This window comes from Streptomyces sp. JH14 (genome assembly GCF_029428675.1).
Lineage (GTDB): Bacteria > Actinomycetota > Actinomycetes > Streptomycetales > Streptomycetaceae > Streptomyces.
This window is the reverse complement of the sequence record NZ_JAJNEL010000001.1, coordinates 343040-400317: the sequence shown is the minus strand read 5'-3', so window position 1 is coordinate 400317 and position 57278 is coordinate 343040. Positions and strand designations below refer to the sequence as shown.

Genomic DNA, 57278 nt, shown 5'->3' with positions numbered 1-57278 from the left:
CGCCGCGCCGTCCGAAGCGGCGTCCCATACCGTCGTACACGACGTAGTGGTTGAACTCCCAGAAGAGGATGGCCGGTCCCTGCACCTCGGCGAGGGCCGCCGGTTCCATCTGCATGCCCTTGGCCTGAAGCCCGTAACTGCGGGCCGCCTTCAGCACGTTGCTGGCACGGGATCCGTCGCGCGAGACGCCGCAGGCGATGCGCAGCTCCTCCAGCGGCACATGGCGGCCGTAGTGGCCGAGCACCATGGCCAGCGAGGCGGCACCGCACTCCAGCGCCTCCATCTGGAGCACGGTGGGGCTGCGTACCGTTCGGGCCTTCTTGCCCTTCGCCTTCGGCCGCGGGGCCGAACGGCGCCTGCCGCCGGGTGCGTTGTCCGGGCGGTGCCGGCCGCGACCGGGGGGCGGAAGCTGTGATGTGGCGGGAGAGGGGTGCGGTGCGGTCACGGGAGCAGCCAATCGATCGGACGCTGGTCGGCCAGGTGGATGGCGCCGGTGGCCAGGGTCATGGAGTCGATCGCGTACGGGGGGCCCTGCGCCGACGACCACCGATAGCCGGACTTCGTGGCGGACGACCGGTCGAGCTGCACCAGGACGGCAACCGGCCTGCCGCTCCGTGAGAACTGTTCGCCCAGCTGGGCGTCGCCGAGGAAGCCGCTGATCTGCCGCTGCGTCTGGGACGTCCGGCCGACCGCGGTCACGCGTCCGCGCAGCACTCCGTACTTCTGGGACGGCACCGACTGGACGGTGAGGTCCACGGCGGCGCCCACGGGAACGGCAGGCCCGCTGTCTCCCGGCACGTAGAGCATCACCATCAGCTGGTCGTCGGCACCGCGGGTCCGCTCCACGCTCGCCACGTCCGCGCCGGTGGTGACCACCGCGCCGATCGTGGCCGTCAGCGCGGTCACCCGCCCTGCGGCGATCGTGCGGACGACTCGGTCGCCCTGTTCCGTACGGACCTTGAGCAGCGGTGCGTCGGCGGGGAGGGTCGCGCCCTCCTGGGCGAGTACGGCGGTGACCTGGCCCGCGACGGGGCTCTGCAGGACGTAACTACCCTGCGCGTGAGTGAGGATGCCGGGGGCCCGGAGCGTGGAGGAGACGGATCCGGTCATGGCCCAGAAGCACGAGGCGGCCATGACGAGGACGGTGACGCTCAGGGCGAGCCGGCCCTGCGGACGGGCGAAACGTACCGGCAGGTCGAGTTCCTCCGGCGACTGCAGCTTGGAAAGGGCCTGTTGGCGGAACTGCACGGAACTCTTTCCTTACTGTCAGATGTGAGCAATGAGCCCCGGAACCACAAGGTTCCGGGGCTCACACGCCGTCTCAGAGACCGGCGATGAGGCCGGTGCCGAGGCCGGTGACCGCAGCGGTGTTCACGCCGGTGACCGACGAGGCCAGGCCGGTGACCGAGCCGGCGATGCCGGAGACCGGGGCGATGGCGTCAACGGTGCCCGTGACGTTGCCGAGCAGGGTGCCGACGAGGCCGCCGGACACGTTGTCGAGGTCGTTGTCGGAGATCTCGAGGGTCTCGACCTGGGGGGTGTGGTTCATGATGGGGACTGCCTTTCAGCTTGTTAATTCGCAGCGGTAACCACTTGGTGCGGCTGCCGCATTGGGCAGGATCAAAGCACGTTGACGCCTTGCGCAGCGAATCGAACCGATGCTGATCGGGGCTTATGTGTGGCACTGAAATACCCCTGCGTGCACATGTGTTCATGAGTCGAGAGCGACTTCTTCACAAGCTTCACCATCCTAATTCCCTTTGACTGAAAGTCCCTTTACAGGAATGCGGACACTCCTGTTCAAAGCGATCCGGCACTGGTCCGGACCAGGGCTTCCGGCCGGGGTGGCGGTGACCGGACTGGGCATGAGGTGTGCAGGTTTACGAAAGGTGGGCGTCAGGACGAACCAGCAGGTGGGGAGGGGTGCGCCGGGGGTGTCCCCACCGGGACCCGGAGGCGCGGCCGATGCGCGGTCCGGCGTGCTCCTGACGTGGGGGCGAGGGTTCGGCGTCGCGGAGCCCGCCGGGCGTCCGGCCCGAGTGGGCTCCATCGACACGGAGTTCATCCATGCCCGCTGCATCTCCTGTTGCGTCGTCGCCCCGTATCTCGCGAGAGATGCACCTTCTTGCCGCGTCCGGAACACTTCCGCGTCGTACGGGCGCCTCCGTCACACCCCGTAAAGGGAGAAATACCGGTACGCAACCGGTACTTCCCGGTTTTCCCGGGATTCCGCATGATCGGCGGCGGAGTGGGAGGGGCTCCTCTGCGCCCGTCACGCAGCCCGGAGACCCGCTCTTCGGGGTGGCCGTCGGCGAAGTGGCGGTGGCCGCTCGGGGAGCCGACGGGCCGCGCGTGGAGGGAGGTGGTATCGGCGGGACCACTCCGGCCGGGCGGAGGGCCGAGGCGGCGCCAGAGGGTACCGACGTCTTCGTCGACATGGTCGGCGGAGACCGGCTGCGGGGCGCGAGCGACGTGGCGCGAGCCCGGCTCGCCGTGCGTGCTGGTCGGCGTGCTGTCCGGGCGGCCGTTGCCCCACGGCGCCGGCGTCTCCCTGGAAGGGCGCCGGTCCCCCTACCCACCTGAGGGGAGGGCGGCACGGTTTACGAGGGCCGGGCTCCGACCAGCCAGTCGTAGGCGGCCTGCGCCGTGAACTCGCTCTGCCCACCGGCGAAGAGCAGCTCCGCCGCCGCGAACGCCGGGTCGTCGGCCGTCGACGCCACGGACGGGATCGCGATGCAGCGCATGCCCGCCGCATGCGCTGCGACCGCTCCCGGTGCCGCGTCCTCCAGCACCACACAGTCGGCGGGGGCCGCTCCCAGCCGCCGCGCCGCCTCCAGGAACACGTCGGGCTCCGGCTTGCCGTGCGCCACCTCGTCGGCGGAGACGCGCACCGTGAAGCGGGTATCGAGCCCCGTGCCGGCGAGCACGGCCGCGATCGCCGCACGGGACGAACCGGATGCCACGGCCATGGCGATCCCCTCCTCGTGCAGCAGGTCCACGAACTTCCGCATCTCGGGGAAGACCTCGGTCGAGGTACGTGCCAGCTTCAGATAGACGGCGTCCTGGGCGGCGAGCAGTTCGTCGACCGGGGTCTCGATCCCGTACTCGGCCCGCAGCGCCGCGAGCGTCTCGCGGGTGCTGATCCCGATGTACCGGGTGTGGTGCTCCCAGGTGAAGCCGGGTGCGCCGTGACGGGCGAGGACCCGGCGCCCCGCCTCGTAGTAGTTCGGCTCGCTGTCCACGAGGGTGCCGTCGAGATCGAAGACGACCGAGAGGGCGGAGGTGTGCCGGTGGCTCATGGCACCCAGCATGCCAAGCCGGTGGTCAGCCGGTCGGTCCGGCCGCGGCCCGGCCCACCGACTCGACCAGCGGCAGCAGCCGGTGCGGCACCCGCTCGCGCAGGGCCACCTCGGTACGGGTCCTGACCACGCCGGGCAGCTGGACCAGCTGCTGGATCACATCCTCCAGGTGCCCGTTGTCGCGGGCCACGACGCGCGTCAGCAGGTCCCCGCCACCGGTGGTCGAGAAGGCCTCGACGATCTCCGGGACGGCGGCGAGGGCCTCGCCCACCTCGTCCAGATACCCCTGGGTGACCTCCAGATGGACGAAGGCGAGCACCGGGTGGCCGAGCGCGGCGGGGGAGAGGACCGGGCCCGTACCGGTGATCACGCCGTCCCGTTCCAGCCGGTCGATACGGGCCTGGAGGGTGCCCCGCGCGACGGAGAGGATCCGCGCGTACTCACGCACGCTGGTCCGGGGCTGCTCGATGAGCAGCCGCAGGATGCGGGTGTCGAGGGCGTCCACCGCCATGGTCCGCTGGCCTCTTCCCGGTCGGTCGGTACGGGCTCCGACTGTACCAATGGCCCACCGCCGCGCCCTCCGGCGGCGGAACCTCCTGGCTCAGGCGCGGGCGTCCTCGGGCAGGGTGACCAGCCAGCGGGTGTCACGGCGGGGGCGAAGGTAGAAGGCCCAGTAGAGGGTGGCCGCCGCCATGATGCCGCCGGTCCACAGCAGGTACGTGGCCTCCTGCCGGCTCAGGATGTAGACGAGCACCACGATCAGGGCCACCGGCATCGCCGGCCAGAGCGGCATCCGCCAGGCCGGCAGCTCCTTGTGCGACGTGCGGCGGGCCGCCAGCGCGGCGACCGCGACCAGCAGATACATCCCCGTGACGGAGACGCCGGTCACGCCGTACAGGGTGTCGAGGTTGACGAAGCACAGGGCAGCGCCCGGGACCCCGACCACCAGCGTCGCGACCCACGGGGAACCGAAGCGGCCGAGGCGGGCGAGCGCGTCATTGACGGGCTGGGGCCACGCCTTGTCCCGGGCGGAGGCGAACAGCACCCGGGAGTTCTGGATGACCATGACGATGCCCGCGTTGATGATCGCGAGTGCGACGCACAGGCTCACGAACGTACCGACCGCCGAATTGCTCCAGGCGGTGACCATCCCGCCGATGTCGCCCGAGGTGAGTGCCGAGAGGTCGGGCGCGCCCATGGTGATCGCCACCACCGGGACGAGGATGACGGCCGTCGAGATGGCGAGGGTGGCCAGGACCGTACGTGCGACGTTGCGCCGCGGGTCCTCCAGCTCCTCGGAGAGGTAGACGGCGGTGGAGAAGCCCTGGGTGATGAAGAGCGCGATGGCCAGACCTGATACGACCAGCATCGCCGTGACCGGGTGGGAGGCCCCGCCGTCGCCTGCGACCACACCGTGCACGAGGCTGCCGGCGCCGCGCTCGGTGTGGGCGAAGCCGAGCACGGCCACGACGGCCGCGGCGATCACTTCGAGAACGAGGAAGACGCCCGTGATCCAGGCGTTGGCGCGCAGGTCCAGCAGGCCCGCGAGGGTGGCGAGCAGCATGACACCGGCGCCGGCGGCCTCCGCGGGTATGTGGACCAGCGGCGCGAGGTAGTCCGCTGTACCCATGGCGATCACCGGCGGGACGATCATCACGACCAGCAGCGACAGCACGAACACCAGCCAGCCGGCCAGTCGGCCGGTCATGGTGGTGACCATGGCGTACTCGCCGCCCGCGCTGGGGATCAGCGTGCCCAGTTCCGCGTAGCAGAACGCCACGGCAATACAGAGGAGCGAGCCGATCGCGATGGTGAGCGCGGTGGCGGTGCCGAGGTCGCCGAACAGGTCGGGCACGACCACGAAGAGCGTGGAGGCGGGCGTCACGCAGGACAGGGTGAGCAGCGTCCCGCCGACGACGCCGATGGAACGCTTGAGGGTGCGCGGGCCGTCCTGGCCGCCGGGATCGGCCGCTGCGGGTGCGGTGTCCGAGGTGACGAGCTGGCTGAGCATGTCGGTCATGAAGCGGTTCCGATCGACTGGGTGTGACGACTGGCGGCGGGAGCGCTATCGCCTCCGTGGCTTGCTGCGCTGCTGGTTCCGTGTGCTCCCGGCGCTTTATGGAAACCTGTGGGATCCGTCACGTCAACCGTCAATTACCTTCGGAATTCGTTGTGTGCACGCCTTCAATTGGCGGTATTCGTGGAGTGCGGGCGTTCTGACGCCGTGTTGACAACTGGCGGAATCGTCGCCGGGTCCTGCCTGTCGACCTTCGAATATGAGGTGCGCTGGCGGGGTTGCCTGTGATGTGTGAGGCGGGCGGCTGGTGTGCCGCCGGAAGTGATCGAGAGCCGGCCGCGACGGGAATCGCAGAGTGTCACCGGTCACGTTGCGTGGTCTTTGCCATGGGGGAGGGGTGCCGGCGAGCGGTGCCTCTGCCGTGCGCGATTTGCGGCAGCAGACCCACCGGCAGGGCCTCGACCGTGGCGAACGCGAACAGCGCGAGCGACAGCCCGGCCACCGCGACGACCGTCCGCCTCCGGGACACCTGCCCAGGAGCCTTTACCCCGTCTCCGGCGAGCCCACATCCGTAGTCAGAACCAGAGCCCCTCGCATGTCTTCGCTGCGCCGGCCTCATCGGCTGGGACACACTGCGGCACCGGAGGCAAGCGTGCACTCGAACGGGGCCGGCGCGCAGCAGAAAGCCACGCGAAACTTGCCGTGTCAAGATCGAAATATCGCGGACGTAACGCGACGACGGCAGTCGTGCGCCGCGGCCGCGGGCCCACGCGGCACGCTCACCCGGCGAGAAGACCTCCCCGGCGAACCGCTCGCCGGCACAAGGGCGATGGGCCGGTGGGAGCCGGGAGTTGAGGGGTGGTCAGAGTGTTGCCGGCTGATTGCCGCGACGTGATCCGATCGTAACCGGGCCGTGGGTGTCAGGGTCTGGTGGCGAGTCGGCCGACCCGCGTATGTTGCCGCCCACAACATTCAACGTCTGCGAACGCACCGCATGTTCGCCGCGTTGCCGGAGTACATCCATCACTGCCGACCCGTGCGACCGGCGCCGGACGGCCGTAGCCCAGAAAGGACCCTTCCGATGCGCAAGGGATTCCTCCTCGCCGGCACCTCCGTGGTGCTCATGACGTCGCTCGCCGCCTGCGGCAGTTCCTCCTCGGGTGGCGACGACGCCGGCGGCAGTGCCGAGAAGCCGAAGATCGGTGTGATCCTTCCGGACAGCAAGTCGTCGGCCCGCTGGGAGGACGCGGACCGCCCGCTGCTGACCGCGGCCTTCAAGGCTGCGGGTGTGGACTACGACATCCAGAACGCGGAGGGCGACAAGCAGGCGTTCCAGACCATCGCCGACCAGATGATCACCAAGGGTGTCAACGTCCTGGTGATCGTGAACCTGGACAGCGGCACCGGCAAGGCCGTCCTCGACAAGGCCAAGTCGCAGGGCGTGGCCACGATCGACTACGACCGGCTGACCCTCGGAGGCTCCGCCCAGTACTACGTGAGCTTCGACAACACGGCCGTCGGCAAGCTCCAGGGCGAGGGCCTTGGCAAGTGCCTGGCCGACATGAAGGCCAAGAAGCCGATCGTCGCCGAGCTGAACGGCTCCCCGACCGACAACAACGCCACGCTGTTCGCCCAGGGTTACAACGGTGTCCTCGACCCGAAGTACACCTCGGGCGAGTACGTCAAGGGCCCCAACCAGTCGGTTCCGGACTGGGACAACGCCCAGGCCGGCACGATCTTCGAGCAGATGCTGACCAGCGAGCCCAAGATCGGCGGAGTGCTGGCCGCCAACGACGGCCTCGGCAACGCCGCCATCGCCGTGCTGCGCAAGAACCACCGCAACGGCCAGGTGCCTGTCACCGGCCAGGACGCCACCGTCCAGGGCCTGCAGAACATTCTGGCCGGAGACCAGTGCATGACGGTCTACAAGGCGGTGAAGAAGGAGGCGGACGCCACCGCGCAGCTCGCGGTGGGCCTGGCCAAGGGCCAGAAGGGGAAGACCAACGCCACCGTCCACGACCCGGAGGGCAAGCGCGACGTTTCCGCGGTCCTCGAGACCCCGGTGGCCATCTACCGGGACAACGTCAAGGACGTCGTGGCCGACGGATTCGTGACCAAGGCCGATCTGTGCACCGGCAAGTACGCCGCTCTGTGCACCAAATACGGCGTCAAGTAGACCAGGCCGGGCCGGCCGCCCCGGTCGGGCATTCGGCAGACCATGCCGGGGCGTCCCGGCCCGCCCGTGCGGCCCCGGAACCGGACCCGACCTCCGGCCGGGGCCCGCGGCGCAACGACTCGTAAGGAGCCGTCCACCCATGACAGCGACCCCGATCCTCGAACTGCGGGGGATCGACAAGAGCTTCGGCGCGGTGCAGGTGCTGCACGAGGTGAACTTCGCCGCCTACCCGGGGGAGGTGACCGCCCTTGTAGGCGACAACGGCGCCGGCAAGTCCACCCTGGTGAAGTGCATCGGCGGGATCCATCCGATCGACTCGGGTGAATATCTGTTCGATGGCAAGCCGGTCCATGTGCACAGCCCGCGCGACGCCGCCGCCCTGGGTGTCGAGATCGTGTACCAGGACCTCGCGCTGTGTGACAACCTCGACATCGTCCAGAACATGTTCCTCGGCCGTGAGAAGCGCCGTGGCATTGTGCTCGACGGCGGGACGATGGAGGAGATGGCGGCCAAGACGCTGAAGAGCCTTTCCGTCCGTACCGTGAAGTCGGTTCGGCAGAAGGTCTCCAGCCTCTCCGGCGGGCAGCGGCAGACCGTGGCCATCGCCAAGGCCGTGCTGTGGAACAGCAGGGTCGTCGTCCTCGACGAGCCGACCGCGGCGCTCGGCGTCGCGCAGACCGCGCAGGTCCTCGAGCTCGTCCGGAGGCTTGCCGACAACGGCCTCAGCGTCGTGCTGATCTCGCACAACATGAACGACGTCTTCGCGGTGTCCGACCGGATCGCCGCCCTCCACCTGGGCCGGATGGCCGCCCAGGTCAAAACCTCGGACGTGACTCACGCCCAGGTCGTGGAACTGATCACCGCAGGCCGCAGCGGGGACCTGGGCCTCGCCGACACCAACGGAGCCACCACATGACCGCCGCCCTCGCGCCCGAGAAGTCGGAAGGACGCGGAAAGGCCGGAGGATCCGGCGCAGACGACCACACCGAGGCGCCCGGTATCGGTGCTCTTGCCCGCGCCTACGCCGAGCGGGTGCGCGGTGGCGAACTGGGCGCGCTCCCCGCCGTCCTCGGCCTGGTCGTCCTCTGCGCGTTCTTCGCGATCCTTCGCCCGGTCTTCCTGACCGAACTCAACTTCGCCAACCTGCTGACCCAGGGCGCGGGCAGCATCGCCATCGCCATGGGCCTGGTCTTCCTCCTCCTCCTCGGCGAGATCGACCTCTCCGCCGGCTACGCCAGCGGCGTCTGCGCCGCCGTGCTGGCCATCCTCCTCACCAACCACGGATGGCCCTGGTACGGAGCGGTTGCCGCCGCGATGCTGACCGGAGTGGCCATCGGCCTGCTCCTCGGCACCCTGGTGGCAAAGGTCGGGATTCCGTCCTTCGTCGTCACCCTGGCCGCGTTCCTGGGATTCCAGGGCATCGTGCTGATCCTCCTGAAGGAGGGCACCAACATCTCGATCGAGGACAAGACGATCCTCGCCATCGCCAACAACAACCTCAGCCCCGCGCTCGGCTGGGTGCTGCTCGCCGTCTGCGTCGCCGCCTACGCCGCGGTCCAGTTCCGCGCAAACGGCAACCGCAGGTCTCGCGGACTCACCACCTCACCGCCCGCCCTGATCGCCCTGCGCCTCGGCACGGCCATCGTGCTCGGAGGCCTGGCGGTGTACCTGCTCAACCAGGAACGCAGCCGCAACGTCATTGTCGACTCGCTCAAGGGCGTGCCCATCGTGGTGCCGGTCATCGGCGCCCTGCTGGTCATCGGCACCTTCGTGCTCCAGCGCACCTCCTTCGGCCTGCACATCTACGCAGTGGGCGGCAGTGCCGAGGGGGCCCGCAGGGCAGGCATCAACGTGGCCTTCATCCGCGTCGCCGCATTCGTCATCTGCTCGGCCATGGCGGCTGTCGGCGGCATCATCGCCGCCTCCCGCGGCAACTCGGTGGACCCGAACACCGGCGGCAGCAACGTTCTGCTGCTCGCGGTGGGCAGCGCGGTCATCGGCGGCACCAGTCTGTTCGGCGGTCGCGGCCGCGTCATCGACGCCGTCCTGGGCGGCATGGTGGTCGCCGTGATCCAGAACGGTATGGGCCTCATGGGGTACAGCTCAGGCGTCAAGTACGCTGTCACCGGTTCGGTACTGCTGGTGGCGGCAGGAGTGGACGCTTTGTCCCGCCGCCGCGCCGCGCAACGATGAGGTTCACAGATGAAAGCCGGTCCTTCCCAGGAGGAGATCCGCCGGCACAACCTCAGCACGCTGCTGCGCCACGTCCACATCGGCGGCCCCGCCTCCCGGACCGTTCTCGCCGAGCGCATGGGAGTCAACCGCAGCACCGTGCTGGGCCTGGTCAGTGAGCTCACCGCCGCGGGCCTTGTACGCGAGGAACTCCCGCGCGACACCGGCCGAGCGGGACGGCCCTCGCTGGTCGTACGACCTGAGTCCGCACGCGCGTACGTCTTGGCGTTCGACATCGGCGTCGACCGTCTGACGGCCGCCCGCATCGGCCTGGGTGGCCTCTTCCTCGACAGGCGCGAGGTCCCCTGGTCGGGGGCGGGCCCCCAGCGCCCCGGCGAGGTCGCGGAGGCGCTCACGGAGTCAGCCCGACAGATGCTGACCGCCACCCCGCCCGGCAGTCACTGTGTCGGCGTGGGGGTGGCGGTGCGCGGCATCGTCCGCCACCCTGACGGGCTGGTCCGTTTCGCTCCCAACCTCGGCTGGACGGAGGAGGACTTCGGCACCCAGCTCGCCGACCGCCTCGGCCTCTCCGTTCCGGTCACCATCGGCAACGAGGCCAACGTCGCAGCTCTCGCCGAGCACCTGCGCGGCGCCGGAGTCGGCTGCCGGAACGTCATCTACCTGCACGGCGACATCGGTATCGGGGCCGGCGTCATCGTCGACGGCCGACTGCTGCGGGGCGACGACGGGTACGGCGGCGAGGTCGGCCACATGATCGTGAACCCGCACGGCGGCAGGCGCTGCGGTTGCGGCGCCACCGGCTGCCTCGAAGCCGAAGCCGGTGCCCGGGCCCTGCTCGAGGCCGCCCGGCGTGACGGCCGCGCACCGGGCCACGACGCGGTACGCGCCGTCGTCGCCGCCGCCGACCGAGGGGACGTCGTCGCCGGCGCCGCTCTGCACCGCGTCGGCGACTGGCTCGGTGTCGGGGTCGCCAACGTGGTCAACCTCTTCAACCCGGGAACAGTGATCTTCGGTGGTGTGCTCCGGGACGTTTTCCTCGGGGCGGCCGCGCAGGTGCGCAGCCGCATCAACACCACCGCCCTCGGGGCCTCCCGTGAGAACCTGCGGCTGCGGGTCTGCGAGCTCGGCGACAGCGCCGTGCTGATCGGCGCCGCGGAACTCGCCTTCTCGGAGAGCCTGGACAATCCCCTGGAAGTCCTGGCCCGGCTCGACGGGCACCAGGCACTCGTCGAATAGACAGCGTCGAACACGCATACGTCGAAGTGGTGCTCACCGAACAGCCGACGGCCGGGCGAGAGGGCAAAGATTCCCTCGTCGCGCCAGGCTGCGCAGTAGGCGTAGACGGTGCCGTGGTTCGGGAAGTCGTGCGGGAGGTATCTCCAGGGGATTCCGGTGCGGTTCACGTAGAGAGAGTCGCGTTGAACACGTCACAGAGGTCGACTTTGGCCGGATGGCCGTCAGCACGAGGGAGCGTCCAAGGGGAAGCTTCGTCCCGCCGCGGCGCGGCTGGATGGACAGGGAGAGCGCGGTCTTGGTGTCAGCTGTGCTTCCCGGTCGCCGTAGGAACATCCTGCAGGGGGTGAGTGTTCCTCAGATGCCCTCGCAGCCACTGCTCGGTTTGGCTCACGTGCATCAGTGCGGCGAAGCTCCTGGCGGACACGGGTGATCTTGGTCGAGAACCCATCTACCAGGAGCTTCGTCGTGTTGTACAGCAGCCCAACTCCGAGGCGCCGACCTCAGGTTGAAAAGGGCTCACTAGGTCACATGCGGTGCCGACGGGTTGGGTCTTGAGTAGCGTGCGTTTCCCTACAGCCCCCGCCATGCGAGAGATGGTCGTCGCATTTGGCCGCAGGGGCAGATCCTGCAGGGGGAACATCCCCGTAGTGGTGAGCCTCAGAGTGCAGGCCCGTTTCGAAGGCTCCTCCTGCGGTGGTCGGTGAGAGCGGGCGGCCCATGGCCGCTGATGTGCTTCCCCTGGAACCGAATGTGAGGGCGCTATATGCTATTGGATTTTACCGAGCCACGAACAGAGTGGCCACCGCTGTTCCGGTGCTCGATCACGTGGCTGACAGGCGATGGAACGTTGTTTGCTCGGCGTGCGGCGGATGGCCGACGACAGGTCAGGCTTGATGCTCTGGTCCTCTCATGGGCCAGCCCTCAGAGTCAGTGAACCTGAACCTTCAGGCTGCGGGCGCGCTACAGAAGACCTAGCCGCGCCTGTCGTCGACCCACCGTGAGCGGCACCTACGGCATCATTGCGGCTGTGAAGGAGCCGGAGTCGAACTGGTTGATCGCTGACTGGGCGGCGTCGTGGGACGTGGAGAAGATGCCCGCGTCCTGCTTCGCTGCGGCCGAGGCCAACGTCACGGGCTGACCGATCGGGACGTAGTTGGCGCCGTCGTAGGAGTACGAGGCACTGAACGACGTGCCCGACCGGGTGAGCTTTACCCAGATGGGGCGGTAGATGTCGACGCTGGCGCGGGCGTCGGTGTCCAGGTATCCGTCACCGTTGGTGTCCCACTCGAACACGACGCCGTTGCGGGCGGTAACCGCGACGACGGCGTACCCGGCCGAACTTCCAGCCTCGGTCATGTCGTTGCGGACCATGACCCCGGACTTGGCCCAGGCGTTGGCGTCGTTGACCGACACGACCCGGGTGGACACGCTCGAGTCGGCCGCGAACGAGCCGGCCCGGTAGATCGAGCCGAACTGGTCGTCGTGCTGACCGCCGGCGCCCCACACGTCGGCGCCCGCCGCCGCGATCCCGAATCCACCGCCGCTCTGACCGAAGTACGAGCTGACTGCCGAACCTCCGGAAGTACGGAGGCCGGGTGCGACCGGTGCACCAACCGCGCACCCGCTGAAGCCGAACTGGTTCGCGTTGAGCGACGTCCGGTACTGCGGCGCGACCCCCGCCTGGCACATCACGTCTCGTGCGCCCGCGGGCCAGTTGGCGCCGGTGACCTTCACGTTGTTGATCAGCTGGTTGTTGTGAGCCGCGGCATTCGGCGTCGAGGCTCCGCCCGAGTTGTACCAGTTGTTCTGGATGACGTTGTCGCTGGTGTTGTTGCGGAGGCTGTACGCGTTGGTGAAGAGGAAGGAACCGCTCTGGACGACGTTGTTCTCGTACGTCATCGAGCGCGAGCCCTCGTCGAGGTAGAGGCCGACTCCTGAGATGTTGAACAGGTAGTTCTTGGCGACCACGGTTCCCGGGCTGGCGGAGAGGTTGTAGACCGATCCGCCGTCGGCGAAGCGTGCCTTCGTGTTGTGCACGAGGTTGCCTTCGACGCGGTTGTCCTTGAGCGTGGTCGGCGTCGTGTACAGCGTGTTCCACTTGTAGTAGCCGCGGTCGACGTAGTCGTTCGACCCCCCGGCGTCGTTGATGCCCCAGCCGTAGCCGGTGTCGATGCCGTCGTAGGGGACGTTGGAGACCTCGTTGTGCAGGATGCGGGCGCCCGTGACGTAGGTGCTGAGGACCCCGCTGTTGTCCTTGTAGTCCACCGCCACGCGATTGATCGTGTTGTTCTCGATCTGGATGTTCCGGTTGGTCATCCTCGGGTCGCTGGGGTGGTGCGCGTCGGGCAGTACGCCGCCGACCGCGACGCCGTGCCCGCTGTTCTCCATGAACCGGTTCCCGACCACGTCGATGTCGCCGGCGCCCAGCCCGACTCCGGTCGCCGTGGCGTTGGCGTCGTTTCCGATGCCCAGCGCCGACTGGCCGAGGTTGGTGAACGTGTTGCCGGTGAACGAGATGCGGCTCGCGGCGGAGACCTGCACGGCGGCGGGCTCCTGGTACCAGCTGGTGCGCGCGCGCTCGAACATCTCGCAGCCGCGCGAGCAGTTGGTGAAGGCGTCGGCGGGGCGGTAGTCGTAGGCGCCCTTGATGAAGAGGCCGTTCTGCTGGTCCGCGTACCCGTCGGTCGAGGGGCCGAGCCAGGAGGTCCCGGAGAACTGGATGCCCTCGAAGGCGAGACCGGTCACCGGCTTGTCGTACGTCCCGCCGATGCTGACCAGTGTCTCCAGACGGGGCAGCTCGATGTCGAGCTGGTTGGGGTCGACCCCGTCCGCCGGCTTGTAGTAGAGCTTCCCGGCGTCCGGGGCTATGTACCACTGGCCGACCTGGGTCAGGAAGCTCAGTGAGTTGTCGAGGTACCAGCTCGGACCGGCCAGGAACGAGTTCTGGACGGTGTCCCAGCCCCACGTGTTGTTGTCCCAGGCCGGCTGCGCCATCGTGATCTCGGTGGCGCTGATGCTCTGCACCGGCGAGTAGCGGTTCGTGAAGTCACCGAGGGACTCGAACTCGATGCGCCCCTGGTCGGGGAGCGTGGCGAGGTAGCTCAGGGCCGGGTTCTTGATGGTGAGACCGGTCGCGGTGGGAGTGACGTCCGCGTTGGCCAGGCGGATGGCGGCGCGAGGGGCGATCACGCCGTTCACGTAGAGCTGTCGGGTGTCGAGGCCGCTGGGGGTGTCCGCCTCCCAGATACCCGACCCCGCCTGGGACTTGGACCAGCCGGTGACCTGCGAGGCGCCCGTGACGACGGGGTGGGCGCCCGGGGCGGCGGTCCAGTGGACGGTGTGGTCGCCGCCGTCGTCGCCGGGCCCGAACCGCAGGGGCTCGGAGAGGCGGTAGGTGCCGTCGGCGAGCTGAACGGTCACGTCACCGTGCTTGGTGGCCGGGCCGACCACATGCTGCGCCCGTTCCAGCGAGCACGGCTGCGACTGGCTGCAGTGTCCGGCGTCCTTACCGTCCGGCGCCGCGAAGTACTCCGTCCGGGGCGCGGCTTGCGCCTGAAGGGGAATGAGCGCTGATGCGATGACGGCGCAGGCGCCGAGCACCGCGAGGGTGCCCGTCCGCCGTCTCCATCGTCTGCTCACCGAGCGTGTCGAGTCTGACGTCGATGTCATGTTCGATCGCTTCCTGTGATGGGGGCGTTGATGCCCGCCACAGAGTTAGCATACGTATGATGTTTGTGACAAGATACATATGACGTTTAACTCAGGCCCTGGAGAACCGACTTGCCCGGGCCGGGTCGGGGACGAGTCCCGTGACGTGCAGCTCCTCCCACAGCGCCTCCGGGATCGCCGCCCGGTAGCGCGCGACATTGCTTCGCACGTGTTCCTGAGTGCGCATCCCTGTCACCACCGAGACGACCCCGGGATGGCGCAACGGGTATTGGACGGCGGCCGCGGGAAGCTTCACGCCGTGCCGGTCACAGACCGCGGCGATGCGGGCGGCACGTTCGACGACGGCCCGCGGCGCCGCCCCGTAGTCGTAGGTCGCCGAGCCGTCCACGGCCGCACTGCTCAGCAGTCCGGAGTTGTAGACCGCCGCGGCGACGACGCCGACACCGCGGGCGCCGGCGACCGGCAACAGGTCGTCCAGCGCCGATTGGTCGAGAAGGGTGAACCGCCCCGCGACCATCACCACATCGACGTCCGTCCGCCTCACGAACTCGGCCGGCATCGCCGCCTGGTTCATGCCGGCACCGATGGCGCCGACGACGCCCTGGTCCCGAAGCTCGGCCAGGGCGGCGATCCCGCTCGACGACGCCGGCCCCCAGTGGTCGTCCGGATCGTGCAGATAGGCGATGTCGAGCCGGTCCGTCCCGAGCCGCGCCAGCGACTGCTCCACGGAACGAAGGATCCCGTCGCGGCTGAAGTCCCAGACCCGCCTCTTCGTCGCCGGCACGGCGAACCCGTCGTCGTCGAGCCGGTGAGCCGTGTCCGGGCTGTCCACGAGCAGGCGCCCGACCTTCGAGGAGATGACCACACCCCCTCGCCGGGTGGCCGCATGCAGGGCGTCCCCCAGGCGGCGTTCGGACAGCCCGAGGCCGTAATGCGGCGCGGTGTCGAAGTAGCGGATCCCTTCCTCGACTGCGGCCCCGACGGCGCGATGCGACTCGTCGTCGGTCGTCTCGGTGAACAGGTTGCCGAACTGGGCTGCACCCAGGCCCAATTCGGTGAGCCGGTGCCCGGTTCGCAGTGCCCGGGTCGGCAGCGTCCGTTCGATGGATGCGTGGTCGCGCGGCGGTGGTGTGCTGGTCACGGGGACGACTATAACGGTGACAGCATACGTATGATGTTTACTGTTACGCTGCGCGGTGTTGTGGGCCGGTGCGGCCCGCGTCATAGCGAGGGAGGAGCCGATCGGCATGTTGGCGGCACATTACGTAGGCGCGCGCACGATGACGGTCGAGGAGCGGGAGCCGGCTGAGCCGCGGGCAGGGGAGGTCCGAGTCGCCGTGGCGTACGTCGGGATCTGCGGCACGGACCTCCACGTCTTCCACGGGGACATGGACGGCCGGGTCAGCAGGCCGGCGACGATCGGGCACGAGATGTCGGGCACGATCGCCGCCCTCGGCGCCGGCGTGGAGGGCTGGTCGGTAGGTGATGCGGTGACTGTCATGCCGCTGGCCTGGGACGGCACTTGCCCGGCCTGCCGGGCGGGGAACGAGCACATCTGCCAGAACCTGGACTTCATCGGCATCGACAGCCCCGGTGCCCTTCAGGAGTACTGGAACGTACCGGCGTCGACACTCGTGCGGCTGCCCTCGGAGATCTCGCTGCGGGACGCCGCGCTTGTGGAGCCCGTCGCGGTGGCGGTTCACGACGTAAGGCGTTCCGAACTCGCCGCAGGCGGCAAGGCGGTCGTCATCGGGGCGGGTCCGATCGGCGTTCTGATCGCGATCGTCGCTGCCGCGTTCGGTGCCGAGGTCGTGATCGCCGAGATCGACCCGAACCGGCGGGCCGCAGCCGAGGAGATGGGGCTGACGACACTGGACCCCTCGTCGGTCGATCAGGTCGCCTGGGTGGAGGAGTGGACGGACGGCGCCGGAGCGGACGTCGTGTTCGAGGTCTCAGGCTCGGCCGCCGCCGTGCTCGGCGCCACCAGCCTGGCGAAGGTCCGTGGCACGCTCGTGGTCGTGGCCATCCACGGGCGACCGCAACCCATCGACCTGCACCGCGTGTTCTGGCGGGAGCTGAGGTTGCTCGGCGCACGGGTCTACCAGCGCCACGACTTCGAGCGCGCCGTCGAGCTCGTGGCCGAGGGCGTCATCCCGGCCGAGAAGCTCATCACGGGCATCGTGTCCCTGAGCGAGCTCGAATCGGCCTTCGGCGTCCTCGAGTCCGGGCAGGCGATGAAGCTGATCGTCGAGGTGAGCGCGGCATGAACCCGTTCGACCTGACCGGGCGCCTCGCCGTCGTGACGGGGGCCAAGCGTGGAATCGGGTTCGCCGTCGCCGAGGCTCTGGCCGCTGCTGGTGCCGACATCGTCGGGGTCTCCGCCACCCTCGATCCGGCGTCGTCCGCCATCGGCGACCGCGTGCGCGGGCTCGGCCGCGAGTTCTCCGGACACCGCGTCGACTTCGCGGACCGGCGGCAGGTGACCCGGTTCGCCGAGGAACTCGCCGCCGGCGAACGCCCGGTGGACATCCTGGTCAACAACGCCGGGACCATCCGCCGCGCTCCCGCCGCCGAGCACCCCCTGGAATGGTTCGACGAGGTGCTCGAAGTCGATCTCACGAGCACGTTCGTGCTCAGCCAGGTTCTCGGGCGGCGGATGCTGGATGCGCGGTACGGGCGCATCGTCTTCACCGCCTCCCTGCTCTCGTTCCAGGGCGGGATCAACGTACCGGGCTATGCGGCGGCCAAGTCCGGTGCGGCGGGACTGATCCGGGCGCTGTCGAACGAGTGGGCCGGACACGGTGTGACCGTCAACGGCATCGCCCCGGGCTACATCGCGACCGACAACACCCAGGCGCTTCAGGACGACCCCGACCGGTCCCGCGCGATCCTCGAGCGGATACCGGCGGGGCGGTGGGGAACGGCGGAGGACATCGCGGGCGCCGCGGTGTTCCTCGCGTCGGACGCCGCGCGCTACGTCTCCGGGACGGTCCTGCCGGTCGACGGCGGCTGGCTCGGCCGGTGAAGGCTCCTCGAATGCCCGTCAGTGGTGACAACGTTCCGGCAAGAAGCGGTGCGGGCGGCCTGACGGGCGGGCACGTGCCGCCCTTCGGGGAGACGACGGAGCTGTTCCGCGTCGCCGGCGTCGGCGACCTCACCGAGGTGGCCGACGCCCGCACGCGACCCGTGCGCGGACAGCGGCCCTGCCATCGGCCTCGGCCGGCACGGTGTTGAGGCGGTCCGGGTGGGGCGAGCCGGTGCCGGCGCCCTCGGCCGCCGGGTTGTTCGCGGCATCCGTCGACGGACGGCGGGTCGATGACGCCGGCCGTCGGCTCCGTCCGCTCCCCGTCCTTTCGCGGATCACCGCGCGCACCCGGTCGTGGAACTCCCTGCCCGGCCGGCGATCGCGCCGGCGCAGGAGGAACGCGCAGACCCGGCCCCACGGCGGGAAGCCGGCGGGTACCGCCTCCACTTGATGCCGTTGCCCGGCGACACGGCGACACGGCGACACGGCGGACCGCGTTCCGTGCCGTCCGGCAGCGGTACACCTCCGGCTGCCCACCCCGGTCGTGCGGCCGGCCGGGGACCGGAGGCGGCAGCCGTACCACGGCCCACTCCGCGTCCTTCATGTCCGGGACACCGCAGAACACGGTCCGGTGCGATCGGCCGCGTCCCGGAATCGGTGAGACGCAATCACACGCCGGGGCGGCCTAGTTGGACTCCGCTGCCGTGAGCACGTGCGACCCGGCAACGAGGCTTCGCGACCCCGGGCCGGCGAGCGGCCGTGCCGTCATGCCCAGCCGACGACGGCAACCACCTGATCGGGGCTACCGTTCGGCGCGCCCCCTCAAGATCGGAACAACGACAACTGTTCGAGGTGATAGGCCTCAAGCCCGTGACAAACATCATACGTATGCCCTACAGTCCTGGCGCAGAGTCGTCAACGAAGTCGACAAGACAAGGACATTCCCCATGGTCGGAATCCACACTGTGGTGCGTTCGCGCCGTAAGGCGTCGACCGTCGCCGTGATGGGCGCCGCGACGGCGCTCCTGACCCTCGCTGGTTGCGGCGGCCAAGGCAGCTCGGCGAACGGGTCTTACGGCTTTCCCGAGGCCAAGCAGGAGACCTCCTCGACGATCACCGTCTGGGTAGACGCGGACCGACAGGCTGCCGCGAAGGCGTTCCAGACGGCGAACCCGGACACCAAGATCAAGGTCGTCACCTATGACGGGTCGGCCAACGGGTCCAACTCCTTCCGGACGAAGGTGCAGCTCTTCGACCGCGCCGGTGACGGCTGGCCCGACGTCGTCTTCTCCAGCCAGAACAACGACGCGGCATGGGCCAGCCAGAAGACCGCCGGCAAGCAGGCGTTCGCGGCCGTGCTGGACAAGGGCCTGGTCCCGAAGGACACGCTCAGCAACTTCACCGAGGGGTCGCTCAACCCCTGCACGGTGGAGGGCCGCGTGTACTGCCTGCGCAACGACCTCGCCCAGGCGGTGCTCTGGTACAACAAGTCCCTGCTGGAGCAGTTCGGCTACGCCCTCCCGACCACGTGGGAGGAGTACCAGGCCCTCGGGGAGAAGGTAGCCAAGGAGCACCCCGGCTACATCGTCGGTACGGCCGGGGACGCCTGGACGCCCGAGGTGTTCATGTGGGGGAGCAAGTGCCAGGCCAATGACGTGACCGGCCCCAAGTCCGTCACCGTGAAGACCGACTCGACCGAGTGCAAGCGCGCGGCCTCGATGCTCGACACCCTCCGCGACAACGGGACGGTGCCGGTGGTCAGCGTGTTCACTCCCGAGTTCCTGAAGAAGTACACGGGCAAGGTGCTGATGATGCCGGGTCCGGCCTGGTACGCCGGCGCGATCTTCAACAACCCTCAGTCGCTCAATGTGCGGGCCGGGCAGCTCGGCGTCGCCGCGCCGTTGCCGTGGAGGGGCGAGAGCGAGGCCGCGACGGGCAACGTCGGTGGCGGAACCTGGTTCGTCTCCAGCCACTCGAAGAACCTGAAGGCCGCCGAGAAGTTCGTCCAGTTCGTCACCACTGCCGACGACTACCAGGTCGATGTCGCACCGGGTTACCCGGCGTACGCGCCCGCCGCGCAGAAGTGGGTCGCCAAGCAGGAGGCGAGCAAGTACTACGCCACCCCGCTGGAGCCGGTGGTGACCGCGGCGTCGCGGGTCTGGGACGGCTGGGGCTACCCCACGTTCAGCCAGGAGGCGATATGGGCGAAGACGATCACCCCGGGGGTCACGGGCGGCAAGTCGATCGTGGACCTGCTTCCGACCTGGCAGACGGCGATCGAGAACCAGGCCAAGGTCAACGGATACCAGGTGAAGTGACATGACCCTCGCTCCTCCGAGTGGCCGGCCGACCGTCGACGCCTCCGGGCGTCGGCGGTCAGGCCGGGGTGGCGGCCGGCCGCCCGGCCGCGCCCTCGCCCGCAGTCCGATCGGCTATCTCTTCGTCTCGCCCTACGCGTTGCTCACCGTCGCCTTCGGGATCGTCCCTTCGCTCTACGCGGTACTGCTGGCCTTCACGAACGCCGACGGTGGATTCGCGGGCTTCGACAACTTCACCAAGGTCGTCGGCGACTTCCGGTTCTGGCCGGCCGTGTTCCACGTGACCACCTATCTCCTCATCTGGCTCCTCGGGCTGCTCGTCTTCGTCGTAGGCCTGGCGTTGGTGGTCCACGCCGTCAGTGTGCGGTGGGTGAGCACGACCCTGCGCTTCGTCTACTACCTGCCCGGCGCGCTCGCGGGCGCGTCGAGCGTCCTGTTGTGGCTCTTCGTCCTCGATCCGACGGCGAGCCCGGTCAGCGGTCTGCTCGGGGCGATGGGGTTCGACAGCTTCGTGCAGGTGATCCAGCCCGGCAACCTTCCGGCGATCTTCGCGATCATCGCGTTTTGGACCGGGGCCGGCGGGTGGATCATCATCATGTACGGCGCCCTCAACAACATCAGCACCGACGTGATCGAGGCCGCCCGCATCGACGGTGCGAACGCCGTCCAGATCGCGCTTCGGATCCAGCTTCCGATGCTGCGCAAGTGGGTCGCGTACATGGGTGTCATGTCGCTCGCGGCCGGCACCCAGCTGTTCGTCGAGCCACAACTGCTCAGCCAGGCCAGCAACGCGGTGGTGCCCAACGACTACTCGCTCAACCAACTGGCCTACCAGTACGCCTTCCAGCAGAACGACTTCAACGGCGCGGCCGCGATCTCGCTGATCCTGCTGGTCGTCGCACTCCTGCTGTCCTGGGTGTTCGTGACCCGCGGCGGCCTCTTCGAGAAGGAATGACCATGGCAGCACTCTCCGCCGAACGCCGCCGGCCGAGCCTCAGCGGGTGGAGCGGGCGGTCCATCCTCGGTGTCCTGCTCGTCGTCTTCGTCCTGTTCTTCGCCGTGCCGATCGTCTGGCTGCTCCTCGCGGTCACGAAGTCCTCGAAGACTCTCGTCGTCGCCAACCCGTTCTCACTCGGGTCGTGGTCGGACCTCGTCACCAACTGGCACCAGCTGTTCGACTTCCAGGACGGTGCGGTGACGACCTGGATCGGGAACTCCGCGCTGTACGCGATCGGCGCTTTGGTGATCACTCTGCTCGTGAGCATCCCCGCCGGCTACGCGCTCGCGCTCACGGAGTTCAGGCTTCGGCAGGCGCTGCTCGTGCTGACGCTCGTCGTCATGCTGATCCCCGGCACCGCACTGGTGCTGCCTATCTTCCTCGAGCTGAACAGCATCGGTCTGATCGGGAGCCCGCTGTCGGTGATCCTGCCCATGTCGTTCTTCCCGTTCGGCGTCTATCTCACCTACATCTACTTCTCGACCAGCATCCCTCGTGACATCCTCGCCGCCGCGCGCATCGACGGCTGCAACGGGTTCCAGGTCTTCACCCGGGTCGCCCTTCCGCTGGCCGCCCCGATCGTCGCCCTGGTGGCGTTCTTCAGCTTCGTGCAGAACTGGAACAACTTCTTCCTCCCGTTCGTGATGCTGCCGTCGAGCGACGGCTACCCGGTCCAGGTCGGGCTCACCTCGCTCCTGGCGTCAACCCCGGCTTTCAATCCCAGCTCCGCGGGATCCGACTCCGTTCAACTGCCCACCTTGGCGCTGGGGACGATCGTGTCGATCCTGCCCGTCCTGGTCGTCTTCCTGTTCTCCCAGCGATTCCTGGTCGCGGGTATGACAGCAGGAGGAACCAAGGAATGACCTCTCGCATATGCAAGGAGAACCACCGCCGATGAAGATCACCGGGTACCGCAGTCTGAGCACCGTTCACGACTGGGGCAGAATCACCGGGGACGTCAACGGTGTCCAGTCCGGCCACACCACGCCGGTCCCCGTCCTCATCATCGAGACCGACGCCGGGATCGAGGGAGTCGGCCTCGGGTCCCACGCCGACATCGCCCGCGTCTTCCCCGCGATCGAGGGCGGTGACCCCCGGGCGGTCGTGGCGCTCTACGACCGGATGCTCGACTGGGTGTTCAAGGCAGGTCACTCGGGATCCACCTTCGGCACCATCGGCGCCGTCGACATGGCCCTCTGGGACATCAAGGCCAAGGCCGCCGACGAGCCGCTCTGGCGGACCCTCGGGGCTCGCGAGCGCTTCGTCCCCGGGTACGCTTCCGGTCTCGAGTACGGCCTGGACGAGGACGACCTCGCCGACCTCTACGGCCGGTTCGCGGACCGCGGGTTCAAGGCCGGCAAGCTCAAGGGCGGCCGCGACCTCGACCGCGACCTGCCCCGGCTGGAGATCATGCGCGATGTTCTCAGCCGCAACTCCCGCCGACCGGCGCTCATGTTCGACGCCAACGAGTCGTGGAACCACGCCCAGGCGGCCCGGTACGTCGCGGCCATCGAGGAGCGCATGGACCTCACCTGGGTGGAGGAACCGCTGCGCCGCTGGGATGCGGCCGGCATGGCCACGCTGCGCGGGAAGGTGCGCGCGGCGATCGCGACCGGCGAGAACCTGACCGGACTGGAGCAGTACCGTCCCCTGCTGGACGCCAACGCGGTCGACATCGTGCAGGTCGGCAACGTGTGGGGGATCACCCACTTCCTGCGCGTCGCGACGCTCGCGCACGCCCACGATCTGCCGGTGAGCCCCGTCGCGTACAACGCGAACCCGGTGGCGCACGCCGCCGCCGCCGTGCCGAACCTTCTGACCGTCGAAGTCCAGGACCTCTGCTTTCCCGTCGGTCTCGACGTCGACCAGCAGTTCGACGACGGAGGCATCGTCCTGGGTGATCGCCCGGGCATCGGGATCGTGGTCGACGAGTCCCGGATGTCACCGATCGGTGCCGCGACGCCCCGGCCCGCGGCGACCGGACCGCACATACGGCCCGAACGGGCTGCCTTGCGGCTGGTGGCCGAGCCGGACGTGATGGACGCCCCGTCGTACCGCGGAGGCCGACTCTTGTGACCCGTCGACCTGAGCGCAGGGCCTTCGTCGTGGGCGTGCGGCCCGAGAAGCGCGAGGAGTACCTGGCGCTGCACCGTGCCGTGTGGCCGGGCGTCGAGCGAAAGCTCACCGAATGCAACGTACGCAACTACAGCATCTTCATCTTCGGCGACACCCTGTTCGCCTACTACGAGTACGTCGGCGAGGACCACGAGGCAGACATGAGACGGATCGCCGACGACCCGGTTTCGCGGGAATGGTGGACGCACACCGACCCGTGCCAGGTGAGGATCGCCGAGGAACGTGATCCCGGGGCGCTGTGGCAGCCTGTGGAGGAAGTGTGGCACCTCGAATGAACGCCGGCATCGACGCCCATGTGCACTTGTGGGACCGAGCCGTGGACCCGCAGGACTGGATCGACGCGGAGACCATGGCGCCGATCGCCCGCGACTTCGGCGCCTCCGATCTGAGCGAGATGCTGGCCTCGACCGGACTGCACGGCGCCGTGGTCGTGCAGTCGAGCAACAGCCTCGAAGAGAGCATCCGGCTCGCCAAGCTGGACTCGTCCGCCATCGCCGGCCTCGTCGCCTGGGTCGACCTCACGGCGGAGGTCGGACCTCAGCTCGACCGGATCCGCATGGATGCTGCTGTCCCCGTCGTCGGGGTGCGGCATCTGGCCCACATCGACCCGGACCCGGAGTGGATGACGCGCGAGGAAGTCAGCGCGGGCCTCGCCGTACTCGAGCGTGAGGGCCTCTGCTTCGACCTCGTCGTGCGCGAGTGGCAGCTCCCTCAGGCAACCCGCCTGGCCGTGCGCCACGGCGGACTCCGCTTCGTGCTCGATCACCTGGGCGGTCCGCCGGAGCCCGGGCAGGACAGGAGCACGTGGGCGTCCCGGCTGCGGGAGCTCGCGCGGCAACCGAATGTCGTCGCGAAGGTCTCGGGACTCACGTCGGGCCTCGCCCCTGGATCATGGCGGGCAGCCGATCTCGCCGCCCCGGTGACGATCGCCCTGGAATCCTTCGGCCCTGAGCGTCTGCTCTACGGCTCCGACTGGCCGTTGGCTGAACTTGGCGGGGGAGCGGCGCCCTGGAAGTCCGCTCTGGAAACCCTGCTCCACGGGCTTTCCGCCCCGGAATGCGCGCGTGTATTCGGCGGCAACGCTGCCGACGTCTACTCGCTCTCCTGATCCAGCGCCCGGCCGCGCGCCCGTGGCGCGTGGTCGGGAAGCCGCCGACGCTCCCACGAGACGTGGATGTGATCATGCATCGCCTTCTGGGCCGCGGCGACGTCCTTCCTTGAGATGGCATCGACGATCGCCGAGTGTTCCTTCAGCGTCAGTGCGAACGCATCAGGCGGGTCGATGCCCTGGTAGCGGCTGGACTCCACGGCTCGCTTGTACAGATGCTTGGCGATGTTCTCCGCCAGCCGGTTGCCGGAGATCTCCATGAGCGCGTAGTGGAACATCACGTCCGCCTGCCGGAAGGAGTCGGTCTCGGACTCGCTTTCACGCATCGTGGTCAACGCGTTCTCCAGCCTCCTCAACCCCTCCGCGCTGCGAGAACCGGCAACCGCGCCCGCCATCGCCGACTCGAGGCTCGCCCGCACGATCGTCAGCTCGTCAAGGACACCGAGCGTCTCATCGTTGTCGATCAACGCGGACAGCACCACCGGATCGAGCATGTTCCAGTAGCCCTGCGCACGCACCTGGGTGCCGCGACCCTGGGAAACGATCACCAGGCCCTTCTCCTCGAGCCGCTTCACCGATTCACGCAACACCGTGCGACTCACGCCGAAGTGTTCGCTCAGCGGACCCTCCGGAGGCAGCAACTCGCCTTCCTTCAACTGGCCCGTCACGATGAGGTCGACGAGCTCGGCAACGACTACAACACCCAAGCGACCGGCGGGCAGGCGTGGCGGGAACAGACGGGTTGCGGGCTGCGGCTCGGTTGGCATACGTATGACCTTATCGCTCAATCAATCTGCGGTCGACGGGCTTCCTAGCCCACGACATGCCGTCGACGTTCAACCGGCGGGACGCAGAGGCGTTCGCGACGTACAGCCTCGAAGTCGTCGGCAGCGGCATTCCGAGTCAGGGCCTGGACCACGGCGGCCGCCGAAGTCACCGGCACGCGACCGCCGCGCGAGGGTCGCAGTCGGTGCAGACCAGACTGCGAGCCAGGCGTGGACCCTGGTCCACGGGTCAGGGCCCCCGCGTTTGCTCGGATCCTCTTGGCCTGGGGTGATTGATGTCAGCGGTGGGCCCCGGAAGCAAGTGAACATGGCACGTGCGGCGCAGCGTAGTCCGCCAATGCTCGGACACACCCACGAAGATCAAAGAGTTCCTGGTCGTCCTGGCGGCGAAGGTGCATCGGAAGCTTGACAAAGAGGTCAGGCGCCTGCGAGGGGGACCGGCACCTGAAGGCCCGGATTCCAACTACTCCTCGAAGCTCTCCTGTCGGATCAACCCTCGGGGCCGGCGACCGACTCGGCGGATCCCCGCCAAGGTCGTCACGTTGCAGCCCGCGATAGTTCAGTAGTCAAGCAACGGCATTGGTCGGGCACATCGAAATGGGACACGAGCACCGGCTCTTCTCCGTGATCACCATGAACTGGCGCGGTCGGCCCCTCACCAGCCACGAGGTCGTCGTGCAGACCATCGCCGCTACGACCACTCGCACCGGACTGCGCGTCCGCGCCGAACCGGACCCGGGCTCCTGCCCCACCGGTGTGAAGGTCAGCGAGGCCGAACTGAACGCGGTACCCATCACCGGGCACGTCTTCCACGGCGAATGGAACTACACCGTGCACCCGGCCCCACCCCGCCTGCCGGCCCCGCCGAGGCGGTGCCCCTCCTCAGCCTCGACGAGGCCGGACTGCGCCGAAAACGGTTGGCGGTGTTCGCCGATCGTTGCACCGTCACTTGGCCGCTTCGGCCAGCATCCTCTTCCGGTGCGCTCGGGCACTGGCCATGAGGCCGTCGAGCGCATCCCGGGTGCGATTGAGGTCGGTGATGTGCTGGGGGAGCCGGTCGCGTTCCTGCGCCATCCGCTCCAGCGCTGCTTCGGATGCCTCGACAGTCTCCATTACGCTGTCCAGGCCGTCGCCCGCATGCACAACCTCGCCCTCGCGGCATGACCAGCAAGGCCCCGAACCGCAGCTCAACCTGCCTACCCACACCCTTATGCAACACGCTTTAGGGGGATTGTCCGCGCGAAAGTGAATGACCTGGGCCCACGACAGTGACGCGAGAGTCATGCTGTGCGTCGCTGCCATGAACTGGCAGCCCTGCGCGACCCGCTCGTGCAGCCACTGCACCTGGCGGGCGCTGGCCTCCGGGTGCAGGCCGGCCTCCGGCTCATCGAGCAGAAACAGCCGGTTGGGCCCGTCCATACCTTCAAGGAGCGCATCCGAGCCCTCGGGCGAGGTGTCAATGAGAAGTTTCCATCCTGATTTCGCAGGTCACGGCTCTGGTGTGGGGTCGGGATGACGTACTCGGGCTGGTTGGGAGCGAGATCGTCTGTGGGTGATCGTCGGTCACCTCTGGACCTCGCTGTTCGCCAGGACGAGCAGGGCCCGCAAGAGCGTGGTCGCGTGCCGGGTGTTCATCCGAACCTTGGTGAGGATCTGCCAGGATTTGAGGTTCGTGAAGCCGTGTTCGCAGGCTGCTCGTTCGCGGCTGAGTAGGCGGTTCGCTTCCTTCTCGGCGGTGGTGAGCTGGTGGTTGCGGGTGGCCTTGCGGCCGGTGATGACCACTGGGTTGTCGTCGGGGTCGTCGTCCAGGCCGCCGAAGCCGAGGTCGGCCAGGGCGCCGAGGCCGGCTTCCGGGAGATGACGGGTGAGCTTGTTGTGGCGGGCGGTGGTGATCTCGCTGGACCGTCCGGGCTTGACCGAAGAGATCCAGATCAGGTTGCCCTTCTCATCGGTCAGGGCGAGGAACAGCAGGCCATGGGCCTTGTGCTTGCCGGAAGAGTTCTTGCGGTTCTCCTTCCCGGTGCGGCGGCGGGTGCGGATGAGGGTGCCGTCCAGCAGGACCACGACACCGCCCTTGGAGGCGATCTTCTTCAGTGCGCGGTCCAGACGCGGGGCCCGGGCGGAGAGCAGGCCGACCACTTCCAGCACCCAGCGGCGCAGGGTGGAGGCGGCGATGTCGTTGCCGCCGGCCAGATCGGCGAGCCGCTGGTCATGGCGGAGATGAGCGAGAACGAGGACAGCCTGCTGGCCGGGGGCGGCCTTCCTCCAGCGGGTGCCCAGCTGCTTGCGGCGGGCACGTATGAGTCCCGCGATCAGATCGATGGTCCGCTTCGACACCGGCAGGCGAACCTGGTAGACAGCTTCCTGAGGGCCCTCGGCGGGCTTGGTTTTCGTCACAGAAACCCCAACATCCGCCAGAGGCACTCGTGTTACTACCGGAATCAGCCCGTCCGCGCCTCGGTGCCGAGGCCGAACAGCCGGTTGTCGCTCCACCACTCCGGTGTCTCGTCGACGACCGGGGTGAGCTCCAGCAGCGTCACTTCGTTGCGGGCCAGGACAAGATCTACGTCCGCGCGCCCGTCGGCAATGGGCACGCTCCGGTGTGAGCACGTGGGTTCGGCGGCCTCGCGGAGGGCGTCGAGCTGGCGGCCGCTGGGCGCGAGCGGCCGTCCCATCTCGCACCAGGCGGCCCATGAGTTACCGGCGTCCTCACTCACGGAGCGGCGCCGCGCGAAGGCGGAACCGTGCCCGTCCGGGGCACCAACGGGCAGGGACAGCCGGACGGTGTGGCCGTCGACGGGCTTGCCGCCGGTCGGGTCGGCCGGCGCCCAGGCCAGTACGGTGACGCGGCCGTCGCCGTGCCGTGTCACCAGGTGGTCCTCGCCCCTGGCAAGCACCTGCTCGCCCATCTCGGCCATGAACGCGTACAGGTGGTAGGTGGGCTTCTTGACCTGGCGGTGCGTCAGCAGTCCGAAGCCTCCGTGGAACAGCGCGGTGGGGATGCCCACCTCCTCGAACACGTCGCTGAACGTCCAGTACGAGAAGGAGTCCGCGACGTCGCCGCCGTTCGCCAGCACCGGCGCGAGGTACGCCGCGTGAAACGCGGTGTCGTGGATCGGGTTGTCCGGTCGGTACGAGGAGTTGAACTCGGTTATGTGGAGCGGCAGGTCCGCGAGCCTGGTGCCCGCCAGCTGCCGCCGCGGGGCGCCGAACTGCTCGAGCAGCGCCGACGCCGGCTTGAGCGTCTGATGCGCGCCGAAGGGCACGTGCTGCTCAGGCCCGGAGGTATAGGCGTGCCGGCTCACGAAGTCGATCGGCAGGTCGCGGGCCTCGACGAACTCGGCGAAACGCTGGATCCACGCATCCTCGTAACCAGGGGCCAACGAGGGACCGCCGACCTGGAGTTCGGCGTCGACCTCCTTGACCGCCAGTGAGGTCACCTCGTAGAGGCGGTGGTACGCGTCCTGGTCCGCTGCCCAGAACGGCGCCAGGTTGGGCTCGTTCCACACCTCGATCGGCCACCGGCGCACCTGGTCGATGCCGTAGCGGTCGACCAGATGGCCGATGACGGCGCGGACGAGCTCCGCCCACTCCTTCTCGTCGCGAGGAGGAGTGACGTTGCCCTTCCACCAGAACACGGTGTCGTCGCCGGAGGCGAGTCCGGACGGCATGAAGCCGAGTTCGAGGAAGGGTGCGATGCCCAACTCCAGGTAGGCGTCCACCACCTGGTCGACGTAGGTGAAGGCGTGACGCACGCGCCGCTCACCGGCGTGGTCGTAGGGCCGGTGGATGCCCATCCCGTCGCTGAGCAGGCCATGCCCCCGGATGAACCGGAAGCCGATCTCCCTTTGGACGAGATCGAGAGACTCCTGGTAGTCACGGCGCAGCGCCAGGTCGAGCCGACCGGTGCCGACGCAGTAGCGCCAGGCGTCGGAGAGCTGAGCTGTCGAGTGGCAGGGGACGACGATCCGCATGATGGCGGTTCCTTTGCTGCGGTTCGGGGGCGCGATGCGCCGGGGCGGGCACGGCATCAGCCGTGCTCTCGCTCAACGTGCTGCGCACCATAAGGAGCTGCGGAAAACGGTGTCAAGGCGGCCAACGCTCCACCTGCCGACGCTCCGTTCGGCGTCGCCCGCACTGATCACCACCCGGCTTCTGCGTCGGTAACGATTGCGCAACCTGCGCAAACTAAGGGTGGCCACCCGCCTAATTCAGGGGGTAGAGATTGCACCGGCTTCGCGGATGGCCATTAGTTTGCGCAAACTATTCGCGTCGCATCCATCGTGTTCATGGCTACAGATCAGGAAGTTCCACGATGACGAGGAAGACACGCAGCGCGACGGCTGCCGCGATCGGCTTGGCCATAGCACTCGCCGCCACCGGGTGCGCCGGCGGCGACGAGGCCGACGGGGGCAACGGCCCGTCCGGAGGCAAGGTCACGCTGACCTTCTGGGAGAACGCGCAGCCCGGTCCCGGGGATGATTACTTCAGGGCCGCCGTGAAGGCCTACCACGAGCTTCACCCGAGCGTCACGATCAAGATCCAGTCGGTCCAGAACGAGGACTTCGACGGCAAGCTGCAGACCGCGCTCAACTCGAACTCCGCGCCGGACATCTTCCTGCAGCGCGGCGGCGGCAAGATGCGGGACATGGTCGACGCCGGCCAGATCCAGGCACTGAACCTCACCGCCACCGACAAGGCGAACGCGAGCGCTGCGGCCATCGCAGGCAATTCGATCGACGGCAAGGTCTACGCCATGCCGACCGACACGCAGCCCGAGGGCATCTACTACAGCAAGGACCTGTTCAAGCAGGCCGGCATCTCCTCGACACCGACGACGATGGACGAGCTCGAGGACGCTGTCGCGAAGCTGAAGAAGATCAATGTCGCGCCGATCGCGGTCGGTGCCAAGGACGCCTGGCCGGCCGCGCACTGGTACTACAACTTCGCCCTGCGCGAGTGCAGCCAGGACACCTTGAACAAGGCCGCCGAGTCGCTGAAGTTCGACGACGCGTGCTGGACCAAGGCCGGCGACGACCTGTCCAAGTTCCTGAAGGTCAGCCCCTTCCAGAAGGGCTTCCTGACGACCTCGTCGCAGCAGGGCGCCGGGTCGTCGGCCGGCATGGTCGCGAACCACAAGGCGGCCATGGAGCTCATGGGCACCTGGCAGCCTGGTGTGATCGCCAGCCTGACCCCCAACAATAAGGGGCTTCCGGACCTGGGCTGGTTCCCCTTCCCCTCCGTGCCCGGCGGCCAGGGCGACCCGACGGCCCTCATGGGCGGCGGCGGTGGATACTCCCTGTCCAAGAACGCGCCGAAGGAGGCCTTCGGCTTCCTCGAATTCCTGGTGACCAAGGACCAGCAGGAGGCCTACGCCAAGGCCTTCTTCACGATCCCGGTGAACAAGAGCGCCCAGGGGGTCGTCACCGACTCCTACAACGTCTCGTCACTGCAGGCCTTCAACAAGGCCGCCTACTCCATCCTGTTCCTTGACACCGTGTACGGCCAGAACGTCGGCAACGCCATGAACACGGCGGTCGTGAACCTGCTGGCCGGCAAGGGCAGCGCCGCCGACATCGCCAAGGACACCAACGCCGCTGCCGCGAAGGGCTGAGTAAGCAGACAATGAGCAACCCCCTGGGTACTGACACGGCCACCGGCCGCCAGTCGCAGGGCACGACCGGAGTCGGGGGCGCGGCCACGGCCGCGTCCCCGGCTTCGCCTCGAGCGGCTGCGCGCCGCCGCGGCCGTGCCAAGATGCGGCTCGAGATCGCGCTCCTGGCCGGACCGGCGATCATCATGTTCCTGGCGTTCGTGATCTTCCCGGTGGCGCTTGCTGCGTTCTACGGCTTCTACCGGTGGCACGGCTACGGGCCGCCCACCGATTGGGTCGGCCTGAACAACTACAAGCTGATCCTCACCGACCCCGCGTTTCAGCAAGTCCTGTGGCACACCGGCCTGATCCTGGTGCTCTCACTGGTCATCCAGGGCCCGCTGGCGATCACCCTCGCGCTCCTGCTCAACCAGAAGATCCGCGGCCGCTCGATCATCCGCGTCCTGATCTTCGTGCCCTACGTCATCTCCGAGGTCATCGTCGGCACCGGCTGGAGCCTGCTGCTCCAGAGCAGCGGCGCCGTCAACGACCTGCTGCAGCACATCGGCCTGGGCTTCCTGCAGGCCGAGTGGCTCTCCAACCCGAAGCTGGCCATCTGGACGCTGATGGGCATCATCTCGTGGAAGTACATCGGCTTCGCGGTGATTTTGATGCTCGCCGGCCTGCAGTCGATCCCCGACGAGCTCTTCGAGGCCGCTCAGATCGACGGCGCCTCCTACTGGCAGGTCCAGCGCCGCATCACACTGCCGCTGCTGGGGCCGACGATCCGCATCTGGGCGTTCCTGTCGATCATCGGCTCGCTGCAGCTGTTCGATCTCGTCTACATCATCTGGGGCCCATACGTCGCGGGCACCGCGGGCACCTCGACCATGGCGATCTACATGGTCGCCCAGGGCCGCAACGCGGGCAACTACGGCTACGGCAGCGCCATCGCGGTCGTGATGTTCCTGATCTCGCTCATCGTCGCGCTGATCTACCAGCGCGTCGTCCTGCGCCGCGACCTGCAGGGTGCCGTTACTGAAGGAGCCAACCGATGAGCGCGACGACCGCCGACTCCTGGTCCTCCTCCGCCGCGGAGCCGAAAGCACCCATCGGCCGTCGCGACAATCGTGACAAGCCGCAGAAGTGGGGAAATCCCTTCACCTACTTCATCGCGCTGCTCGTCATCGGGGTCTGCATCGCACCGGTGCTCTACATCGTACTCGGCGGATTCCGCACCAACTCGCAGATCAGCACGAGCCCGGCCGCCCTTCCGCACCCCTGGGTCATGAGCAACTACATCAGCGTCCTGAAGTCGGTGACGTTCTGGGGCGAATTCGCCAACTCCGTCATCGTCGCGCTCGTGAGCACCATCGGCACCGTCGTCCTCGGCCTGATGGTGAGCTTCGTGCTCGCGCGCTATGACTTCAAGCTCAAGGGCGCGCTCTATTCGCTGTTCGCCGCCGGCCTGATGTTCCCGTTGGTCATCGCGATCACCCCGCTGTACATCGTCGTCAAGGACCTCGGCCTCGTCGACAACCTGTTCGGCGTGATCATCCCGCAGATCGCCTTCGGCCTGCCCACGACCGTCATCATCCTGGTGCCGTTCCTCCGAGCCATTCCGAACGAGATCGAGGAGGCCGCCGCGATCGACGGTACAAGCCGACTCGGATTCTTCGTCCGCATGGTGATCCCGCTGTCACTGCCCGGTGTGGTGACAGTCGGCATCCTCAGTTTCATCGGCAGCTGGAACAACTACGTCCTGCCCCTGTACATCCTCAACTCGCAAGCGAACTTCACCCTGCCACTCGGCGTCCAGGCCTTCTCTTCGCAGTACTCCGTGGACACCGCGAGGGTCCTCGCGTTCACCTCACTCGCCATGCTGCCCGCACTGATCTTCTTCGCGATCTTCGAGAAGAAGATCGTCGGCGGTCTCACCGGCGCTGTGAAGGGCTGAAACCGACACCAGTCAGGCTCCGCACACTCACGCCTACCCCTGCCGTGCCTTCGGCAGGGGCGGGCCGCATCTGACGGCGTCAGCGCTCGGCGCGCCCGCCTCACTCCAGAAAAGGGACCACCGCATTGCCCCGCGCCAACATTCAGCTCGACAAGCAGGCCGTCATCGCTCCTGTCCGGCGCCGCCTCTTCGGCTCGTTCGTCGAGCACCTCGGCCGCTGCGTGTACACCGGCATCTACGAGCCGGATCACCCGAGCGCCAACGAGGACGGGTTCCGCATGGACGTCGTCGAACTCGTCAGGGAACTCGGCACCACGACCATCCGCTACCCGGGCGGCAACTTCGTCTCCGGCTTCCGCTGGGAGGACGCGGTCGGCCCGCGGGAGAAGCGCCCGGTGCGCCGCGACCTCGCCTGGCACTCGCTCGAATCGAACCAGGTCGGCCTCGACGAGTTCGCCAAGTGGCTCAAGCTCACCGACTCCGAACTGATGCTGGCGGTCAACATCGCCACCAGGGGCATCCTGCCCGCCCTGGACCTGCTCGAGTACGCCAACCACCCCTCCGGCACGACGCTGTCCGACCTGCGCATCGCCAATGGCACGCCGGACCCGCACAACGTGCGCATGTGGTGCCTCGGCAACGAAATGGACGGACCCTGGCAGACCGGCTTCATGACGGCGGACGACTACGGCAAGATCGCCGCCCGCACCGCCGCCGCGATGAAGATGGCCGACAAGGACCTCGAACTCGTCGCCTGCGGCTCCTCCGGGTCCGGCATGCCGACATTCGGCGACTGGGAGCGCACGGTACTCGAGCACAGCTACGACCATGTCGACTACGTCTCGTGCCACGCGTACTACCAGGAGCACGACGGCGACCTCGGATCCTTCCTCGCCTCGGCGATCGACATGGACTACTTCATCGACACCGTCGTCGCGACCGCCGACCACGTGGGGTACAAAAAACGCTCAAACAAGAAGATCAACATCTCCTTCGACGAGTGGAACGTCTGGTACCTCAAGGAGCACCAAGAGTCCCAGCAGGTCAACGCCGAGTGGCGCCACGCCCCTCGGCAACTCGAGGACGTCTACACGGTGGCGGATGCCGTCGTCGTCGGGAACCTGCTGATGACGCTCCTCAAGCGCAGCGACCGCGTCACCTCGGCATCGCTCGCGCAGCTCGTCAACGTGATCGCGCCGATCATGACCGAGCCCGGCGGCGCGGCCTGGCGGCAGACGACCTTCTACCCGTTCTCGATCACGAGCCGGCTCGCCTCCGGCGAGGTGATCCGGCCCGTGATCGAGGCGCCGACGTACAAAACGGCGCGCCACGGCGAGGCATCCGTCATCGACGCCGTCGCGACCGTCGACGAGGACCAGGCCGCGGTCTTCCTCGTCAACCGCGACCTGGAGGAGGCCGCGCAGGTCACGATCGACGTCCGCGGCCTCGGCTCGTCGCGCATCGTCGAGGCGATCACGCTCGCCGACTCCGACGTGTACGCGAAGAACACGCTCGCCGAGCAGCACCGGGTGACCCCGTCCGCAAACACGAGCGCGACACTCACCGACGGCGTGCTCACCATCGAGCTGCCACCGGTCTCGTGGACGGCGATCGCCCTCCGCTGAGCGACGACACGAAGCGGATTCCGCCAACCAGCCTCGGCCCACTCTCGCTCCATGACGCTGGGCGGTTCGAAAGGAACACATTCTGTGCCTACGTACGAAAACCCTGTGATCAGCGGGTTCCACCCCGATCCGAGCGTGTGCCGGGTCGATGACGACTACTACCTGGTGTGCTCCAGCTTCGAGTACTTCCCCGGGCTTCCGCTCTTCCACAGCAAGGACCTCGTGCACTGGGAGCAGATCGGCAATGTGCTCGACCGGCCCGGGCAACTGCCGCTGCCCCTCCCGGGCTCCAAGGCGTCCGGCGGTCTTTACGCCCCCACCATCCGCCATCACGACGGGCGTTACTGGGTCATCAACACCAATATCGACGGCGGGGGCAACTTCGTCGTCTCGGCCGAGCGGCCCGAAGGACCGTGGAGCGACCCGGTATGGCTCGACCTGCACGGGATCGACCCCGACCTGGCGTGGGAGGAGGACGGTACCTGCTGGTGCGCCTTCTCCGGGCCCGCGGGTGGCATCAACATGGCCAGGATCGACCTGGTCAAGGGGGAGGTGCTGGAGGGGCCGTTCCCCACGTGGTCCGGCAGTGGCCTCAAGTACCCCGAGGCGCCGCACCTCTACCGGATCGGCGACTGGTGGTACCTGCTGATCGCCGAAGGCGGTACCGAACGCGGCCACAGCGTGTCCGTCGCCCGCGGCCGTTCGCCGCGTGGCCCCTGGGAAGGCGCGCCCGCCAACCCCCTGCTGTCCCACAGTGGTGCCGCCCGCCCCATCCAGAACACCGGCCACGCCGACCTGGTTCAGGCTCCCGACGGCAGTTGGTGGATGGTGCTGCTCGGCGTCCGGCCCCGCGGCTTCACGCCCGACGTGCACGTGCTCGGCCGCGAGACGTTCCTGGCCCCGGTGGAGTGGGGCGAGGACGGCTGGCCGGTCGTCGCGCCCGTACCCGAGAGGCACGCGGCGCCGGGCGGTGCCTGGCACCCCGTTCCGGCCCTGCCCGACCGCGACGACTTCGACGAGCCCGCTCTCGCACCGCACTGGATCTCGCCGTTCACCCGCCCGGACGGCTCCTGGTCGCTCACCGAGCGCCCCGGCCAGCTGGTCCTCAGCGCCACCGGCGACACCCTCGACCGACCTGGGTACACCTTCGTCGGCCGCCGCCAGCAGCACCACGACTGCCGCGTCACCGCCGCGATCGACCCGGGTACGGGACGCGGTGGCCTGGCCGTGCGCATGGACGAAGCCCACCACTACGAACTGGAGGTCGGCGAAGGAGAGGCCCGCGTCGTCGCCCGGATCGGCCCGCTGCGCCAGGCCGTGGCCCGCCGACCGGTCCCGCCCGGGCCGCTGACCCTCACCATCGCGATCCGCACGTCCGGCCTTGTGCCCGCGTCGCCCGAACTCACCGACGGCGGCACCACCGGTCCTGACACGCTCGCCTTCTGGCTAGGCGATCCTGATAACGCGGACGCCCAGCTGCTCGTCGAGCTGGACGGGCGCTACCTGTCCACCGAGGTCGCCTGTGGCTTCACCGGCCGCGTCATCGGCATGTACGCCACCGAGGGCGTGGTCGCCTTCGACTGGTTCGAGTACACCCCAGCCTCGGCGCCCCCCGCATGAGGCTCGTCGTTCGGCCAGCTCAAGTGCCCGCCAGTACCGGCCCGCAGTCCTGGACCTCTACCTCGCTGGATAACCTGTCACCATGTCCCCCCGACCCGTCGGATCGCGCCCGACGTTGTCATTGGTCGCCGCGACCGCCGGCACGAGCGTGCCCACCGTGTCCAAGGTGCTGCGCGGCGGAACTGACGTATCGGCCGAGACGCGGGCGAAGGTCATGGAAGCCGTGCGAGCCGTCGGCTACACCCGCCCGGGCGGGGCCAAGATCGAAAGCGTGCAGTACGAGAGCGGCTTGGCCAACGTGCTCACACTCGTGGTCACCCACTTCGAGGGGTCATGGGCGAATCTGGTGACAGCCGGAGTCGGGCGCGAGGCGGCGGCAGCGGGACTGGATGTCGTCATGACGCTCGCCGAGCCGGCCGGCGACTGGGTGTCGCGGGTCCTGAGAAGGCGCTCCGTCGGCACCATCGGGGCGCTGGTCGATCCCACCTCGCGGCAGTTCAACGCGCTCTTTGCCGCAGGCGTCCCCGTGGTGCTGATCGACCCGATGAGCACGGCGCCGTCAGGGGTGGCAAGCATCGGCGTGGCGAACTGGGACGGCGGCCGCATGGCCGCCGAGCACCTCCTGTCTCTTGGCCACGAGCGGATGGGGATTGTCGCCGGCCATGCCCGTCATCTCTACAGCCGGGCACGCGTCGACGGCTTCCGTGCGGCAGCCGCCACAGCACCCGCCGGCAGTGCCACGGTGTCCGTGACCTACGGCGGATGGAATCGTGACAAGGCGGCGGCCGCCACCCACACCCTGCTCGACAGGAATCCGGGGATCACCGGAATCTTCGCCTGCTCGGACCCCATGGCACTCGGCATCTACGACACGCTGAACGCGCGAGGCCTGCGCATTCCCGAGGACGTCAGCGTCATCGGCTTCGACGACCTGCCCGAGGCATACTGCGTCAGCCCCGGGCTGACCACCGTCAGACAACCCAGCACCGAGTTGGGTGCCGCAGCGGTCAAGCACCTGATCGAGCTTTCCCAGAGCGAAGACAGCGGCATCCGACGCCCCGCCCGCATGGAGTTGGCCACCGAGCTGGTCGTCCGCGCCTCCACCGGGCCCGCCTCGTAACCGCAGCGTTGCGGCGGTGACAGGGGTCTCCGCGAAGGAGCTTGACCTGTTCGAACGCTTTCACGCGCCGGTGCCGCGCTGGTCGCCGAGGCGGCCCCGCCTTGCCCGCCTCGCTACCGGCTCCGGCACGCCTGCGCGACGCCATCGCCGCCCAGCAGCCGGCCTGATCGCCCCACACCCCGTGCCGTAATGGGAGGACGAGTAATGACCGGTATCCGCCGACTGCTGTCCCGCCGACTGCAGTCCAGGCAGCTCCCGGGAGTCACCCCGGGTCCCTACGACTTCACCCTGCGGCGCGGAATGCGGGTGCCCATGAACGACGGCGTGGAGCTGATCACCGACCTCTACACGCCGGTCGGCGGGGTGAGCCCGCCACTGCCCACGGTCGTCATCCGCTCCCCTTACGGCCGCGGAAGCGTCATCACCCGTGCGCCGGCGCTCGCCCGCGAGGGGTTCACCGTGGTTGTCCAGAGCTGCCGCGGCACCTGGGGATCCGCGGGAAAGTTCGCACCCCAGCTCGACGAGCAACGCGACGGGATGGCCACCCACCGCTGGGTCCGGCGCCAATCGTGGTTCACCGGCGCGGTCGCGACCTTCGGCCCGAGCTATCTGGGATACACGCAGTGGGCAGTGGCCGGCCGGATGCGTCGCGAGGATCCTGACAGCGCACCCGACGCGCTCTGCCTGATCAACACGATGCCCGACTTCGGCGCGATCACGTGGGACAACGGAGCCTTCTCGCTGAGCAACGCGCTCGGCTGGTCGCGGATGATGGACCTGATGGACCGCCGCCGCGCACTGGCCGCGATACGGGCGGTCCTTCGGCTGCCCGACCGAAAGCTGGCCAAGGCCTTCGACGTGCTCCCGCTGGGCGCCGGCGACACCGCCGCCGCAGGCCAGCCGATCGACTGGTACCAGGACTGGCTCACCCACGAGAAACTCACCGACGACTACTGGACGCGGCAGTCACACACCGCCTCGGTGCCCGACGTCACCGCACCCGTGTACATGAGCACCGGCTGGTACGACATCTTCCTGCCCTGGCAGCTGCGCAACTACGCCCAGCTCGCAGCCGCGGGCCGGCCGCCGCGACTGACGGTCGGCCCCTGGAACCACATCACCGGCGGCGGGGGCCCTGCCTTCGCCGAGTCCGTCGCGTTCCTGAAAGAGCACTTCGCCGGCGCACCCGGCAGCCGCGTCGCGCCCGTCCGTGCCTACCTCACCGCTGCCCGGCAGTGGCACGACCTGCCGGCCTGGCCACCGCCCGGAACCACCGTGCGGCCCTGGCACCTGCACGCGTCCGGCCTGCTCGGTACAGCCCTCCCGGACGGTGGCAGCACCCGATACACCTACGATCCCGACAGTCCCACCCCCGCTGTCGGCGGCCCCAGCCTGCACCCGCAGGCAGGGCCCACCGACAGCACCGCACACGAACGCCGCGACGACGTCACCGTCTTCCGCAGCACGCCGTTGGAAGACGCCGTCGTCGTCGCCGGCGAGCTGGTCGCCCGGATCCGCTTCCGCTCCTCCGCCCGCAGCGCCGACGTGTTCGTCCGCCTCTGCGACGTGCACCCGGACGGCCGGTCCACGACCGTCTGCGACGGCATCCGCCGCATCGGAAGCACCGGCACGGCCACCACCGACCCCCGGCCTGACGAAGATGGCTTCGCCGAGGTGGACGTACCCCTGTGGCCGACCTTCCACCGATTCGCGGCCGGCCATCGCATCGGCGTCCAGGTCAGCTCGGGCGCGCATCCGCGCTACGCCCGCAACCCCGGCACCGGTGATCCCGCCGTCACCGCCACGGCCACCGTCCGTGCCGAGCAGGAGATCTCCCACGACACCGCCCGCCCCTCCCGGATCGACCTCCCGGTCTGGGGTGCCTGACCGCCGCACTGGTCCTACTTTTCCTGCCGCTGGCTCTGGAGACGTGCGCCGACTGCACTCCAGGGCAGGCCCTGACAGCGCTGAAAGCTAAGAATGCCCAGGTCAGGCCCATCCAGTCGGCACATCGATGATGTTCGCCGGGAGACCGCCCCGCGCGGACTTCTTTTCGTTCACGGACACGTCGTGTCATAGGGCGGAGGGTGCGTGCGGTGGGGTTGCCATCCTCCTACTCGAAATCCTCGGCCACGCCAAACCGTATGTCGGTCGGATCATTCATCTGCCGGTGGCAGAGAAGCTGTGAGCTCTGTGACGCGATGGCAGATTGGGTGGCTATGCCTGCGGAATTTATGGACGCCAAGACGACGGCGGAGTACTTGAACATGTCGATCTCCGCGGTGTACCGCGACGCCCTCGGGCTCGTTCCGTACAAGTTTGGGCGTGGCCGCAACGCCAAGATCCAGTTCAAGGTTTCCGAGGTAATGGCCTGGGTTCGGCAGCAGAAGCTGCAGTGATCAGGGGGGAGGTTCTGAGGCGGTGGCTGCCGTTCGTGCGTTGGCTTCGCGTGAGGGGTTGGTCCGTTGGCTCTGCTGCGGCCGGGCAAGGTGAAGTGATCCTGGGCCATTGGTCCAAAGGATTGATCCTCAGTTGAACCATCAGTCCCCTAGATGCTGTGATGGGTCTGTCAATGGCGCTGCGGGTCCCCTCGGGATCTCTGCGGCGCCTTTCTCATGTCTGCGCTGGTCTATGCGCGAAAGGGGCGGGGTAACTTGCTGAAGAGCGCGTTCGTCGCACACGATCCGGGGCAGATGCGGCTGCGGTTCGCATCCCGGGCTGTGCTCGGCATTGGGCTCGCCGTCGCGCTGTGCGGGGCGGCCGGGTACTCGCTGACGGCGGCCATTGCTGGTGGCCTGGCCGCGCTGCTCGCGCTGTTCACGGTGACCGACCCGACGGTGCGCGGGCAGGCGATTACGACCGCGTTGCTCCCGGCCGTCGGTCTCCCGGTGCTCACGCTCGCCGCCGCGCTGCACGATGTGCCCGTCGCGCGCGACCTGGCGTTCCTCGCCGTCGTGGGGGCGGGGGTGTACGCGCGGCGGTGGGGGCCTCGCGGGCACTCACTGGGCGTGTTCGGCTTTATGGCCTATTTCTCTGCCCAGTTCCTGCACACCGTGCCCGGCCAGCTGCCCGAGCTGTACGTGGCCGTGCTGCTGTCGCTCATTGCGTCGTCGGTGGTGCGGTTCGCGGTGTGGTGCTACGAGCGGCGGCTCGCGGCACCCGTAGCGGTCGCCCTCACTACCGGGGCGGCGGGGCTTGGGCGGATCACGACGCGGCAGGCCGTGCAACCCACGTTTGGGGCGGGGTTCGCGCTCGCGCTGGGGCAGGTGCTCTCCGATCAGCGTTGGTACTGGGCGGTCGGCGCCACCTGGTGGGTGTTCGTGGCCACAACCTCGCGAGGTGAGACCGTCGTGCGCGGGTTCAGGCGATTCTTGGGGACGGTGCTCGGGATCGGGCTGGGCTTCGCCGTGGCTGTGCCGCTGCACCATGAGCCGGTCGTGGCCGCCGTGGTCGTGGCGATGAGCGTGTTCGGGATCTTCTATACCGCCGCTGTCTCCTATACCTGGATGATGCTGGCCGTGACCGTGATGGCGAGCATGCTGTACGGGCTGCTCGGCGTGCTAGACGCTGGTCTGCTCATACTGCGGGTGGCTGAGACGGCGGCCGGGGCGTTCGGCGCAGTATTGGCGGTGCTGTTCGTGCTACCGGTAACCACGCACTCCGTGACCGAGGCGTGGGTGGAGCGGGCACTGCGGTGCGTGCAGACGTGCACGGCGGAGGCCGCTGCCCGGCTAGCCGGGAACGAGGACGCTGCCCCAGCCCAGCGCGTTGTCGAACTGGAGGCGATCCTCGGCCGGGTGCGCTTGTCGCTTGCGCCGCTGGTGCATCCGCTCAACCCGATGAAGGCGCGCAAGCGACGGGCGCGGCATGTGCTCGCGCTGCTCGATGACTGCGCACGCGAGGTGCGCGGCCTGGCCTCCGTTGCCGCCGACCCGGAGGCCTCGCACGACATCCGGCTCGCCGCAGCCTGCTGGCGGGTGGAGGCCGCCGTCGAGGCCCTCACTGACGCGCCGACCGTCGGGCGGCCCCTCCGACTCGGCAACGCGACGGCCACGGAGCCGAGGGGCGCCGACCCAGTGCTCGCCCACCTCCATGCGCTGGAGCGGGCCCTGCTCGAACTTGCCGTGCCCCTGCGGAGGGCCAGCCAGATTCCGGTCGGCGCCTGAGCCTGCGCGCGCGATGAGGTTGTCGAGCATCACCCCGACCCAGCGCCCCTCCTCGGCCTCCGACATCCGGGTCAGGATGAGCATGATGACCGATCGCTTGCGCGGTACGGAGACTGTTCTGCTTCGCCGTGCCTGAGGACTTCGACCGCGCCGTACACGACGTTGTCGCACGCGCACTCTTCGCCACCCAGCTCCTGCGCCGCAGTGCAGCGCGTAGATCAGATACCCGTGTCCAGCAGCTTCGCGGCCCTGCCGATGGAGGACGGCATGAGGTGGCGGTAGCTGCGATACGTCACCTCGATGGACTTGTGGCCCATCCACTCCGCAACATCCGTGATCGGAATACCGATGGCCAGGCAATTGGAAGCGAAGAAGTGGCGCAGGCTGTACATGGTGTAGCCCGCAGTTATGCCAGTGGCGCGCAAAACTTTTTGCCATTTGCGGCGGAACGCATTTCCGCTGCAGTACGGGCTGCCGCCGACACCAGCCCCCCACGACCGCCATTGGTCAGTAGGTACCCCTGCGAATCCGCAGGGTGTGTTTACGTGTATTGCATCAAGTACGCGCGTGTCTTCGCGGGCATCGGCGTCTCGCGGAACTCGCCCCAGTTCCGGTGTTTGAGTGGCGTCGGTACACGTTGGCGCCCATGGACCTGGTCGTTGATCCGGTAAACGTCCTGTGAGACGAGCCCGTTGACGTTCGTGGCGTGCGCCTCGCCATTCCGTAGACCGCAGCCCGTCATCATCTCCATGACAAGGCGCAGGTCTTCGTCGTGTGCGTGGTGCTGGCTCTGGCGCGGCGCGGCCAGGACCGCTGGGAACTGCTTGCCGCGCCCGCGCCGCACCACCACCCCGGCGCCGAAGTCGCACTCACCCATCTGCAGGTCCTGGAGCGGCCCCTCACGGAACTCGCCGCCCCCTGCACACCTCGCCGCGCGCCCCGCTGGTCACTGCCTGACCTGCGGCGCCGCAGCGGCGGTCGACGGTCTCACAGCCCTGGTCTAGACCGGAGGGGGTGCACTGCTACCGTCGCCCCGGAAGATTGCGGCGGCCCCGACCGTCGCCGCGATCCGTCGGCGGAGAGGGGCAGAAGCGGTGAGCAGGAACGGTGCCGGACGGGCATTCATCGGATCGTTCACGTCGGCGGGAGGGCACGGGGTCACTGTCGCCACCGTGGACCGGGAGACGGGGGGACTCACCGTCCTCGGCGCCACGGACGCCGTCCCCGATCCCTCGTACCTCGCTCCGGGCCCCGGTTCCACCGTCCTCTACGCGGTCAGTGAGACGGAGACCGGCGCGGTCGCCGCGCTGGACATCACCGGCGATGTGCCGCAGCCTCTCGGCGAGATGCGGCCGGTGGGCGGCAACGGCCCCACACATCTGGCCCTCGCCGATGGTCATCTGATCACCGCCAACTACGGCTCCGGCAGCGTCACCGCCCTCCCCGTGAGGGGCGACGGAACGCTGGGCGCCGCCGCATCCGTACTCCAGCACGAGGGCAACGGGCCGCACACGGACCGCCAGCGCACGCCGCACGCCCACCAGGTGCTGCCCGACCCGTCGGGGAACTGGGTACTGAGCGTGGACCTGGGCACCGACTCCGTGCGGGTCTGCGCCCTCGACCCGGCCGCCGGGACGCTGCGGCTCCATGGCGAGACCGCGCTGCGGCCGGGCACCGGTCCGCGCCACCTGGCCTTCCATCCCGCGGGCGGCCACGCCTACGTCCTGAACGAGCTCGAACCGACCGTCACCGTCTGCCGCTGGGACGCGGCCGCCGGAGTCCTCGAACCGCTCGGCGAGAGCGCGGTGATACCCGACGACGTGGTCGACGACGCGGAGGCGGTCGTCTACCCGTCCGAAGTGGTCGTCTCGCACGACGGACGGTTCCTGTGGGCCGCCAACCGGGGGCACGACAGCATCGCCGTGCTGGCCCTCGACGAGACCGGCGAGAAGGCGTCCCTGGTCGCGACCGTGGGCTGCGGTGGCCACTGGCCGCGCGACCTGGCGCTCGACCCGACCGGCCAGTGGCTGTACGCGGCCAACGAACGGTCCGGGAACGTCAGCTGGTTCGCCGTGGACGCGGCGACCGGCGTCCCGCACCACGCGGGCTCGCTGACCGCACCGGCGGCTTCCTGCGTGGTCTTCGGCTGACGGACCCGCCACCCGGAGTACCACCCGAAGCACGGCACGCCATCACGGCGCGCAGCTCATGTCGGACCGCACACAGCGGGGCCCGTACCGGTCGAATCCTCCGGTACGGGCCCCGCTGTTCTGTTCCGGCCGGGTCAGAGGGCCTGGGCCCCCTGCTGCGCCGCAGGGGCGATGCCGAGCGACGTCATGTACATCGACAGCACGAGCTTGCCGATCGCCGGGTACGCGCCGAGCGGCTCGGCCGTCGCGCAGCCGGCTTCCTTCGCGGCGGCGTCCAGCAGGCCCTCTGCGACCTCGGGACCCACCAGGTACGGCGCCAGGGCCAGCTGCACCGAACCGGAGCCCGTGAGCTGCTCGGCGATCGACGCGACGGAGCCCTCGACATCCAGGGCGGCGGCCATCACCGGGACGGCGAGCCGGGCCGCCAGCAGCATGCCGGTGATCCCGGCGGCCTGCACGGCCTCCTCGCCGCCCACTGTGGCCAGCACGATGCCGTCGGCGGCCGTGGCCACGGTGAACAGCCTGGCGCGGTCGGCGCGGGCCAGACCGGCCTCGGAGAGGCGCACGTGCAGCGCCTCGGCGAGCAGCGGGTGCGGGCCGAGCACATCGGTCAGCTCGACCTGCGCGCGGCTGTCCATGACGGCCTGGCGTATCTGCCGGATCAGGGCGCTGTCCGGTCCTGCGAGCAGCGGCACCACGACCGCCGCCGGACCCTCGGGCTCGGGGACCTCACGGCCCGCGGCCTTCGCCTGCTCGAAGCGCGCGATGCGCTCTGCGGCGCTGTCCGCGAGAACGGAGACGAGCGTGGGGTACTCGGCGTCGTCGCCGTCGAGGTAACCGATCCGGGCATTGAGACCGGGCAGCTCGGAACGGGCAATGCTGATCACTTCTTCGGCCAGGCTGCGGGTGGCCGGCGAAGGGGTACCGGGAACGGCGAGAACGAGCGCGGCAGCGCCCTCAGGCGCGACCACGGGCTCCGGGCGGCGGTGCCGTCCGGACTGGCGAGGTCGCGGCATTCGTACAGGCAGGCCGGAAGCGGGCCCAGTGGGGGTGCTCATGGCGCCGCATGCTACTGGTTTTGGGTACCTCCCTGTTCAGGGAGGGCCCAGTCGGGCGTTATCTGTCCGCTTTTATCCGATCAATGACTTTCCGGCCAACTGCCCTGCTCTGTCGGTCCTCGCCGCCGCACCCTCCCGGGCTCTCAGGCGGGCACGTACAGCAACGTCGGATGCGTCGGCAGCCGAAGGTCACCGGTGGCCAGTGCCTCGGCGATGCGCAACGCGCCGGTCAGTGGATCACCCGATCCGGCGACCGCCCGTGCCTGCGGCAGCTGTTGCGCGAGCTCTTCGCGCAGCGGTACGAGGAGCGGGTCGCCCATCCGGAACAAGCCACCCGTCAGGGCCACTTCGCACGGTTCCCCATCCGGGCCGCGCTCCGGGCACACCGCCGCAGCCGCCTCCGCGATATGTCCGGCGGCGTCCCGCAGGATGCCCGCGGCGACCGGATCGCCGCCGGCGCAGGCGGCGACCTCGGGGGCGAACGAGGCGAGCAGCGCAGGCCGGTCGGTCCGCGGATAGAGCAGACCGGGCAGGTCGGACGCCGGACCGAACACCGCTTCCAGCCGGGCCAGCAGCGCGGCCGATCCACCGCGCCGCCCGTCGTGTGCGCGCATCGCCGCGTCGAGACCGGCCCGGCCGATCCAGGCACCGCCGCCGTTGTCGCCCAGCAGATGACCCCAGCCGTCGGCCCGGCGCCAGCTCGTCAGATCCGTGCCCAGCGCGATCATGCCGGTGCCACCCGCCACGACCGCCCCCGGCCGCTGTCCGACCGCTCCGGCGTACGCCGTCACCGCGTCGGCGGCCAGCGCGAGGAGCCGGACCCCGAGCGTGCTCTGCAGGGCGGCCGGAAGTTCGGCGCGCAGCTGATTCCCCAGCGTTCCCATACCGGCGGCGCCGATCGCTACGGCGGCGAGGGGTGCACCATCGGCGGACCGCTCCTGCTCACCGGCCTGCTCCCGCAACTCCCGGACGGCGGGCAGAAGTTGCTCCAGCAGGTGTCCGGCGTCGATCCCGCCCGGTCCGGTACGCACCGGCTCGGCGCAGACCGCCGTGGCCACCGGCTTCGGGGCTCCGATCGCGCCGAGCGCCACCCGCAGCCCGGAACCACCCGAGTCCACCCCGAGGACGTACTGTCCCGCGCCGACGGTCACGGCAGCCGCCGGTCGGCCGGATGCGCTCCACGGCGCTCCATCGGTTCCTCGGTGCGGCCGGCCGGCCGCACCCCGGAGAACTCGCGGGCGGTACGGCAGTCGAGTGGCTTGATCACTGGGCGCAAGGAGCACCGCTGCTTTCCGGCGAGTGCCTACGCGACCTCATGGACCGTCTCCAGGAAGAAGAAGAATGACGGCGGCAGCCTATCCTGACCGCCGGGTAAGTGGGGCAGGGGGGCCGGTGGGACGGCGCATCCCGTCGCGAACGGCACGCAGCGGAAATGCTGCGGAGGCAGGGGGAGTGCGGGGCCCGCCGGCGAGCCCGAACTGCACAGGCCGGTCTGGGCGTGCGCCGTGTACGACTGTAGGGTGATGTTTCGTGGCAGCACGACCTCTGAACGAACTTGTTGAGCCCGGGTGGGCTGATGCGCTGAGCCCCGTGGCCGGTCGTATCGCTGCGATGGGGGATTTTCTGCGTGCCGAGATCGCGGCCGGGCGCACCTATCTACCGGCCGGCGCACACGTGTTGCGCGCCTTCCAGCAGCCCTTCGACGAGGTGCGGGTTCTGATCGTGGGTCAGGACCCTTACCCGACCCCCGGAATGGCCATCGGGCTCAGCTTCGCGGTCGCTCCCGACGTGCGTCAGTTGCCGGGCAGCCTGGAGAACATTTTCCGGGAGCTGCACACGGACCTGGGACTGCCCCGCCCGTCCAACGGCGATCTGACGCCCTGGACGCGGCAGGGTGTGCTGCTGCTCAACAGAGCGCTGACGACGGCACCGCGCAAGCCCGGGGCTCACCGTGGCAAGGGCTGGGAGGAAGTGACCGAGCAGGCGATCCGTGCGCTGGCCGCGCGCGGCAAGCCTCTGGTGTCGATCCTGTGGGGGCGTGACGCCCGTAATCTGCGCCCCTTCCTCGAGGACTACCCGGCGATCGAGTCCGCCCATCCCTCGCCGATGTCGGCGGACCGCGGGTTCTTCGGTTCCCGTCCGTTCAGCCGGGCCAATGACCTTCTGGTCCGCCAGGGCGCCCAGCCGGTGGACTGGCGACTGCCCTGAGCCGGTGGCCGGCGGTTCCTGAGCCTGCAGCCGGTGCGCGACGTCTTTCCTGGACCGCAGCTTTCGGTGGGCATGGTCCGCGTTCTCCGGCCGGTTGCTCCTCGGCGCGGGTGGTGCCCCTCGGGTCCGCGGCCGACGAGCGTCCGCGGACCCGGTCGGGTATCGGTTCTTTGTGACTCAGGTGATCTTGGGCATCTCACCCTTCGTCGACTTGAGGTCGATCACGGAGAAGGTCGCGCCCTGCGGGTCGGAGACGGCAGCGAAGCGGCCGAACGGGCTGTCGTGCGGGCCGAAGTGCACCTGGCCGCCGTGTTTGGTGACGGTGGCGATCGCGTCGTCGCAACTGTCGACGGCGAAGTAGACGTTGATGTACGGCGGGACCTCGGCCGGCCAGTCCTCCGTGATCTTCATCCGGCCGAGCACGGTGTCGTCGCCGAGGTCGTAGAGCTTGAAGTCGACGGCCTCGTCCTGCATGGTCTTCACGCCGTAGCCGAAGACGGCGGGGAAGAAGTCGTCGGCCTTCTTCACGTCGCGTGTGGTGACCTCGGCCCAGCAGAACGCGCCGGCCTCGCCCTCCTTCTCGAAGCCCTTGTGCGTGCCCGGCTGCCAGACGCCGAAGACGACGCCGCTCGGGTCCTTGGCCAGCAGCATCTTGCCGAACTCGCCGACGGACATCGGCTCCATCATCAACGCGCCGCCGTTGTCACGGATCTTGCCGGCGGTCGCGTCGACGTCCGGTGAAGCGAGGTAGATGCTCCAGGCCGGCGGGCCTTCCCAGCCGGGCATCTGCGGGGAGAGGGCGGCGACATTCTTGTCGCCCGAGTACGCCTGCGTGTAGTTGCCGTACTCCTCCGACGAGTCGCCGAAGGTCCAGCCCAGCAGTTCACCGTAGAAGTCCTTCGCGGCCTCCAGGTCGGGGAACATCGCGTCGGCCCAGCAGGGCGCGCCTTCAGGTTTCACGGCCATGGTCTGACTTCCTCCTGGTAGGGGGAGATGACTGGTGTCCGGCTTGCCACGCTATTCGTTGATCTTGTTTCACGCGTGGCAAAGAATTCGAACATATGGTCAATTTTTTTGGTCGCGGGCAGGCATGGCGTGAAGGGCTGTCCCCTCGGTGCGGCTCGGCGCGGAATTCGGCCCGGCTCGCCAACTGCTGCGCCACCAGGCAGTGCTGGGCTGTGCGGACTCGTGCCTGTGGGGGCGCGGTGTCAGGTCCGCGCCCCCACAGGCCGTTTCATGGCCGCTGTCAGGCGGTGGTGGTGATGCGGGTGACCGCCCGGCGGGTCAGGTCGCGGCTGTGGGGCGTGTCATCCAGGGCTCGGTGCAGGGTGAGGCCCTCGATGAGTGCGTCGAGCTGGCGGGCCGTGTCCGGGTCGAAGTGCCGCTCCAGCAGGTGCCGGCTGCGCCGCATCCATGCCTGCGTCAACTCCCGGTATTCCGGGCGCCGGGCGGCGAGGGTGTACAGCTCCTGGGTCAGGATCAGGTCGCGTCGGGGCCCTGCGGAGAGCGTGTGGATGAGTTCGGTGACGGCCTCACGTGCCTGTTCGGGGCTGTCGGCGCGGCCGAGGTGTTGCTCGAAGACGGCCACGATGTGGTCGGCGAAGCGGGTGAAGGCCTCACGGAGCAGGTCGTCGATGCCGGTGAAGTGGTAGGTCATGGAGCCGAGGGGCACCTCGGCGCGGGTGGCGATCCTGCGGTGGGACACCCCGGCGACGCCTGCGTCGGCGATGTGGTCGAGGGTGGCGGTGATGATGCGCTCGCGCCGCTGTGGATCCGTGTGTCCGGTGGCCATCGGTGACGGGCCTCAGAGGGTGCGGATCGGGCGGGCGGGGTTGCCGACGGCGACGACGTTCGCGGAGATGTCCTTGGTGACCACCGCGCCGGCGCCGATCACGCTGTTGTCGCCGATGGTCACACCGGGGCAGACGATGACGCCTCCACCGAGCCAGACGTTGTCCCCGATGGTGATGGGGAGTGCGGCCTCCAGCTTGTCGCGTCGGGGCTGCGGCTCCAACGGATGGGTGGGGGTGAGGAGCTGGACGTTGGGGCCGATCTGGCAGTCCTCGCCGATGGTGATCCGGGCGACGTCCAGCGCGGTCAGGTTGTAGTTGACGAAGGTACGGGCTCCGATGGTGATGTTGCTGCCGTAGTCGACGTACAGCGGCGGCCGCACCTCGATGTCCTCGCCCGTGGAGGCGAGCAATTCGTCAAGGATCGCCCGGGCCTTGACGGGGTCCTCGGGGAAGGCGGTCTGATAGCGGGCGGCGAGCTGCATGGCGCGCCGCTGCCTGCGGGCGATCTCGGGGTCGTCGGCGATGTAGAGGTCGCCGGCGAGCATGCGTTCCAGGTTGGTGCGCGGGTCGTCCGCAAAGTAATCCGTCGACATGCGTACGATCGTACACTCCGGAGGGTACGAACGTACACCTCCGGAGTGCGACGGCCGAGGCGCCGCCGAGGCGCCCGAGCGCCGCTCAGTCCACGGGACCTCGCGCAGCTCGACGTCCTGCCCGCCCCGCAATGCACCCGCCGGCCGGCCTCCACCGAAGCAGCTCACCGGCACCGCGGGCGCCATCGTCGGCCGCATCGCCCTTGACAGCTGTTCCGAAGCAGGGGCCGGGCAGCGTAGGGAGTGTGCTCGGCATCGGGTGGGCACGACCGGTCGGTGAGCGTCCTGGTGCGTACGCTTGCGCCATGGGACAACGGGGACGAGCGGTCGAGGCGGCTCGGTGGTTCGTGAGCTGGGCTGTGTTCACCGTCATCATGTGCATCGTCACGAGTCTCATGCACATCTACGAGGGCTGGTGGCGCACTGCGGTGACGGCAGCAGCCGTGGTGGCCGTTTGGTACCTGTTTCCGCGCCTGCGGGCCCGGAAAATGCACCGAACCTCAGCCCGGGAGTCGGGTGGCGAGCCCGAAGCGCCGTAAGGGTCAGGGGACTTCCTCAAGGTCAGGGCCTGACCCGGGGATCGGGGTAGCTGTCGGCCTGTCACCCTGCGGCCCCTGGACCCGGCATGGTCCGCCGGACCCACGGGGCATGCCCCACGGCGCAGGACGTGCTCTCACAACGCCAGGCGTGTGCCGAGGCGCCGCTCGCGGGCGGACGCGTGGACCACGGCGGCCGCGGCGACGTCCAGTGCGGCGTGGCCGGTGGACTTGAAGACCGTCAGTTCCCCGGGGTGGCGGCGGCCCGGGTGGCTGCCGTCGAGGACCGTGCCCAGCATCGTGGCCCGCTCGGGCAGGCAGTCCTGGAGTTCGTGCGCCCCGGCGGGCGGTGGCGAAGTGACCGCGCCGGTCCACTCCACGAAGAGCGATCCGTCCCCGACGGTTTCCGGGTCCAGCTCCGGTCCGTGGGAGCCGCCGACCGAGCCGACATGGGCGCCCTCGGCCAGCCAGGCGCGGCACAGCACGGGCTCGCGCGCGCCGGTGCAGCAGAGCACGACGTCCGAGCCGCGCACCGCGCCCTCGATGCTGTCAGCGGTGGCCTGCGGGTGCCTGGCGGCGAGGGCCCTGGCCCGGCCGGGGTCCCGGCCGCCGACCACCACGGGGGTCCCGGGGTTCTGCCGTGCGAGCAGGCCGAGCTGTGCGGCGGCCTGAACTCCCGTGCCCAGCACGGCGATCCGGGCCGCCCCCGGCGGTGCGAGCGCCCGCATGGCCAGTGTCGCAGTGGCGGCGGTGCGCACGGCGGTGATGGACTCCGCGTCCATCAGGGCCAGGGGCCGGCCGTCCTGCTCGTCGAACAGGGCGACGACTCCCCGATGGGAACTGCGGCCGGTGTGCGCCGGGTCGGCGAACACGGAGACCAGCTTGGCGGCGAGGCCGAGGCCGGGGACATGGGCGGGCATCACCCCGAGCAACCCGGCCGGAGCCTGCGCGGCGACCCGCGGAGGGGCGGAGACCGTACCGCGAGCGATCGCGACCAGGGCGACGGTGAGAGCCTCGGCCAGTCGGTCCGGGTCGAGGGAGGCGCGGGTCTGCGCCGCGTCCAGTACCAGCACCCCGCTCAACGCAGCTGCTCCGCCCGCGCGTCGGCAGAGTCGGCGGGCACGGAACCGGCCGGCCCGGCCGCCACCCCCAGCGCCTCGGCCAGGTCGGCCGTGGCGACAAGCAGGGCGTTGCGCAACTCGGTCAGCAGGGGCTCCTGGAATTCGGCGGCTGGTCCGACCACCGTCAGTGCGCACAGTGGCTGTCCCCGCTCGGCTACGACCGCGCGGCTGACCGAGGCAACCAGCGCTTCGCTGCGTCCGCGCTCCACCGCGAAGCCTGTCCGCTCCACCCGCGCCAGGTCGGCGAGCAGGCCGTGCGGCCCGGTCATCGGGTGGCCGTCGTCCTCGGCGGGCCGCAGGTAGGGGCCGCGGGCCTCCGGAGGCAGCGCGGCGACCAGTGCCAGCGGACCGGCGAAACGGTGCACGGGCAGGGCCTCGTCACTGAGCAGGCTGATCATCTCCAGCCGGGAGGGGCGGACTGCGTCCACCACCCGTGAGCGGTCGTGCTCCAGCACCTGGAGGTTGACCATCATCCCGGTGCGCGCCGCCAGCACCTCCATGGCCGGACGGGACAGCGCGGCAAGCGAGTGGGCGGATGCCGTGCGCGACAGCCGCAGCACGGCCGCACCGGGCAGATAGTGATCGCCGGTGCGCAGCACCCAGCCGCGCCGGACGAGGTCGGCGAGCACGCGGTAGGCGGTCGGACGATGCAGTCCGACGATCTCGGCGATCTCGCTCAGCCGCAGCGGACGGTCGGAGCGTGAGACCGCCTCCACGAGGTCAAGTGCCTTGTCGACGGCCGAACTGGAGGACCTCGGCACTCCCGACCACCCCTCTCCTCTTCTCGTCGGCATACCCAGGACGGTAGCGTACGTTCCAACTGGCGTAACCACTATTACAACAGTTGTAACTCCTCAGCTCACGCAACGACGGAGAGGCGTAACCGATGGCTCACGAGGATGTCGGCGCTCCGGTCCCCTTCGCCGCCCCGGCGGAGGGCACCGTGGTGCTGTACCGGGGCGCGACCCTGATCGACGGCACCGGCGGCCCCGCCCGCCCGTCCACCTCGGTCGTCGTGGACGGCGCGCACATCCGGGCGGTCGCGCCGGACGGCGAGATACCCGCCGCGCTCCTCGCCGATGCGCAGATCGTCGACCTCCAGGGGGATTTCGTCGTTCCCGGCCTGATCGACTCGCATCAGCACATCGCCACCCCGCCGAACCGCCCGGTGGCCGAGGCCGCACTGCGCCGCCAGGTCTACGGCGGAGTGACCGCGATCCGCGATATGGCCGACGACCTGCGCCAGGTCGCCGACCTGGCCCGCGCCACCCTGGTCGGGGAGATCCCCGGACCCGACATCCACTACGCCGCGCTGACCGCCGGACCCGGCTTCTTCGACGACCCGCGCACCTGGCAGGTCTCGCAGGGGGCGGTGCCCGGTGAGGTCCCGTGGATGCAGGCCGTCACCGACGCCACCGACCTGCCGCTGGCGATCGCCCTGGCGCGCGGCACCCACGCCACCGCCGTCAAGATCTACGCCGACCTGCCGGCCGCCACCGTTGCGGCGATCACCGCCGAGGCACACCGGCAGGGCCTTGGCGTGTGGGCCCACGCGGCCGTCTTCCCCGCCTCGCCCGGTGAGGTGGTGGACGCAGGGGTGGACGCCGTCTCCCACGTCCACCTGCTCGTCCACGAGTTCGCCGACCGTCCGCTGACCACCTACAAGGACAAGCCCCCGGTGGACCGTGACCGCTTCGTCTCCGGCGACGACCGGGAGATGGCCGGGCTGTTCGCGCGTATGCGTGAGCGCGGCACCGTCCTGGACGCCACCAACGCGCTGTGGGACCGGCTGGCCGACGACGCCGACACCCCAGAGGCGCAGGCGCAGGCCCGGGCGAACGCCGAGCTGTCGGCCGCGCTCACCGGCCAGGCGTTCCGGGCCGGCGTCGAGATCTCGGCCGGCACCGACTACGAGACCGAGCCCGCGCAGCCGTACCCCTCGCTCCATGACGAGCTGGTGTTCCTGGTCGAGCGCTGCGGCATCCCCGCCGTGCAGGCCATTCGCTCGGCCACCCTGGTCGGCGCGCTCAGCATGGGGGCCGAGGACGTCATGGGCACCGTCGCCGAGGGCAAGCTCGCCAACTTCGTGGTGCTGCGGCAGGACCCGCTGGCCGACATCCGGAACCTTCGCAGCATCTCCTGCGTGGTCAAGCGCGGACTGCGCCTGAACCGCGCCGGCTTCACGCCGCAGGATGACACGCAGGACTCCCCGGAAGGACGGACGGGCCGATGACCGCCGCACCCCGCGACATGCTCATCATCAACGCCCTGGGCGGCCTGGAGAATCCCAATGCCCCGGAAGCGGCCGAGGGTGCCGGTCAACTCATCCAGTCCATCGATGAGTTGGCGATCGATGCCCGTGCACTGACCGACGCCCGTGCCTCCGGGGTGACCGCCGTCAACATCACCCTCGGGTATGTGATGGGTGACCTGCCGCCCTATGAGCACACCCTGCACGAGATCGAGGTCTGGGACGGCCTGATCCGCGCCAACTCCGACGACCTGATGGGGGTCCGTACCGCCGCCGACCTGTACCGCGCCAGGACCGAGGGCCGGATCGGAGTGATCTACGGCTTCCAGAACGGCGTCGCCGTCGGCGACGACCTCAGCCGGATCGACACCTTCCAGGAACTCGGCGTCCGCGTCTTCCAGTTGACGTACAACCAGACCAACCACCTGGGCGACGGATCCATGGCCACGGAGAACCGCGGCCTGACCCCGTTCGGCCGCGAGGTGGTCGAGGCCGTCAACGAGAGCCGGATGATGGTCGACCTGTCGCACAGCGGCGAGAACACGTGCCTGGAGGCGGCCCGGATCTCCACCCGACCGGTGTCGATCAATCACACGGGGTGCCGTGCTCTCACGGACCTGCCGCGCAACAAGACGGACGAAGAGCTCCGGCTGGTCGCCTCGCGCGGCGGCTTCGTCGGCATCTACTTCATGCCGTTCCTCAACCCCACCGGCCACGCCACCGCCGCCGACGTGGTTGCGCACATCGACCATGCGGTGAACGTCTGCGGCGAGGACGCCGTCGGCATCGGCACCGACGGACCGGTGACCGGCATAGACGACCTGGACGCCTACCGGGCCCGGCTCGCCGAGCACGTCGCCCGGCGACAGGCCGCCGGCGTCGGCGCCGCCGGTGAGCGCGCCGACACGTACCCCTTCGTGGTCGACCTGCGCGGCGTGGAGCAGTTCCGCGAGCTGATACGGCTGCTGGAGAAGCGGGGCTACGGCTCCGAGCGGATCGAGAAGATCCTCGGACGCAACTTCGCCGACTACGCCGAGCGCATCTGGGGCTGAGCGGGGCGGGAGAAGTGCCGGAGGCGGCACGAGGGTCCGGCCGGGCACCCTGCGGAGACATCGCACGGGGAGATCGTCCGGGTGGCTTTCCCGGACGGGATCACGGAAGCGCGTTTCGTCCTGCCCGTCCCAGGAGTGCGTAGGCCTGACGTACGTGTGGATGGGGGCGGGACGAGTACACCTCGTACTTTCGGCCGGTCGACCGTGACCGAAAGGCTGAGCCTTCGAGGTGCCTTCTTCTCTACGGTGGAGGGACCGAGCGGCGTCGGCGGACTCCGGCGACGCCGACGGTTGCGTCCCGTCACATCCCGACCGTGGCGTCCCCTGAGCAGTCGCCTGCAGCACACAGCAGTCCGCGTGCAGCGCCGCCGCACCCGATGGGCCACGGCGCTGTGCCGCGGCCCCTCGGGATACGGTGCCGGGTCGTGTCAGGCCCCGGCCTCGCTGATGTTGACCATCCAGCCGATGCCGAACTTGTCGGTACACATGCCGAACACGTCGCCCCACATCTGCTTCTCCAGCGGCACCGACACATTGCCGCCGGCGGACAGCTTCTCCCAGTAGCCGCGCAACTCGTCGGCGTCGTCGCCGCTCAGGCTCACGGCGAAGTTGTCGCCCGGCTTGTGCTCCATGCCCGGCGGGTTGTCTGCGCACATGAGGGTGAAGCCACTCGGGGTCTCCAGCATGCCGTGCATGACCTTGTCGGCGTACCCGGGAGGCGCCTCGGATCCGAACTGGCCAAATGTGTGGACGTTCAAGGTGCCGCCGAAGACGCCCTGGTAGAAGTCGATGGCTTGCCTGGCGTCACCGGCGAAGCTGATGTACGGGTTGAGTCGAGAGGCCACAGCGTGATCCTTTCATGACGTTCTGTCAGCAACTGCACACTAAGGGCTGTCCCGTCATCCCCGGTGGTTCAGCGCGCGGCGTCAGATGTGGTGCATCGCACAGCGGAGAAAAAACCTCATACCGGGCGTATGTGGGTGGTTCGGGCATGCGGCGAGGTGCCGCAGCTGTCGTCGTGCGCCCACCAGGGATGACGCGACAGCCCTTGGCCACGGTCCGCCTGCTCGGTCGGCATCTGCGCAGACCGAGCACCGGTACGTGTCAGGACCGTGGCCGGCCACGAGATGTTGCGTGGTCACGTGGGGATGCCCTCGTCGGGACCAGTCGGCCTTGTACGGTCGAGCTCGTACGGTCGAGCACGAGTTTCTGGAGCGGCGCAGACCGTGACGCAGCGACGCGAACGATGACAGGGGTGCTGACCGGTATGCGTATCCGTATCGACGCCGTCGACCTGCCCGGCCTCACCTGCCGCCCGTCCGTGGCGCCCGACGGCGACGTCTCCACCTACGGCAACATCCATGTCGCCGTGCAACGCCGCGACCGCCGGGCGGAACTTCTCGATCCCCAGCCGGGCGATGCCGCGTCCGCAACCTGGACCCTGGAGTGCGCCACGGTTGCCTCGCCGACCGGGACCGATGTGAAAGGCCCGTACGTCCAGGGCCGTCCGGGGGGCCGGTTCATCTACCTGTCGTGGGGCACGGTCGACGCGTCGGGCGCCTTCACGATGTTCCGCCGCGCCAAGCTCATGCTCGACGCGGTCCCCTCCGAGGTGCTCGACGCCGCCGCACGCGGCGGCCTGCTGGTCGGACGCCTCGGCCTGACCGACGCGTGCGGCGCACCCCTGTGCTCGCGGGTCGTTCCTCCGGCCGTCGCCTGGACCGCGGAGCCCACCGACTGACGGCGCCCGTCGCTTTGCACCGGCACCGCTGTCGACGACCCCGGATGCGCCACCGCCGCCGGCAGCGCCGCCCGCACCACGTCGCGCCGACGCCCCGGCCACGGCCCGCTCACACGACCGCGGAGATCAACCGCCGATGGTCGCCGCCCGGACACAGAGCACATCCGGCAGATGCGAGGCCAACTGCTCCCAGCTGTCCCCGTCGTCCCCGCTCGCGTACACCTCGCCGTTGCGATTGCCGAAGTAGACCCCAGCCGGATCGGCGTCGTCGGTGCAGAGCGCGTCGCGCAGCACCGTGCCGTAGTGCATCTCCTCCGGCAGTCCCGCCGACAGCGGCTCCCAGGTCCGGCCGGCGTCATTCGTGCGGAACACCCGGCAGCGGTGCTCGGCGGGGACGCGGTCGGCGTCGGCATTGATCGGGAAGACGTACGCCGTCCCCGCCCGGCGCGGATGGGTGGCCGCGGCGAATCCGAAGTCGGACGGCAGCCCCTGGCCGATGTCCGTCCAGTTGTCCCCGGAGTCGTCGCTGCGGAACACACCCCAGTGGTTCTGCAGATAGAGACGGTCCGGATCGGCGGCGTCCCGGGCGACCTTGTGGACGCACTGGCCGAACTCCGGATTCGGATCAGGCAGGAAGACCGCCGATACCCCCTTGTTCGACGGGTCCCAGCTCGCACCGCCGTCCTTGGTGCGGAACACTCCGGCCGTGGAGACCGCGACGGTCACGGCCCGGGCATCCCTCGGGTCGGTCAGGATCGTGTGGAGTCCCTCGCCGCCCCCGCCCGGCACCCACTTCGAGCGCGTCGGGTGCTCCCACAGAGGCCGTACCAGCTCGAACGACTCCCCGCGGTCCTCCGAACGGAACAGTGCGGCCGGCTCCGTCCCCGCGTACACGACATCGGGGGCCTCCGCCCCGGCCGGATGCAGCTGCCAGACCCGCTCCAGCGAGGCGCCGGTGAACTGCGGGAACTTCACCGCAGGTTGTTTCGGCTCGACCCATGTCGCGCCCAGGTCGTCGGAGTGGAAGACCGATGGCCCCCAGTGCGCACTGTCCCCGCCGACCAGGAGCCGGGGGACTGTCCCGCGGCTGTCGATGGCGATCGAGTAGATCGCCTGTGCGTTGAAGTGCGGGTCGCCGAACTCCCAGGCGCCATCACGCCTGCGGCCGATGAAAAGTCCCTTACGAGTCCCCACAGTGAGCAGTACGTCGGTCATCGCCGACACCTCCCGGAACGCCATTGTCTCGGACACGGACAGTCTGCACCCCACCACTGACAGTGGTAGCCGGAAGTGGCTTCTGTGCAGGTCGGACGGCGTTGACGGGGGAGGGCGGGCCTTGTCGCCGGGAGAAGGGACGGCCCCGTACGGTTATCCGGTCAGCCGTCCGGCGGGTTCCGGGACGTGCGGCGGCCGGTACGGCTGAGCGACTGCGGGGGCCGGCCGCCCGCGGCCGCGGTGCGCGCGGGTGAGGACCCGCAACGTGCTGCCGTCGTCCTTCACGGGTCCCGGACTCTTCGATGTCCCGGACACCTTCGCATCCCGGACGCGCCGGGAACCGATCCGGCCGAGCGCTGCGGGCGACGCGGTGTTCTGCGGCGCGGCCGTCGTCGCGTGCACCTCGGACATCACCCGTACCCGGGAATGCCGTCGTACCGGCCGACGGTGCGTGCGGCCCGTCGCCCGCCCCACGACGCGGTGACCGCGCCGGGCGCGGCGTCAGGGGCGCGGCGGCGCG

52 protein-coding genes and 2 pseudogenes (2 of these 54 running past the window's edge) are annotated in these 57278 nt (G+C 69.1%); 27 read left to right on the top strand and 27 right to left on the bottom strand.

The features are described 5' to 3' along the window. The 7 genes from LRD69_RS01790 to LRD69_RS01760 all read right to left on the bottom strand — a co-directional run. Positions 1-445: the 5' portion of an NHLP family bacteriocin export ABC transporter peptidase/permease/ATPase subunit gene (locus LRD69_RS01790; RefSeq protein ID WP_277324774.1), read on the bottom strand. 1835 nt of this gene lie to the left of the window's left edge; the window shows 445 of its 2280 coding nt (coding positions 1-445); it begins with the start codon at positions 443-445; its stop codon lies off the left edge, out of view. Continuing rightward, on the bottom strand, positions 442-1248 hold the full coding sequence (locus tag LRD69_RS01785) for an HlyD family efflux transporter periplasmic adaptor subunit (RefSeq protein WP_277324773.1): 807 nt from the start codon (positions 1246-1248) through the stop codon (positions 442-444). The genes LRD69_RS01790 and LRD69_RS01785 overlap by 4 nt, the downstream gene beginning before the upstream one ends. Positions 1249-1321: 73 nt before the next feature. Continuing rightward, a complete protein-coding gene (locus LRD69_RS01780) occupies positions 1322-1549 on the bottom strand; it encodes a type A2 lantipeptide (protein WP_277324772.1) in 228 nt (75 codons plus the stop codon). Positions 1550-2600: 1051 nt separating this feature from the next. Then, complete coding sequence (locus LRD69_RS01775; protein ID WP_277324771.1) at positions 2601-3299, bottom strand: HAD family phosphatase; 699 nt, start codon at positions 3297-3299, stop codon at positions 2601-2603. A 25-nt stretch (positions 3300-3324) separates the two neighbouring features. After that, positions 3325-3810, bottom strand: a complete 486-nt coding sequence (locus LRD69_RS01770; RefSeq protein WP_277324770.1) for an Lrp/AsnC family transcriptional regulator — start codon at positions 3808-3810, stop codon at positions 3325-3327. Positions 3811-3900: 90 nt separating this feature from the next. Then, positions 3901-5319 (bottom strand): APC family permease, encoded by a 1419-nt coding sequence (locus LRD69_RS01765; RefSeq protein WP_277324769.1) that lies wholly within the window; start codon positions 5317-5319, stop codon positions 3901-3903. A gap of 355 nt (positions 5320-5674) precedes the next feature. After that, positions 5675-5845 carry a hypothetical protein gene (locus LRD69_RS01760; RefSeq protein WP_277324768.1) on the bottom strand — a complete coding sequence of 57 codons (171 nt, stop codon included), beginning with the start codon at positions 5843-5845 and terminating at the stop codon, positions 5675-5677. A gap of 552 nt (positions 5846-6397) precedes the next feature. Here LRD69_RS01760 and LRD69_RS01755 point away from each other — a divergent pair. The 4 genes from LRD69_RS01755 to LRD69_RS01740 all read left to right on the top strand — a co-directional run bounded on the left by LRD69_RS01755 (position 6398) and on the right by LRD69_RS01740 (position 10921). Then, positions 6398-7492 (top strand): substrate-binding domain-containing protein, encoded by a 1095-nt coding sequence (locus LRD69_RS01755; protein WP_277324767.1) that lies wholly within the window; start codon positions 6398-6400, stop codon positions 7490-7492. Positions 7493-7631: 139 nt separating this feature from the next. Next, positions 7632-8408, top strand: coding sequence for an ATP-binding cassette domain-containing protein (locus LRD69_RS01750; RefSeq protein ID WP_277324766.1), 777 nt, complete (start codon positions 7632-7634; stop codon positions 8406-8408). After that, on the top strand, positions 8405-9685 hold the full coding sequence (locus LRD69_RS01745; RefSeq protein WP_277324765.1) for an ABC transporter permease: 1281 nt from the start codon (positions 8405-8407) through the stop codon (positions 9683-9685). The genes LRD69_RS01750 and LRD69_RS01745 overlap by 4 nt, the downstream gene beginning before the upstream one ends. A 9-nt stretch (positions 9686-9694) precedes the next feature. Then, entirely contained in the window at positions 9695-10921 is a 1227-nt protein-coding gene (locus LRD69_RS01740; protein WP_277324764.1) for an ROK family transcriptional regulator, read from the top strand. A 65-nt stretch (positions 10922-10986) separates the two neighbouring features. Here the strand turns inward: LRD69_RS01740 and LRD69_RS01735 are convergent. The 3 genes and pseudogenes from LRD69_RS01735 to LRD69_RS01725 form a co-directional block, all read right to left on the bottom strand. Beyond that, positions 10987-11141, bottom strand: a pseudogene (locus tag LRD69_RS01735) (transposase); the annotation flags it as partial. Between the two features lie 788 nt (positions 11142-11929). Next, on the bottom strand, positions 11930-14590 hold the full coding sequence (locus LRD69_RS01730; protein WP_277324763.1) for a right-handed parallel beta-helix repeat-containing protein: 2661 nt from the start codon (positions 14588-14590) through the stop codon (positions 11930-11932). Between the two features lie 91 nt (positions 14591-14681). After that, positions 14682-15731, bottom strand: a complete 1050-nt coding sequence (locus tag LRD69_RS01725) for an aldo/keto reductase (RefSeq protein WP_277324762.1) — start codon at positions 15729-15731, stop codon at positions 14682-14684. Between the two features lie 106 nt (positions 15732-15837). Here LRD69_RS01725 and LRD69_RS01720 point away from each other — a divergent pair, with 106 nt between their 5' ends. From LRD69_RS01720 to LRD69_RS01685, 8 genes are all read left to right on the top strand, one after another. Next, positions 15838-16857, top strand: coding sequence for an alcohol dehydrogenase catalytic domain-containing protein (locus tag LRD69_RS01720; RefSeq protein ID WP_277324761.1), 1020 nt, complete (start codon positions 15838-15840; stop codon positions 16855-16857). After that, positions 16854-17615 (top strand): SDR family oxidoreductase, encoded by a 762-nt coding sequence (locus tag LRD69_RS01715; protein WP_277324760.1) that lies wholly within the window; start codon positions 16854-16856, stop codon positions 17613-17615. The genes LRD69_RS01720 and LRD69_RS01715 overlap by 4 nt, the downstream gene beginning before the upstream one ends. A 947-nt stretch (positions 17616-18562) precedes the next feature. Continuing rightward, entirely contained in the window at positions 18563-19933 is a 1371-nt protein-coding gene (locus LRD69_RS01710) for an ABC transporter substrate-binding protein (protein WP_277324759.1), read from the top strand. Position 19934: 1 nt separating this feature from the next. Then, positions 19935-20888 carry a sugar ABC transporter permease gene (locus LRD69_RS01705; RefSeq protein ID WP_277324758.1) on the top strand — a complete coding sequence of 318 codons (954 nt, stop codon included), beginning with the start codon at positions 19935-19937 and terminating at the stop codon, positions 20886-20888. A gap of 2 nt (positions 20889-20890) precedes the next feature. Then, entirely contained in the window at positions 20891-21793 is a 903-nt protein-coding gene (locus LRD69_RS01700) for a carbohydrate ABC transporter permease (protein ID WP_277324757.1), read from the top strand. Between the two features lie 31 nt (positions 21794-21824). Next, complete coding sequence (locus LRD69_RS01695; protein ID WP_277324756.1) at positions 21825-23006, top strand: mandelate racemase/muconate lactonizing enzyme family protein; 1182 nt, start codon at positions 21825-21827, stop codon at positions 23004-23006. After that, entirely contained in the window at positions 23003-23341 is a 339-nt protein-coding gene (locus LRD69_RS01690) for an L-rhamnose mutarotase (protein WP_277324755.1), read from the top strand. The genes LRD69_RS01695 and LRD69_RS01690 overlap by 4 nt, the downstream gene beginning before the upstream one ends. Continuing rightward, the gene (locus LRD69_RS01685) at positions 23338-24174 is read left to right on the top strand and encodes an amidohydrolase family protein (RefSeq protein ID WP_277324754.1); all 837 of its coding nucleotides are present in this window, start codon (positions 23338-23340) and stop codon (positions 24172-24174) included. The genes LRD69_RS01690 and LRD69_RS01685 overlap by 4 nt, the downstream gene beginning before the upstream one ends. On the opposite strand, the gene LRD69_RS01680 is transcribed toward LRD69_RS01685, so the two are convergent. Continuing rightward, a complete protein-coding gene (locus tag LRD69_RS01680; RefSeq protein ID WP_277324753.1) occupies positions 24159-24941 on the bottom strand; it encodes a FadR/GntR family transcriptional regulator in 783 nt (260 codons plus the stop codon). The two genes, LRD69_RS01685 and LRD69_RS01680, sit on opposite strands and share 16 nt — an antisense overlap. Positions 24942-25545: 604 nt before the next feature. On the opposite strand from LRD69_RS01680, the pseudogene LRD69_RS01675 reads away from it, so the two are divergent. Next, positions 25546-25805, top strand: a pseudogene (locus LRD69_RS01675) (ISAzo13 family transposase); the annotation flags it as partial. Positions 25806-25904: 99 nt separating this feature from the next. Here LRD69_RS01675 and LRD69_RS01670 read toward each other — a convergent pair. The 3 genes from LRD69_RS01670 to LRD69_RS01660 all read right to left on the bottom strand — a co-directional run bounded on the left by LRD69_RS01670 (position 25905) and on the right by LRD69_RS01660 (position 28933). After that, complete coding sequence (locus LRD69_RS01670) at positions 25905-26378, bottom strand: AAA family ATPase (RefSeq protein ID WP_277324752.1); 474 nt, start codon at positions 26376-26378, stop codon at positions 25905-25907. A 144-nt stretch (positions 26379-26522) separates the two neighbouring features. After that, positions 26523-27356, bottom strand: coding sequence for a transposase family protein (locus tag LRD69_RS01665; protein ID WP_277324751.1), 834 nt, complete (start codon positions 27354-27356; stop codon positions 26523-26525). 44 nt (positions 27357-27400) lie between these two features. After that, positions 27401-28933 (bottom strand): xylan 1,4-beta-xylosidase, encoded by a 1533-nt coding sequence (locus LRD69_RS01660; protein ID WP_277324750.1) that lies wholly within the window; start codon positions 28931-28933, stop codon positions 27401-27403. Positions 28934-29274: 341 nt separating this feature from the next. Here LRD69_RS01660 and LRD69_RS01655 point away from each other — a divergent pair, with 341 nt between their 5' ends. The 9 genes from LRD69_RS01655 (at position 29275) to LRD69_RS01615 (ending at position 41040) form a co-directional block, all read left to right on the top strand. Beyond that, positions 29275-30573 (top strand): extracellular solute-binding protein, encoded by a 1299-nt coding sequence (locus LRD69_RS01655; RefSeq protein WP_277324749.1) that lies wholly within the window; start codon positions 29275-29277, stop codon positions 30571-30573. A gap of 143 nt (positions 30574-30716) precedes the next feature. Further along, positions 30717-31610, top strand: coding sequence for a sugar ABC transporter permease (locus tag LRD69_RS01650; RefSeq protein WP_277324748.1), 894 nt, complete (start codon positions 30717-30719; stop codon positions 31608-31610). Next, positions 31607-32509 carry a carbohydrate ABC transporter permease gene (locus tag LRD69_RS01645; RefSeq protein WP_277324747.1) on the top strand — a complete coding sequence of 301 codons (903 nt, stop codon included), beginning with the start codon at positions 31607-31609 and terminating at the stop codon, positions 32507-32509. Before LRD69_RS01650 ends, LRD69_RS01645 begins: the two co-directional genes overlap by 4 nt. 125 nt (positions 32510-32634) lie before the next feature. Next, positions 32635-34134 (top strand): alpha-N-arabinofuranosidase, encoded by a 1500-nt coding sequence (locus tag LRD69_RS01640; protein ID WP_277324746.1) that lies wholly within the window; start codon positions 32635-32637, stop codon positions 34132-34134. An 84-nt stretch (positions 34135-34218) separates the two neighbouring features. Beyond that, a complete protein-coding gene (locus LRD69_RS01635; protein WP_277324745.1) occupies positions 34219-35754 on the top strand; it encodes a glycoside hydrolase family 43 protein in 1536 nt (511 codons plus the stop codon). An 82-nt stretch (positions 35755-35836) separates the two neighbouring features. Next, positions 35837-36874 carry a LacI family DNA-binding transcriptional regulator gene (locus tag LRD69_RS01630; RefSeq protein WP_277324744.1) on the top strand — a complete coding sequence of 346 codons (1038 nt, stop codon included), beginning with the start codon at positions 35837-35839 and terminating at the stop codon, positions 36872-36874. Between the two features lie 204 nt (positions 36875-37078). Further along, the gene (locus tag LRD69_RS01625) at positions 37079-38761 is read left to right on the top strand and encodes a CocE/NonD family hydrolase (RefSeq protein ID WP_277324743.1); all 1683 of its coding nucleotides are present in this window, start codon (positions 37079-37081) and stop codon (positions 38759-38761) included. A gap of 332 nt (positions 38762-39093) precedes the next feature. Further along, positions 39094-39273, top strand: coding sequence for a hypothetical protein (locus LRD69_RS01620; protein ID WP_277324742.1), 180 nt, complete (start codon positions 39094-39096; stop codon positions 39271-39273). A 255-nt stretch (positions 39274-39528) separates the two neighbouring features. Beyond that, positions 39529-41040, top strand: coding sequence for an FUSC family protein (locus LRD69_RS01615; protein ID WP_277324741.1), 1512 nt, complete (start codon positions 39529-39531; stop codon positions 41038-41040). 218 nt (positions 41041-41258) lie between these two features. Here LRD69_RS01615 and LRD69_RS01610 read toward each other — a convergent pair whose 3' ends face one another. Further along, positions 41259-41591, bottom strand: a complete 333-nt coding sequence (locus tag LRD69_RS01610) for a tyrosine-type recombinase/integrase (protein ID WP_277329590.1) — start codon at positions 41589-41591, stop codon at positions 41259-41261. Beyond that, entirely contained in the window at positions 41582-41917 is a 336-nt protein-coding gene (locus tag LRD69_RS01605) for a hypothetical protein (protein ID WP_277329920.1), read from the bottom strand. Before LRD69_RS01605 ends, LRD69_RS01610 begins: the two co-directional genes overlap by 10 nt. Positions 41918-42134: 217 nt before the next feature. Here LRD69_RS01605 and LRD69_RS01600 point away from each other — a divergent pair, with 217 nt between their 5' ends. Beyond that, complete coding sequence (locus LRD69_RS01600) at positions 42135-43190, top strand: lactonase family protein (RefSeq protein ID WP_277324740.1); 1056 nt, start codon at positions 42135-42137, stop codon at positions 43188-43190. Between the two features lie 134 nt (positions 43191-43324). Here the strand turns inward: LRD69_RS01600 and LRD69_RS01595 are convergent, their stop codons facing one another. Both LRD69_RS01595 and LRD69_RS01590 read right to left on the bottom strand, forming a co-directional pair. Beyond that, entirely contained in the window at positions 43325-44248 is a 924-nt protein-coding gene (locus tag LRD69_RS01595) for a hypothetical protein (protein ID WP_277324739.1), read from the bottom strand. Positions 44249-44391: 143 nt separating this feature from the next. Further along, positions 44392-45399: a BadF/BadG/BcrA/BcrD ATPase family protein gene (locus tag LRD69_RS01590; protein ID WP_277324738.1), complete on the bottom strand. Its 1008-nt coding sequence runs from the start codon at positions 45397-45399 to the stop codon at positions 44392-44394. Positions 45400-45778: 379 nt separating this feature from the next. On the opposite strand from LRD69_RS01590, the gene LRD69_RS01585 reads away from it, so the two are divergent. Next, the gene (locus tag LRD69_RS01585; RefSeq protein WP_277324737.1) at positions 45779-46456 is read left to right on the top strand and encodes a uracil-DNA glycosylase; all 678 of its coding nucleotides are present in this window, start codon (positions 45779-45781) and stop codon (positions 46454-46456) included. Between the two features lie 177 nt (positions 46457-46633). Here the strand turns inward: LRD69_RS01585 and LRD69_RS01580 are convergent, their stop codons facing one another. The 5 genes from LRD69_RS01580 to LRD69_RS01560 all read right to left on the bottom strand — a co-directional run bounded on the left by LRD69_RS01580 (position 46634) and on the right by LRD69_RS01560 (position 51293). After that, complete coding sequence (locus LRD69_RS01580; RefSeq protein ID WP_277324736.1) at positions 46634-47422, bottom strand: VOC family protein; 789 nt, start codon at positions 47420-47422, stop codon at positions 46634-46636. Positions 47423-47702: 280 nt separating this feature from the next. Then, the gene (locus LRD69_RS01575; protein ID WP_277324735.1) at positions 47703-48248 is read right to left on the bottom strand and encodes a TetR family transcriptional regulator; all 546 of its coding nucleotides are present in this window, start codon (positions 48246-48248) and stop codon (positions 47703-47705) included. A gap of 12 nt (positions 48249-48260) precedes the next feature. Next, positions 48261-48842: a sugar O-acetyltransferase gene (locus LRD69_RS01570; protein WP_277324734.1), complete on the bottom strand. Its 582-nt coding sequence runs from the start codon at positions 48840-48842 to the stop codon at positions 48261-48263. Between the two features lie 673 nt (positions 48843-49515). Beyond that, positions 49516-50451 (bottom strand): NAD(P)-binding domain-containing protein, encoded by a 936-nt coding sequence (locus LRD69_RS01565; protein ID WP_277329589.1) that lies wholly within the window; start codon positions 50449-50451, stop codon positions 49516-49518. A 5-nt stretch (positions 50452-50456) separates the two neighbouring features. Continuing rightward, positions 50457-51293, bottom strand: a complete 837-nt coding sequence (locus tag LRD69_RS01560; RefSeq protein ID WP_277324733.1) for an IclR family transcriptional regulator — start codon at positions 51291-51293, stop codon at positions 50457-50459. A 92-nt stretch (positions 51294-51385) separates the two neighbouring features. On the opposite strand from LRD69_RS01560, the gene LRD69_RS01555 reads away from it, so the two are divergent. Both LRD69_RS01555 and LRD69_RS01550 read left to right on the top strand, forming a co-directional pair. Then, a complete protein-coding gene (locus tag LRD69_RS01555) occupies positions 51386-52732 on the top strand; it encodes an amidohydrolase family protein (RefSeq protein ID WP_277324732.1) in 1347 nt (448 codons plus the stop codon). Continuing rightward, positions 52729-53802 carry a membrane dipeptidase gene (locus LRD69_RS01550; RefSeq protein WP_277324731.1) on the top strand — a complete coding sequence of 358 codons (1074 nt, stop codon included), beginning with the start codon at positions 52729-52731 and terminating at the stop codon, positions 53800-53802. The genes LRD69_RS01555 and LRD69_RS01550 overlap by 4 nt, the downstream gene beginning before the upstream one ends. 428 nt (positions 53803-54230) lie before the next feature. Here the strand turns inward: LRD69_RS01550 and LRD69_RS01545 are convergent, their stop codons facing one another. Then, complete coding sequence (locus tag LRD69_RS01545) at positions 54231-54647, bottom strand: VOC family protein (protein ID WP_277324730.1); 417 nt, start codon at positions 54645-54647, stop codon at positions 54231-54233. A gap of 422 nt (positions 54648-55069) precedes the next feature. Here LRD69_RS01545 and LRD69_RS01540 point away from each other — a divergent pair, with 422 nt between their 5' ends. Further along, positions 55070-55543 (top strand): DUF5990 family protein, encoded by a 474-nt coding sequence (locus LRD69_RS01540; RefSeq protein ID WP_277324729.1) that lies wholly within the window; start codon positions 55070-55072, stop codon positions 55541-55543. A 126-nt stretch (positions 55544-55669) separates the two neighbouring features. On the opposite strand, the gene LRD69_RS01535 is transcribed toward LRD69_RS01540, so the two are convergent. The 3 genes from LRD69_RS01535 to LRD69_RS01525 form a co-directional block, all read right to left on the bottom strand. Next, a complete protein-coding gene (locus LRD69_RS01535; RefSeq protein WP_277329588.1) occupies positions 55670-56758 on the bottom strand; it encodes an exo-alpha-sialidase in 1089 nt (362 codons plus the stop codon). Between the two features lie 153 nt (positions 56759-56911). After that, positions 56912-57169, bottom strand: a complete 258-nt coding sequence (locus tag LRD69_RS01530; protein ID WP_277324728.1) for a hypothetical protein — start codon at positions 57167-57169, stop codon at positions 56912-56914. Between the two features lie 90 nt (positions 57170-57259). Further along, positions 57260-57278, bottom strand: partial view of a LacI family DNA-binding transcriptional regulator gene (locus tag LRD69_RS01525; protein WP_277324727.1) — the 3' portion only. 1040 nt of this gene lie beyond the right edge of the window; 19 of the gene's 1059 nt are visible here — the last part of the coding sequence; its start codon lies off the right edge, out of view; the stop codon is at positions 57260-57262.

Bases quoted from the DNA above. Each gene is read 5' to 3' on its own strand.
- LRD69_RS01685 (WP_277324754.1), top strand. From the start codon at position 23,338: ATGAACGCCGGCATCGACGCCCATGTGCACTTGTGGGACCGAGCCGTG.
- LRD69_RS01710 (WP_277324759.1), top strand. From the start codon at position 18,563: ATGGTCGGAATCCACACTGTGGTGCGTTCGCGCCGTAAGGCGTCGACC.
- LRD69_RS01770 (WP_277324770.1), bottom strand. From the start codon at position 3,810: ATGGCGGTGGACGCCCTCGACACCCGCATCCTGCGGCTGCTCATCGAG.
- LRD69_RS01540 (WP_277324729.1), top strand. From the start codon at position 55,070: ATGCGTATCCGTATCGACGCCGTCGACCTGCCCGGCCTCACCTGCCGC.
- LRD69_RS01595 (WP_277324739.1), bottom strand. From the start codon at position 44,248: ATGAGCACCCCCACTGGGCCCGCTTCCGGCCTGCCTGTACGAATGCCG.
- LRD69_RS01560 (WP_277324733.1), bottom strand. From the start codon at position 51,293: ATGCCGACGAGAAGAGGAGAGGGGTGGTCGGGAGTGCCGAGGTCCTCC.
- LRD69_RS01570 (WP_277324734.1), bottom strand. From the start codon at position 48,842: ATGTCGACGGATTACTTTGCGGACGACCCGCGCACCAACCTGGAACGC.
- LRD69_RS01680 (WP_277324753.1), bottom strand. From the start codon at position 24,941: ATGCCAACCGAGCCGCAGCCCGCAACCCGTCTGTTCCCGCCACGCCTG.
- LRD69_RS01780 (WP_277324772.1), bottom strand. From the start codon at position 1,549: ATGAACCACACCCCCCAGGTCGAGACCCTCGAGATCTCCGACAACGAC.
- LRD69_RS01575 (WP_277324735.1), bottom strand. From the start codon at position 48,248: ATGGCCACCGGACACACGGATCCACAGCGGCGCGAGCGCATCATCACC.
- LRD69_RS01535 (WP_277329588.1), bottom strand. From the start codon at position 56,758: ATGACCGACGTACTGCTCACTGTGGGGACTCGTAAGGGACTTTTCATC.
- LRD69_RS01715 (WP_277324760.1), top strand. From the start codon at position 16,854: ATGAACCCGTTCGACCTGACCGGGCGCCTCGCCGTCGTGACGGGGGCC.
- LRD69_RS01655 (WP_277324749.1), top strand. From the start codon at position 29,275: ATGACGAGGAAGACACGCAGCGCGACGGCTGCCGCGATCGGCTTGGCC.
- LRD69_RS01720 (WP_277324761.1), top strand. From the start codon at position 15,838: ATGTTGGCGGCACATTACGTAGGCGCGCGCACGATGACGGTCGAGGAG.
- LRD69_RS01765 (WP_277324769.1), bottom strand. From the start codon at position 5,319: ATGACCGACATGCTCAGCCAGCTCGTCACCTCGGACACCGCACCCGCA.
- LRD69_RS01555 (WP_277324732.1), top strand. From the start codon at position 51,386: ATGGCTCACGAGGATGTCGGCGCTCCGGTCCCCTTCGCCGCCCCGGCG.
- LRD69_RS01695 (WP_277324756.1), top strand. From the start codon at position 21,825: ATGAAGATCACCGGGTACCGCAGTCTGAGCACCGTTCACGACTGGGGC.
- LRD69_RS01750 (WP_277324766.1), top strand. From the start codon at position 7,632: ATGACAGCGACCCCGATCCTCGAACTGCGGGGGATCGACAAGAGCTTC.
- LRD69_RS01755 (WP_277324767.1), top strand. From the start codon at position 6,398: ATGCGCAAGGGATTCCTCCTCGCCGGCACCTCCGTGGTGCTCATGACG.
- LRD69_RS01620 (WP_277324742.1), top strand. From the start codon at position 39,094: ATGCCTGCGGAATTTATGGACGCCAAGACGACGGCGGAGTACTTGAAC.
- LRD69_RS01775 (WP_277324771.1), bottom strand. From the start codon at position 3,299: ATGAGCCACCGGCACACCTCCGCCCTCTCGGTCGTCTTCGATCTCGAC.
- LRD69_RS01650 (WP_277324748.1), top strand. From the start codon at position 30,717: ATGCGGCTCGAGATCGCGCTCCTGGCCGGACCGGCGATCATCATGTTC.
- LRD69_RS01700 (WP_277324757.1), top strand. From the start codon at position 20,891: ATGGCAGCACTCTCCGCCGAACGCCGCCGGCCGAGCCTCAGCGGGTGG.
- LRD69_RS01550 (WP_277324731.1), top strand. From the start codon at position 52,729: ATGACCGCCGCACCCCGCGACATGCTCATCATCAACGCCCTGGGCGGC.
- LRD69_RS01580 (WP_277324736.1), bottom strand. From the start codon at position 47,422: ATGGCCGTGAAACCTGAAGGCGCGCCCTGCTGGGCCGACGCGATGTTC.
- LRD69_RS01670 (WP_277324752.1), bottom strand. From the start codon at position 26,378: ATGGACGGGCCCAACCGGCTGTTTCTGCTCGATGAGCCGGAGGCCGGC.
- LRD69_RS01625 (WP_277324743.1), top strand. From the start codon at position 37,079: ATGACCGGTATCCGCCGACTGCTGTCCCGCCGACTGCAGTCCAGGCAG.
- LRD69_RS01530 (WP_277324728.1), bottom strand. From the start codon at position 57,169: ATGTCCGAGGTGCACGCGACGACGGCCGCGCCGCAGAACACCGCGTCG.
- LRD69_RS01605 (WP_277329920.1), bottom strand. From the start codon at position 41,917: ATGGGTGAGTGCGACTTCGGCGCCGGGGTGGTGGTGCGGCGCGGGCGC.
- LRD69_RS01660 (WP_277324750.1), bottom strand. From the start codon at position 28,933: ATGCGGATCGTCGTCCCCTGCCACTCGACAGCTCAGCTCTCCGACGCC.
- LRD69_RS01730 (WP_277324763.1), bottom strand. From the start codon at position 14,590: ATGACATCGACGTCAGACTCGACACGCTCGGTGAGCAGACGATGGAGA.
- LRD69_RS01740 (WP_277324764.1), top strand. From the start codon at position 9,695: ATGAAAGCCGGTCCTTCCCAGGAGGAGATCCGCCGGCACAACCTCAGC.
- LRD69_RS01645 (WP_277324747.1), top strand. From the start codon at position 31,607: ATGAGCGCGACGACCGCCGACTCCTGGTCCTCCTCCGCCGCGGAGCCG.
- LRD69_RS01745 (WP_277324765.1), top strand. From the start codon at position 8,405: ATGACCGCCGCCCTCGCGCCCGAGAAGTCGGAAGGACGCGGAAAGGCC.
- LRD69_RS01630 (WP_277324744.1), top strand. From the start codon at position 35,837: ATGTCCCCCCGACCCGTCGGATCGCGCCCGACGTTGTCATTGGTCGCC.
- LRD69_RS01705 (WP_277324758.1), top strand. From the start codon at position 19,935: ATGACCCTCGCTCCTCCGAGTGGCCGGCCGACCGTCGACGCCTCCGGG.